This window comes from Faecalibacterium hattorii, assembly GCF_003287455.1.
GTDB lineage: Bacteria > Bacillota > Clostridia > Oscillospirales > Ruminococcaceae > Faecalibacterium > Faecalibacterium hattorii.
In genome coordinates this window covers 55,674-112,654 of the sequence record NZ_PRLC01000006.1, presented here as the reverse complement: position 1 = coordinate 112,654, position 56,981 = coordinate 55,674, and the positions used below count along the sequence as shown (strand labels likewise).

Here is a 56,981-nt window from a genome sequence, read left to right as displayed (position 1 = left end):
GCTCGTCTACCTTGCCATCGCCAAAAAGATGGAGCCGAGTCTGCTGCTGCCCATGGGCTTCGGGGCCATTCTGGTCAACCTGCCGCTGTCGGGTGCCATCACGCAGGGGGACACCGTCGGCCCCATTTCCGCCTTGTTTGAAGCGGGAATGTCCAACGAACTGTTTCCCCTGCTGCTTTTCATTGGCATTGGCGCCATGATCGACTTTGGCCCCCTGCTGGAAAAACCGTGGCTCATGCTCTTTGGTGCCGCCGCTCAGTTCGGTATCTTCTTCACCCTGTTTCTGGCGGGCTTCTTCTTCGACCTGAGGGACGCCGCTTCCATTGCCGTGATCGGTGCAGCGGACGGGCCCACTGCCATTTTTGTGGCAAACACTCTCAATTCCCAGTACCTCGGTGCCATCATGGTGGCAGCTTACAGCTACATGGCATTGGTGCCCATCGTGCAGCCGCCGGTCGTCAAGCTGCTGACCACCCGGAAAGAGCGCCTTATCCGAATGCCCTACGAAAAAGGCAATGTCAGCCAGCTGACGAAAATTCTGTTCCCCGTTGTGGTGACCATCATCGCCGGTATGGTGGCTCCTGCCAGTGTGGCTCTGGTGGGCTTCCTGATGTTCGGCAATCTGCTGCGGGAATGCGGCGTGTTGAATGCGCTCAGTGAAACGGCACAGAATGTTCTGGCAAACCTCATCACCCTTGTGCTGGGCCTGACCGTGGCCGGGCAGATGACGGCAGACAAGTTCGTCCGTCCCGACACTCTGCTCATCCTTGCACTGGGTCTGGTGGCTTTCGTCTTTGATACGGCGGGCGGTGTGCTGTTCGCAAAGCTGCTGAATCTGTTCCTGCCGGAAGGCAAAAAGCTGAACCCGATGATCGGCGCGGCCGGCATCTCGGCCTTCCCCATGAGCGGCCGTGTGGTCAATAAGATGGGATTGGAAGAGGATTCTCAGAATTTCCTGCTGATGTACTCCATCAGCGTCAATGTTTCGGGGCAGATCGCATCCGTCATCGCCGGCGGCCTGATCCTGACCCTGATGGCTTAACGGAGGTACGCATATGCTTCATCTTTCTTCGTGGATGACCACGCTGCCCATGATGTTCATCGGCATGGTCGGCATCATTCTCGTCATCGGCATCATCGTTTTGGCCGTGATGCTGCTGAACCGGTTGACCAGCCGGAAATAATTTATTTCGTCGAAGCAGACGCAAAAAGCCCCCGGAGAGCCTTTTCTCAGCTCTCCGGGGGCTTTGCATTATACACTGGGCACCGATGTTCCTCACACCGATGCACGGCTGTTATTCAATTTCGATCAGGTTGGGGTTCACAGGCAGAGCCTTCTGCTGCTGCGGTGCGGGCAGCGTGATGTGCAGGATGCCATCCTCGAACTTTGCGTGGATGTCCTCCTTCTTCACGGCGTCCCCCACATAGAAGCTGCGGGCGCAGGTGCCGGAGAAAGTCTCGCGGCGCAGGTAGCGGCCATTTTGATCTTTCTCGTCATTGCTGTGGCTGCGGACGGCCTGAATGGTCAGGTAGCCGTCGTTCAGCTCCATCTGAACATCTTCCTTCTTGCAGCCGGGCAGGTCAACGGCAACATCATAGTTGCCATCGGCGGTCTGCTTCACATCGGTCTTCATCATGTTTGCACCGCGCTTGCCGAAGGTTTCACGCTCGTCACGGTTCATCGCACGTTCCAGCGCGCCATCGTTCCAGAACGGGTCAAAGAGATCATCGAACAGGTTTTCATGGAAAATAGTCGGCATAAACATAAATCATTCCTCCAATCCCGGCGTTCGGGTCGGGTCAAAAATCTTTATGTTACCCATTCGGCGGGGCTTTCCGGGGAGCCTTGCGGCTCTCTTCTTTGCCCTTCCTCCTGAGCACGGCCTAGTTATACCACACGTTTTTAGCACTGTCAAGCATAGAGTGCTAAAATTCACAAAAGAATAATACTTTTATCATACTCTATGCAATCTTTTCAACTGCACCTGCCGCACAAAGGACGAAGCCCAGCGTCAGAGATATTTCTGGATGGTCGGCACAAGGATATTCCTATTGATCGGCTTTGAAACATGGTCGTTCATCCCTGCATCCAATGCCGCCTGTTTATCTTCGGAAAAAGCATTTGCAGTCATGGCGATGATGGGGATATCCGCTTTTGGGAGATCATCCATCCTCCGTATCTTTTTTGCCGCATCGTAGCCGTTCATCACAGGCATCTGGATGTCCATAAGGATCAGCTGATAGGTTCCGTTCGCAGCTTTTTCCAGCATATCCACACATTCCACGCCGTCTTTGGCGCGGTCTACCGCGCAGCCCTCTTCCTGCAGCAGCTCGACGGCGATTTCCGCATTCAGGTCGTTGTCCTCGGCCAGCAAGATTTTTGTACCGGACAGGCCCTTTTTGTCCGAAGAAGTGGTATCCCGTTTTGCCTGTGTTTCCTCCTGCGATGCAATGCGGCAGGGAATGGTGACGGTAAACGTGGAGCCAACACCGATCTTGCTTTCCACTTCCACGGTGCCGCCCATCAGCCCGACCAGCTTTTTCACGATGCCCATTCCGATGCCGCTGCCCTCCACCTTGCTGACGGTGGAAGTGCGCTCCCGTTCAAAGGGTTCAAAAATGTGCTTCTGGAACTCCTGCGACATTCCGATGCCGTTATCGGCAACCGTGATCACCGTATCGCACCAGCCCTCTTTCTTGCCGGGCTTCTGCGTGATATCGCAGTGGATCGTGCCACAGGCACCTGTGTATTTGACTGCATTGCTGACAAGATTCGTGCAGACCTCGGTCAGGTGCGGAATATCCGCATAGACATACGGATGCTGCAGCTGTGCTGTCACCGTAAGCGTCTGCCCCTTGCTGTCTGCCTGATTCTGGAACATCGCAATGCAGTTACGGAAATCCTTCTCCACATCCGAAACCGAATATTCGATCTCCGTCTTATCATTCTCGATCCGGGCGAGATCCAGAACATTGTTCAGCAGCATCAGCAGGTTCTGTCCGCACACCTGAATGTTCTCCATGTATTTTTCCAGCTTTTCAGGGTCGTCCAGATGCCGGGAGGCAAGATCTGCGTAACCGATAATGGCGTTCATGGGCGTACGGATATCATGAGACATATTGAACAGGAAGGTGGACTTGGCGCGGTTCGCACTCTCTGCTTTTTCCACGGCGACCTGCAATTTTGCATTCAGCTCCTGCGTATCGTTTGCGGCTTTCTTTGCAGCAGCTTCGGCTTTACGCGCCTTCTGGAGCAGCTTCAGGATCGTGAGCAGAACAACTGCAACGGCAATGCTGCCGATCAGCAGAACCATAAAGAAGTTATCCTTTATAAACTCGCTCAGGGTAACCTTCCGCGCAGAGCTCTGATACATTGCAATAGAACCGGCAAGCAGATTGATTGGCTTTGCCGCATCCTCCTGTGTATCACAGTCCACGATCTCCCACTGCGGATAATAAAACGCAAGGTACTTTTTCAGGGAAAGCTTGTTTTGGGGAACGGCAATGCGGTTTGCCTTGCTCTCGTTAAAGTGCTCTTTGTTCGTAACCGCCATCAGGTTTGTGATCCACGTTGTGCTGGTACAGGCAACACGATACTCTTCCGCCAGATTCGGGTTCTGGTCGAAATGGAAGATCATGTCGATCTCGCCCGATTTCAGGGCATCGAGTTCCGCTTCTATGCTGTCATAGCCGACGATCTGGAATTCCAGTTCCTGATTTCCAAGACAACCTGTTGCAAACTGAATATAGTCCGTGATCGCTCCGGTAAGCTCCCCGGTGGCAGGGTCATAGGTGCTGACGCCGCCATCACTCGTCAGAAAGCCCATCCGGATCGCGCCGTGCTTTCTGAGCCACGCCTTTTCCTCACCCGTAAGGATGGGCGTATAATCCAGCGAGAAATACCGTTTATACAGATCCGCCGTATAAAAAGGATCCGCTTCGTCCAACACGCTCATTGCATAATCCAGTTCTTCCTTGAGATCAGGCCGGTCCTTATTGATCGCATAGTAGATGCTGGATTCTCCCACACGGGTCATGGTCGAAATGCCAAGCTCTGCCCAGAAAGCTTCTTCCAGTGAAACAAAGCAGTCGATCTCGTGGTTTGCCAGCTTTTGCTTCACATCCTCGTTGTCGGAAATGTTGACGTGTTCCGTTTTTATGCCGTGTTTTTCCTCCCATTCGGTCAGCATCTCTTCCGGTTCCGTTCCCATCAGAACACCGATCTTTTTGCCGTTCAGCGTTTTGAAGTTGGAGGCGGAGATGTCTGTGCGCGAGAAATCAGCATAGAGGTAATATTTTTCTTCCCCCATCGGCTCGTCCGAAAACAGCATCTCCTCAGCGCGGTCTTCCGTATAGGAAATATCGCCCATGATGTCGATCTCGCCGTTTTTGAGTTTTTCAAAGCAGTCTGACCAATCGCAGGTCACATACTCAAACTGCCAGCCTGTATAGCCGGATAGTGTTTCCAGCAATTCGTAGCCGTAGCCTTTTCTTGCACCCCTCTCGTTGACATAGTTGAAGGTGTCCTCAAACGAGCCGACACGGACGATCTTTGCAGGGGCGGTTTCTGCGGCAGTCTTCACAGGGAGCACGGCTGATAGCAACAGCAGCAGGCTCAGCATCGCACAGACGCTTTTCCGCATCAGCGTCTGCATGGTTTCGCTCGTTCCAGAGTTTTTCATTTTTCCCAATCTTTCTCCGCCCCAGACGGTCTCATTCCGGTTTCATTTCCATTGCACAGGTTTCAAGAAGTTCATTGCAGCATGATTCATGCCCTGTTGTCAGCAGTTTTTTGAACAGTATATACCAACATATCTAGTATGTATTGTAACATTCCGACAGAAGCGTTTCAAGAGTTTATGCTTGTGAATCCTACTTATTATTTATTATCAGTGCTTGACAAAAAATCCGCCGAGGAGCCTTCCAACTGGGAACGCTCCTCGGCGGTATTCGTTTATCGGATCCGGGTTTTCTCGGTGGTGTTCTTTTCCTCCGCAAAAAATCGTTCTACGTTTTTCTGAGCCCGAACCAGTTCCTGCAAGGATCATCCCACGTTTCCCGCCAAAGCGGTATCGGTCTGCCCTGTACTTTTAATCCAGAATTTTTCCGTCAATGGAGATGGTTACCACCTGCCACGGAATGAACTTTCCGCTGGTCTGCAGTGCCTTTTTTGCGGCCATCTCCAAGCCGCCGCAGCAGGGCACCTCCATGCGGAGGATGGTCACGCTCTGGATGTCGTTGCTGCGCAGGATCTCGGTGAGCTTTTCGCTGTAATCCACAGCATCCAGCTTCGGGCAGCCGATGAGGGTCACCTTGCCGCGCATAAACTCCTGATGGAAATTGGCGTAGGCGTATGCTGTGCAGTCCGCTGCGATCAGGAGTTTTGCACCCTCAAAGTAAGGCGCATGGACAGGTGCCAGCTTGATCTGCACCGGCCAGTTGCGGAGCCGGGAGACCGGCTGTACGGGAGCAGAAGCCACACTTTCGGCAGCGGTCTCCGGCTGTTCCAGCGTCCGCATCCGGGAGCCGGGGCAGCCGCCCTCGTGGAGATGCTTCATCTTTTCCTGCAGCTCCTTTTTCTTTTTGTTCTCCTGCACCGCCGCCTCGTCGTAGGCGGGGGCTTCCCGCTCTTCAAAGGTAATGGCTCCGGTGGGGCAGCCCGGCAGACAGTCGCCAAAGCCATCGCAGAAATTTTCCCGCACCAGCTTTGCCTTGCCGTTGATGATGTCGATGGCTCCCTCGTGGCAGGCGGTTGCGCACAAGCCGCAGCCGTTGCATTTTTCTTCGTCAATATGGATGATCTTCCGAATCATATCTATACTCTCCTGTTGTGGGTGTTTTTTGCATTTGCAGCTTTATTATAGTATACTAAAGGCAACTTGTCTGTTTGAATTCCAACAAGGAGGCTTTTATGCAAAAATATCTGCCTGTTCTGCGGAACTGCCCCTTCTTTACCGGGCTTACCGACGATGAAATTTTGTCCATCCTGCACTGCGTCAGTGCAACGAAAATCACCCGCCCCCGGGGCTCCTACATTTTCCGTGCCGGAGATTCCACGGAGGTCATGGGACTTGTGCTGTCCGGCTCTACCCTTGTGATACAGGAAGATCTTTGGGGACACCGCAATATCCTGTCCAAGTGCAATACCGGAGACTTTTTCGGGGAGCCTTACGCCGCCACCCCCGGTGCCATCCTGAACATCAGCGTGGTGGCAGAGGAGGATTGCGAAATTCTGCTGCTGAACGTCAAGCGGCTGCTCACCTCCTGCCCCACCGTCTGTAGGATAGTTCTCGGAGGTGACTTTTCTGACTTTGTTACTCGATGGCATCCAATGGACCGATAAAGCGGTAGAAAATCTGGATTTTCTGGACGTATTCGCCATCGACCTTTTCCGCTTTGGATACCAGAATCTTGTCAATCAGCTGATGCAGAATCTTTTAGTTCAGTTCGGTGATGCCAGCGTACTTGCTGACTTCATCAATAAAATCCTGAATCTTGTCCAGCTGATCGTGTTCAGCACGGCCTTCCCGCTCGTACTGCTCAATCTTCTCGGTCAGTTCAGCCTGTTCTTTGTCGTAGCGATCTGCAAGCATTTGAAAACGTTTCTCCGGGAGAAGTCCCTTTGATACGTCCTCATAAAGTTTTGCATACAGGTCTTCGATTTCTGCGATTCGTGCTTTACACTGCTTCAAATCCCGTTTGTGCTGCGCCCGGTCAGAGGACACCCGGAGGTGCATCTGATTTGCAATCTTCTTCACAAGGGCTTCCCGATTGCTCACAGCGGCCTTTGCGTGTGCCTGAATGTCCGCAAAGACAGCTTCATGCAGAACACGGGCTTCCAAGTTGTGAGAGTCACAGGCTTTCGCACCATATTTCCGATAAGTGCTGCAACAATAAAAGGTCTGATCCAGAACACTGTTGCGTTTGCGCCTGTGCTCGACCTTGACTAACATCGTTCTGCCGCAGTCTGCACAACGGACGATGCCCTTGAAGATATTGTCGTAGTCGGTCTTATCACACATAAAACAACCGGAACGGCTGTAAAGGATTCGCTGCACGTTTTCCCAGCGGTCTTGTGGGATGATTGCTTCATGTGTATTCGGAACGATAGCGCGTTCTTCAAACGGAATATAACGCCGCTTTTTGGATTTCATGGACACGGTGGGCTTGGCTTCGTAGATGATGTGTCCGGCGTAGACTGGGCTGTGCAGAACCTGACTGATATAGGCACTGTCCCAATCATACATCTTTTCATCATCAATAAAGCGGCCAAACATCTCTTTCTTGTAGTAACACGGCTTCAAGACTTTTTCATCGTGGAGCCGCTTGGCGATGCGGTGAAGCCCCAGCCCTTCCTCTGCCATTGAATAGATATACTCAACAACGGGGGCGGTGTTCGGGTCGATCACAAGGTGATTGTGGTCGGCAGGGTCTTTCTGGTAGCCAAACGGTGCGTTGCTGGAGATATACTTTCCGCTTTTCTTGCGTGTCCGAAGGGCACTCTTGATTTTTCGGGAAGTGTCTTTGGCGTACATTTCATTGATGATGTTTCGGAACGGGGCAATATCCATCTGGGATTGCTCGTTGGAATCATAACCATCGTTGATTGCAATATAGCGGACACCGTGTTCAGGAAAGAATATCTCCATATACGTTCCGGTTTCGATGTGGTTGCGTCCAAGTCGGGACTGGTCTTTGGTAATGACGGTCGCTACCTTTCCATCCCGGATATCATCCAGAAGTTCCTGAAAGGCAGGGCGGTCAGAGTTCGTGCCGCTGTAACCATCATCGACATAGTACTGGCAATTCCCGAAACCGTTGCGTGTGGCATACTCCATAAGCATCGCCTTTTGAGATGGAATTTGTCAAGGGGCTTTTCTGCAAAACACAATGTTTCTGAAAATAGCGTTCAAAATATATGCAGAGCCGTTAGTCCGCAGAGGATGCGAATTATCGGCTCAATGGTTTTCTTTTATTTGTAATCATTACTTTTCCAATTCCAGATATTCTTGTCCCATGAAGAAGATTTTCAATTCGTTTTGATCTACTTCTATCTCAAATTCTACACTACTATTTCCCTGTGTAACACAGATTATATCCGAGTAAGAAAAACTATAATATGCGTCACCGCAGGATAGACCCGAATCGGGCATATCTTTACTCACAGCAAGTTCCCCGTTTTCTTGAAAGGTAAATATCTCCTCAGCATTTGCATCCTTCCATGTGCCAATAATATCTTTTTCGTTCTGAATGCGATTTACTTTACCAACACATACAATGGCAAGTATAACTGCACCAACAGTCAAAGCAATGCCTGCAACTCTCTTTACCAGTTTCTTTTTACGCAATTTCTATTACCTCTGTTTCAGTTGCTTTGTTAGATTGAATGATTACATATTGCTCAATTTCAGTTCCTCTACAATTTCCACCTTTGATACGCTTCTAACAGCAAACAGCATAGCGATACATACCATAGCGCCGACAGCCATAACTGCAAGAGCATAAATACCGCCGTTCATATAAAAAGCAAATGGTGTCATACCCGACGATATGAAGTAGTAGATAGCACAATGAATCAAAAAGCTCACAGGCAACGCAAGAACCAATGCTTTTACGCCGTACAAAACAGCTTCGAGCAATAGCGTACATTTTAATCCTTTGGCAGTCATACCAACAGAACGCAGAACAGCAAATTCGCTTCTTCTCAAATGAATCGTATTCGAGATAGTGTTACAAACATTCAAGCTGATAATAACCGTCATCAGGATCGAGAACAGGCAGATTACCAGTTTTGCAATCGTATATACCTGTCTGGAATTATTCGTTGCGGCTGCAATGTCCACAGTTTGCGGAAATCCTCTGTCAGCCAGACATTCCATTGCTTCTTTATGCTGTGCTGTCTGTATTCTCATTTCCACATAGGCGTTATCATCTATCAGCAAGTTAAAATAACTTAAAGGCACGATGAGGACAGCTCGATCTCTCACAAACATGGATTGGATATTTGCATTTTCTTCTGAAACGATTTCTTCCACGATAATCGGCAAGGCATCCTCGGATGCCCCCAGCGGAATGATTTCTGTTCCCGGTTCAATAAGAAACGGTGAGCCTGCAATTACCCGATTTTGTGCCGAATTATAGTATCCCATAGTCTGATTGAGCAAAATTCCATGATTGAAATTTGTCACATCCAGACTGAATCCATTTTCATCGCAAAAAGAGACAAAATGTTCTTCGTCCAATCCTACGACATATACCTCTGCTTTCGTACCATTGATAAAATATCCTTGCATATCAGGATTGATTTGTTCCTGCGAAAATTCAGCGGTCATATATCGCTGAAAAGAATAGGAAACATCCGCAGTGATATTTTCATCCGATAATGCCCCGATTGCGACAGGAATATCTTTGTATTGAATCATCGAAATCACATCAGTATAACAGGAACCGTCCTCCTTCATATCCAAGGATGTCTGATAAAGCATAAAATCAGAGAAACTATATAAGGAAAGGGCAATTACCACCGACAAGAAAATAGAGCCGGTAATCGCTCGGAAGCGTTTTGGATTACGCTTAATATTTTTTGCTGCTAACGAACCATAAATGCCAAAAACCAAAGAAACGATTTTTCCGTCACGGAATTTCTTTCTTGATACCGCATTGTTAGACTGGCGGATCGCTTCAATAACTGTAATTTTAGCTGCTTGCTTCACAGGCTTTCTACTTCCGAAGTACAAAGAAGCAATGCCGGATAATCCGCTGACGAGCAGGATCAATCCGTTTACCTTCAAGGACAGTTCTACGATGCCAAAAGTGAATGTTTCTCCAAAAGCTGCCCTGACCACACTTAATAACAGAGCAGATAGCAGGATACCAACAACCAATCCAAAGGGTATGCTCACCACTCCCAAAAGGAAGGCTTCTAAATATACGCTAAGGCGTTTTTGCCCTTTTGTGGCTCCAATACTGGATAGCATTCCCATCTGCTTAATTCGTTCCTGTAAGGAAATGGAGAGGGCGTTGCTGATCATTGAAGCAGATGCAGCCATCAAAAGACAAACGACCATGACCACCAAAGCAATCAGTTTTGCAGCTCCTTTACCCCCGGTAATTCCATGATAGACTAACAATTCCGAATGAAACTTTGCTACATGACTGTCTACTGCCGCAGCCACTTCTTCGGCTTCTGTATAGATCGAATTGGATAAATTCTTTGCCTTGACATACGCAGCAAAATCGGATGCCGTTTTGTCAACACCTGCAAAGGCATTATAGTTTGCTGCGATTTTTGAGTCATTCACATCTGACAGAATACCAACAACTACATACGCTTTCTCTTTTGTTGGAACGAAGCTTTCTTCTTCGCCCCTATAATTTGTCAGCCCGGAAAGCTGGGCATTATATTCATCCCAAATTCTTGAACCAAGAGTTAAAGAAATCGTATCTCCAATCTCTGTATTCATGTTGTTTTTCTTCAAAAAAGATTCTGAAATAACAATCTCATTTTCATCTTGCGGGAAACGCCCTGCAAGCAAATACTGATTTAACGAAAATCTTTGGGTAAAGTTCTCGTCAATCTCGCCAACGGAGAGCATTGTACTGTTGGATTTCTCCCCGTAAAAACTGTTTCCGGCAAAGCGGAGAAGCGAAACTTCGCCTACATTGTTTTGACTATATAGCTCTTGAACCTGCTCCCAAGTCAAATCCTCCATGTAGTAGTCATAATCGCCACCATACACTTTTTCTTTCTCTTTCAAAAAATCAACCAACGACCATCCCCCACAGAGAATAGCGGTTATCATACTGATTGACAAAAGAATGGTTAAAAGTGTGAGTAGGGTACGCTTTTTATTCGACAACAGATTCCTGAGTGTAAGCATGAAAATCATATTCATCAGCGTATCACCTCATCCCTCACAAGTCTGCCATCCTGAATTTCCAGAATACGGTCTGCCTGCATTGCGATTTCACGGTCATGGGTAATCAGGATCATTGTCTGGCGATAGACTTCATTGGATTCACGCAGAAGTTTCATAATATCCCTTGTGTTCTCCGTGTCCAGATTTCCCGTTGGCTCATCCGCAAGGATAATCGCAGGTGCGTTAATCAACGCTCGTCCGATTGCCACTCTTTGTTGTTGACCGCCGGATAACTGACTTGGCAGGTGCTTTCTACGCTTTACCAGTTTGAGTGTGGATAGCAGTTCTTTCAAACGCTCCTGATTGATTTTACGCCCATCCAATCGAATCGGCAGCGTGATATTTTCCTCGACAGTCAAAACCGGGATCAGATTATAAAACTGATAGACAAGCCCAACCTGCCTTCTTCTGAATACAGCCAATTCATCTTCATTTTGCTCATAAACATCCTGTCCATCCACAAATACTTTTCCCGAAGTCGGTCTGTCAACACCACCTAAAATGTGCAACAGGGTAGACTTGCCAGACCCAGATGCTCCAATGATTGCAACAAACTCTCCTTTATCGACGGAAAAAGAAACATCTGACAAAGCATGGACAGGAGCATTGTCCATTTCATAGGTTTTGCAGATATTCTCTACTCTTAATATCTCCATAAAAAGTTCCTCCATATATTTTTGCAATTCAGTATAGCAAAGCCAAGTGACTGCTTCATTACTTTTTCATTACAAAAATGTCACTTAAAAAGGGGCTGCATTAAGCAGTCCCCCGATAAAAGCAGATTTCAAATTTTGCACCGCCTGACTCCCGATTTTTCGCTTGGATGACACCACCCTGATTGACAATGATCGTCTTTGCCAGAGCCAACCCCAAACCGGCATTACCGATTGTAGAGCCACTTCCTTGATAAAATCGGTCAAATAAATGGGGGATGTCTTTTTCCTGAAAACCTGTTCCGCTATCCTCTATAATGATCTGTGTCAAAAGAGGTCTTTCTATTGCCTTGATTTCGATAGTGCTGCCCTCTGGTGAATGTTCGATACAGTTTTTGATTACATTCCCCAAGGCTTCAGCAGTCCAATCAGTATCAAGAGATAGTTTTAATTCTGCCGGAATCACTTGCGTGATTGTCTGCATTTTTAATTCTGCCGCAATCTCCAGAGGACGAATTGCTTTTTCTACCACATCTTTTAAGTATACCGCCTGTGGCTTTAGAGTAATCGTTCCTGCATCCAGCTTGGATATTTTCAGAAGTGTGGCTATCAGCCACTCCATTCTTGATAAGAGCATAGTCTGTTCGCGGATCAGCTCATACCTTTCTTCGTCAGTCAGTTCCTCATTACACAGAGAAGCATTTAAGATATTCAGCGATGTCAAAGGTGTTTTTAATTGATGTGAAATATCGGCTAAAGCATTTGCCAAATTACCTTTCTCCATTTTCAGAGCTTCTGCCTGTTCAATAAGCCGTCTTGTCATCTTGGATATTTCATCATGTAAAACAGATAACTCACCTTCTTGAAACTGCCCAAAAGAAATTTTTTCATCTCCATGTAACAGCCTATCAATATGCAAACTAAAATCAGCAATTTTCTTGTATCTCTGATATGTGAAAAAGAGGGAAACTGCACTGGATGAAATGATAGCCGACAGAACAATCCACACAGCTTTGCTATCAACGATAATGCCAATGCCGCCCCAAAATAGAATAAGAATACTGCTGACAACAATTTGCCTTTTAACTTCTTTATTTCTGATAAAGTCCATATCAACCCACCTTATAGCCAAGCCCACGAACGGTAATTATGATTTCCGGCTCCTGCGGATTGGTTTCAATTTTGTCACGTAGCCTTTTCATATAGACAGTCAATGTATTATCATTGATAAACTCCCCAGTAGTGTCCCATAAAAGCTCCAACAATCTTCTGCGAGAAAGGACAATACCTTTGTTACGCAAAAAGACTAACAGCAACTTATATTCCATAGCAGACAACAAAATCTCTTTCCCATTCTTTGATACGGTTGCTTGATTTGTGTCCACAACTAAGTCGAGGTAACTGATAATGTTTTGTGTGTTCTTAGTTCTCCTTAATACGCTGTTGATCCTTGAAAGCAGTTCTCTTGGTCTGAACGGTTTGCTGATATAATCGTCAGCCCCCATATCTAACCCAGCCACAACACTATATTCATCATCAGAAGCCGTTAAGAAAATAACTGGCATAGTTCCTCTTTCTTTAATTGCAGAACAAACAGAAAAACCATTTCCGTTTGATAATTGAATGTCCACCAAGGCTATATCGTATTGGTCGCTATCCAATTTTTCTATTGCTTCTTTTTGACCGGGAGCATTTTCGATTTTGAACCCTTCATTTCCTAAATAGTCTGATAATGAGGATACGATACTTTGGTCATCCTCCACTAATAACAATTTACTCATCGTGTGTTCTCCTTGTTGTCAGCTATAAATTCATTTTTATTTTGTTTATATCTTCCATCAGCCGGCTTTTGGGCATCTTGGGGAATTAGCCATGCACGAGGTAGCCGAACAATTCCATCAATGCGATTCTCCTCACACAGCTTTTGAACACGACGCACCGATATTCCCCAAAGTTTAGCCGCATCCTGTACTGTCATGTATTCAAACATAGTTTACCTCCGCATCAAATAGTTATATATATTATATACGCACAAACGAACAATATCAATGGGCTGTTTGTAAACACTTAAACACTAACTGTGTACGAATTAACTCGGCGCTAACAATTTCCGTCATCCTGTTTCGGATATTATTTATTTTTCCACCCAACCCATTCTGTCCGGGCAGCTACCTTTAATTTTTTGTTACGCCTCCTCTGCTGCGAGCAACTCTACCAAAACCGAAGGACCATATTTTCAGACTGCCGAGCGACCTCGACTGGTGCCAAACGATTTTGCTGAGGCGATAGAAAATAGAATTGCAATGTACTATAATAAAGGTGTGAAATTTTCCCTCGCTTCTGTAAGATTGTCCGCCAGATCCATAGTACATAGGTGAGGAGGTGGATACCTTGTTAGAGGATGTGAAGATCATTGAACTGTTCTTTGCTCGTACTGAGCAGGCAATAGCTGAACTTGCTGCAAAATACGGTTCAACTTGCAAAAGAATTGCAAACAACATTTTGAAATGCGAACCCGACGCAGAAGAATGTGTAAATGATACATACCTTGCTGCGTGGAATGCAATTCCTCCAGAAAGACCTGACCCACTCAGAACCTATATTTTTCGTATTACCCGCAATATCGCTACCGCAAAATACCACGCAAATACTGCACTAAAGCGAAACAGTTACTATGATGTTGCACTTGATGAGTTGGAAGAGTGCCTAACTTCTGCATCTACTATTGAACAGGAAGTGGATGCAAAGGAGCTGTCACAGGAAATTGATCGTTTCCTTGACAGCTTGGATCAGGAAAGCAGGGTTATGTTTGTAGCAAGGTATTGGTACTCAGATAGCATTACAGAAATTGCAAAGAGGCTTCGTACAACAAATAACAATGTGTCTGTTCGCCTTTCCCGAATCAGAAGCAAACTTAAAAATCATTTACAGAAAGCGGGGTATGATTTATGACACGAAAGAACATCTCTGACGCCGTTGGTGGCATTGGTAGCCGTCATATCGAAGAAACGGCGAGTTATCAGGCAAAGAAACAAAAAAGCATTTGGCTGAAATTTGGGGCAATTGCTGCGTGTCTCTGTCTAATCGTGGTGGGAGTGTTTAGTATGGGATTATTCGGCAAAAGTACAGAAACAGCTACATTAGGTGATGGAACTACCATATCTTTCACTAAAGCAGATACGGTAGCCTCTGCTCTGAGTTTGAACTTGCAAGCACGAGCATTGACCAAAGATGAGGTTCAGACTATTTTCGGTGATCTTCCGATTTCCGGAGATGCCCTCTTTACCTTGGACGATGTAGCATTTGTTGGCTTTGATGGTCATTACAGCGATATGAAATTTGTTGTTTCGCTGTCTGGGAACAATCTTATGGATACTACCGTAATTGGCAAGGGAAATGTATCTATGGTTGGAGATACGCCAGTTAAAGCTGGCTACTTCGTTACAAATGCAAACAGCGAAGGAATTAAGACTGTGATCTATTACGCCTATATCACATTTGATAACTATTCCATCTATATCGAAAATGCAGGCGGAGAAAGTGAAAGAGAGGCTGTTCGAGCGGAACTGATGGCAGCACTTGATAAGTTGTTGGAAAACTCTTTTGATTTTAAGTGATAGAATTCGATTAAATATTGCAAGCACCGGTATGGAAAACCCATACCGGTGCTTATTTTACGCTTGACGTATAGGGATTATCTCCATCCCCCTATGTCACAGACTTCACCTGAAGTTTCAACCTCCAGCACTTTTAACGTTCCATATCTCTGTTTTTCATCTTACGCTCAAGCCGCTCCGATCGCCGCCTTTGCCGCAGTTCTCGATCCATTGTCTTTTCCTGTGCATATTCGTCAAGATAGCCAGACACATCCCGTAGGCCACTCTCCATCAACCACCAACTGAACTTGTCGCCATAAGCCGCTTCAATGCGTTGGGCTGCTGCTTTCTCTCTGTCAGGTCGAAGTGCCTTCCGCTCCAGATAAAGCTGCAAGGAATCAAAGCCGGAAGCTTGCTCTTTCAGCTCGGCATACTCAGACAATGCAGCCTCCAGCTCTCCGGCATACTTATTCTCCTGCGCCTCAAGCCGTTTGAGATTATCTTCATAGCGGTCAATCTGGCGCTGGAAGATATCGCTTGTGGCGTCCTCTGGGTATTCCAGAGAATGAAGCAGCATAGCCTTTTCGCTTTTTAGCTCCTCTAACTTTTCCGTCAACTCGGCTATTTTGGAGGCAAGCTCACGGTGCCTGACAAAGTGGATCGCAGGAAGGGATTTCTTTTCAGCCAGTAGGGACTTCCGTTCTTTGGTTGTTTCCTTTATCTGCTGCACAAGGGAGCGGTACTGTGCCAGATTTGGCTTCAGAATATTCAAGGCACCGGTCATCTGTTTCTTGCTGCTGCGGATATGCCCTAACTGATAGCAGAAGATCAGCATATTTTCCCGCAGCTTTTCCAACGCTTCTGCAATAGCGGGCAGCGTGTTCTTCACCGCCTCCGTAATTTTCTTGAACTGCGCCTTCAGTTCCCGCAGGAGCCTGTTGTCCGCCTTGATCTGACGGTTGAGTTCGCACCTGTCGGACACGATACCTTTCTGTTCCAAAGCACGGGCAATCACGCCCTCGTGGATGGTGGGCTGCTCGTCAATGCCTCGCTCGACAAAGCTGCGGTGGTCGATGCGCTCCTCATGACCGTATCGCTCCAAATATTTGTTTGTCACATCTGCCCATGCTTTGCGCCAGATAAGGAGCTGTTCCTCGCTGTTCCAGCGTTCAGAAATGGGATTCTGTCTCCCGTATTTGGTGCTTTTGGGATACTTGCTGGCACGCTCATATCCATGTTCCTCAGCTGCGGATGGTGTCATATACACTTTCTTCCTGCCTACCTTGTACTGGTACTGTTTCTCCCATCCGTCAGCCTGTGCAGCCTTAAACTCGGCAGCGGTAAAGCCCCGTTCCTCACCGTCACGGCTGCAGAGATATTCCTTCTCCGTTTTGTATTGCCATTTGCCGCTTTCATCAAGCGGGCGCACCGTCAAGAGAATGTGGGCATGTGGATTATGACCCGGTGGATCAGGATCGTGGATTGCCAGATCGGCGCACATCCCGTCTGCGACAAATTGGTTTTGTACGAAGTCCGTCAACAGCGTCTGCCATTGCTCTAGGGACAACTCTATGGGCAGGGCTACCACAAACTCACGGGCTAAGCGGCTGTCCTTGGTTTTCTCGTTTTCCTCCACGGCGTTCCAGAGAACCTCTCGGTCTTGCCATGCGGGTGGGGCCATGTCCGGCAGGAATACCTCCTGCCACACAAGCCCCTGCTTTCGGGTGTAATCGTGCTGTACTCCGTCATAGTCATTGAGGATGTGGGAGCAGCTGAGATAAGCGGAGGCTGCACAGGCGGAGCGTCCGGCTCCCCGGCTGACCACCTTTGCCTCCAAGTGGTAAATTGCCATTTGCGTTCACCTCGATTCGTATTTTGTGAGGGGGTGGTAAAACGCCACCCCTTGGTTTCTGTTTCTCTTTGCAAAGAGAAAATGGGCTGCATTGCTGCCCATATCTGCGATAAAGCTGCCGGTGGCAGGTTTTCGCAGGCAGGAGGCGGGCAGAGTATCTGCCGGATTGGTGCGACAAGCAGCAATCTCTGCATCAGCAGAAGCGCCGACTGCACAGGGAATGCTGACTTGCGGCATTTCCTGCCCTCTCTGGAGAAGTGTCCGATGGACAGTTCGTGAAGAGCGCACGAGCCCGACCAACGGAAGGGATACCACCGCCTGCTTCGCAGGTGGTGAGTAAGTGCGCCCTTCGGGATAAAAAAGGAAGGGACGCCCCGGTTGCCCGGAACGCCCCTCGCAGATTAGTGTAGCTTCTCATATAACAAGTCCTCTAATTTTTCAAGCTCCATTTGCTGAGCCTCTGGAAATACTTTCTCCAAAACAGCGCCCTCCTGAATCAAGCGTCTGGTACGGGCCTTTCGCTCTTTCGCCCGATCCCGCATTTGTGCCTCCTCCAATCGGTGCTTGGCCTGCAATTCTTCCTTGGTCATGATCTTTTTATTTGCCATATCTGGCTCCTTTCTGCCGCTGGGCGGCTTCGTGATAGTAAAAAGCAGGGAACTGGTATCACACAGATACCAACTCCCTGCAGAACTGATGGTAAATTGTTTTCCTCATTCTGAGAATTGCCAATTTGGTAGCAAAGACGGATTGTATTGCCACCAACATAGTAGTAAAATCAAGAAAAGTAATTTCAAAAGCCGTCTGCAAAATCCAGCGCAGCTGAAATGTCCTCCTCGGTTTCCTCCGAAACAAGAGCAGCGGCAGGCTGTGCGCTCTGCATAAGCTGTAGGATACCGCCAAGGCTTACCGGCGTACAGCTCTGCAAGCTGCGTGAGATGGTATCCTCGATCCGGCTGAGGAAAGCGTCCTCCTTCTCCCGTGTTTCCAGATAGGGATCATCGGCAAGCTGCTTGCTACGGTCAAAGTAAGCGTTGACCGCCGAAACGACTGCCTTGCTGACTGAACGATATTCTCGCCTGTCAAGGCTCTGCAAATGCTCCCACGCCCTGCGGTCTGCTTCGTTCTCCAGATTCAGCCGAAGTGTTGTTGTGTAGATTTGCTTCATACAAGATCGCCTTTCTTTTGCATTTTCTGTGCAGACAGCAGCTCATAGCCCTTGGCTGTGGCGCAGATGTCATCATTGATCATCACCCGGCTGGCATCATATTCTCCGAAATTCTTCACCATGCAGCTTCCACCGCCGACAACATAGAGCCTCATCAGTTCCGGGTCATACTCATGCTCACGCAGTCTGCGGAAGATGCCTGCGGTGTAATCCCTCGCTGTGTTCTGGATAGCAGTTAGGTAGCGTTCGCTGATGTCTGCCGTCCCAAAGCGAATCACACGCTCCAGAATCGTATCATCTACCGATGCGCCAAACTGCCGCATGAGATTTTCCCGGACAGCAATCATGCACTGGTTTGTCCCGTACTTCTCCGTGAAGCACTTCTGAGATAGCGGACGGCGCTCGTTGATATACATGACATTCATCGTTCCGTTGCCAATGTCGCAAAGCATATTGATGCCCTTGAATCCCCGCAGTCTGTCCGCCACAGCGGAGAAGCCCTGCGGGAAGATGTCCGCTCCGGCAAACTCCACATGATAGCTGACACCACGGAAAATGAAATCCGCCATTTCATTCTGCAACAGGTACGCCTTGAAGCTATCCTTCTGTTCGCTGACCCAAGTAAGAGGGAGCCCCGCCGCCAAATGCACACGGGCAGAGGTCTGCTTGCGGATATTCAGCTCTCTTGCAATGGCAGCAAGGGTCAGAATATAGTAGTCACCGTCTGTCATTTTGTCAGAGATAAACTCCTTGTGACCTTCGCCCACGGTGTAATAGCTGCCGTTGTAGACAAGCAGATTGCTTTTGAAGGTCGGCTCCTTGTCAGAGATGATCACGCCCGTAGGAAAGCAGCAATGTGCAGTCTTGATATTCCCATAGCCGTGGTCGATGCCGATGATTATAGGGTTATTGTTCATATAGTTCATAGTTTGTCCTTTCTGCCGCTGTGCGGCCTTGAAAATAGATTGTTTGTGTACGGCTCTGTACGGTAAACGCCAGTGCTGTACGCCGCTGTACACCGATTGGTCTTTGGATTTTGCGTTTGCTTTGTCAAATCGCTGTTTATACCGCAAGAAAATGCGGTAATCGCAGCACATTGCACATAAAGAACGCTGATTTTGCGGTAAAATAGCTTTTTGAAAACGGAGTTGAGAACTGCCGTACATCGTGTACGGCATGTACGGCAGTTTTGAAGTCCAGTTCTCATATTTAATAAGGAAGCAAGTTCATCGCCTCCACTCCGATAAATCCACGCACCCGCTTTCCGGCTGCGTACACATTGTTGGTAGCCTCCACATTATAAAGCCGTTCATTCTGGGCCAGCTCTGAGCTGATACGATTTGCTGACATAGGCTTTTGTGCGTTGTCCTCGCACCAGCGGAGATAGGCTTCATAGATAGCCTTGGAGCTGGCTTCGCTGTCGGCCTTAAAGCGGATATAGCCCTCGGATTGCAAAAACTCGATCACATTGTTGCTGCTGCGCTTTACTGTCTCCATATTTTCTTTGGCTCTATCGCTGATGGTGAACTGATACTCGTTCCCAATCAACCGCCGCAGACCCTCCAGACACCACAAAAAGATGCCCTCACGCTCCTGTGTCAGCTTATCCACCAGAAATGGATCATCGGCTCGTCCTGCTGGCCTGTCCTTGGTGGTCAACACGATCTGCCTGCGGAAGAAGCCGTCTGACTTGTCGTGCAAAGCGGTTAAAGCGCCGTTGCCGAAGCAAAGAAAGCGGACATAAAGCTGGCTCTGATAGCTTTGAACACCCTTGCGTTCCATATCCATCTTGCACTCTGAGGTCACGATGGATTTGATATAGTTGGTCTTGGGCAGGGCACTCATATCCATATCGTCATCCACCATCAGCAGCTTGTTTTCCAGGTCTGCACGGCTGAAACGGTTGTTCTCTACCTTCTGGATGCTGGTGGTATTCATGTTATCTCCCAGCATGGAGCGCATTACAAGTCCGATTCGACTCTTTCCTTCGCCGCCCTTACCAATCATCAGGAGCATTTTCTGCCCCTTTGTGGTAGGCAATAGGCAGTAGCCCATATACTCCTGCAAGGTGGGAATGTCCTCCGGGACAAGCAGCTCGGATAAAAATTGCAGCCAGCGCACAGGCGGCGGTGCATCGGGGAGATAGGCCACACTCAGACGGTTGTTGCAATAGCTTTTGTCCTCGGTGAAACGCCCATCCAGAAAGAGTGTCCCGTTTGCCACATGGATACGGTCAGTCTCGATGGGCAGGGGCGGCGAATAGGCTTGCAGCTTGATACTGGCCAGCAGATTTGCCACCACCTTGGAAAGCCCGGAGGTCAGACAGCCGGAGATCTCCTCCAGAATGAGATTGCCGATTTGCGCCTCGTCCTCAATCAGTCCATCCACTGTGAACAGCCTTCCTCTGACACATTTCATGGGATGCTTTTTTAAGAACTGCTGACAAAACAGCACTTCGTTGATGCGTTTTCCATCATACCAATCGGGAATGCTTTCTTCAGGCGGCATAACCATTGGGGTATTCAATTCGTCCATAGGTTTCCTCCTTTCGCAGTTGTTCCAGACGCTCCTTTAGTGCTATGATTTCACCATCCGTCATCCAGTCCTGTACAATTTCCCGACGCTCATAGCTGTCACCAAAGGTGAGAATGTTCAGTTCATATTCAATCTGACTGAGCTTGTGGCAGGCTTCCACGAATAAATCATGGACTGGCTCATCCGGCGTTTGCGGCGCATAGTATGCTTTCCATTCCTCCAAGCAACGGTAATAGTCCGATAAAACAGAAAAGCACAGACGCTCGTTTTCTTTGAGCTTCTGTGCTTCTGTTCGGATACGCTTTGCATTGAGTGCCGCTGCGCTGGGCGGCTTGTCCGGGTCAAGATGAAAGTCTATCACCAGCTTCATGGCTGCGTCGTAGGGCTTGAGATCAAACAACCTTGCAGTGAAGTCAATGACATCTCCATGCTCTCCGCAGGTAAAGCAATAATAATGGTCGTTTGCCACATACAAGCTGGGGTGTCTGTCATTGTGAAAGGGGCAGAGCGCCTTGCCGTGCCGGTTGACCTCAAGGCCATACGCCTGTGCCGCTTCCCGCAGGCTGACGTTGTTTTTTACGGTTTCGAATAAATTCATGTGTCCTCCTTTGCGTAGAAAAAGCGGCTTGCCCTGATATAAGGCAAACCGCTTCCTCAAAATTTATTGTTTTATTGGAAATATTAAGCCGGAGAGGTAACTGTCTCCGCTGCCAGTTTTTCCTTCCTGTTCGCTGCATTGCGAACCCGCTGGCCTTTGATATGCCCCTCATATCGGCACTCATCACTGCAATACTTGACATTGCTTCTTGTGGTGGAAAAGGTCTTACCGCAGTTTTCACAAGTGCAGTCACGCCGCCTGTTTTCTGCCGCTTCCTGCCGGTAGAACTTCGCCCGGCAATTCGGTCCGCAGAACATAGCAGCCGAGCTTTTGGATTCAAATCCCTGACCGCAGCACTTACAGGTTAGCTGAAAAGGCTGCCCAACGGTGTGCTTCCCGGCCTTAATCAACTGATAGCGCTCCCGGCTTTTGATGCGATGCTGGCGTAGCTGCTCCTGCCGCTTGATTTCCTCTGCTGTCAGCTCCGGGGCAGGAAGTTCAAACTTTCCGATGAATTTCAGGAAGATTTCTACCTCCTGCGTTCTGTCCCCGTCGATGCGCTCCGGGGCATGAACGATGATTTTATCAATAAATTCATTGATCATCGGTGTAGTCAGCTCGGAGAAATCGGTGTACTTTTCTGCCAAAGCAAGGAACTGCTCTACACGGGCAGTATCTTCCTCATAGCTCGTCAGGCTTTCCTCCGTTTCTGCAATCTGTGCGGAAAGGTTTTTCTGTTCGACTTCGTACTCAGCAAGCAGGCTGTCAAAGCGTTCCTCAGAAATTCGGCCTACGGCAAAGGATTCATAGAGCTTTTTAATGATCGTATCCAGCTCACTGTGGCGCTTACGGTCTTTGTTCAGCTTTCGTTTGGCATCTTTGGCCGCCTCCACCTGCCTGACCTGTGAAGCGGCTCGTATCTTCTCGGTGAATTTTTCCCGATCTGCTATGGCAAGCTGGCTGACAGTGCGGATTGTCTCTAAAATAAGGATACGCAGCGACTTAGTGGTAATATAGTGCCCGCAGCAGTCCTTTCCATGCTTCTGATGTGCCAGTGTATAAGAGGAGCAGTCAAAGAAATCCGACGGATACGGAGTGCCTTCTGTACCGCCTCTGGAACGATGATTATACATCTTTGCGCCGCAGTCCGCACAGTATAAAAGCCCGGTCAGGGGATTGGCTTCGCCTATGGTATCAATACGCCGTGGCGTTTTCCGCAGTTGCTGAGCAAGCTCCCATGTTTCCGGCTCGATAATGGCCTCATGGGTGTTCTCGAAGATCAGCCAGTCCTCCTTGGGATTAGGAATAGAGGTCTTGTCCTTATATGACAGCTTGTGGGAACGGAAATTGACCGTATGCCCCATATACTCAGGCTTAGACAATATCTGCCCCACAATATAGCCGCTCCAGTTATAAGGATATGCGAACTCGGTCTTACTTTTCCAAACGCCAATGCCTTTCCTTGCAAAATAGACCGCCGGAGCTTCTACCTTATCTTCAAAAAGGATTCTGGCAATGTCATAGGGGCCTTTTCCCTCGATGGTCAGACGGAAGATGCGCCGCACAACGGCGGCGGCCTCCTCGTCAATCAACCAATGGTGCTTGTCGTTCGGGTCTTTCTTATAGCCGTAGATGGCACTGTTGGTGGTAGGCTTGCCTGATTCCCCCTTCACACGGATAGCGGTTTTCTGCTTGCGGCTCAGATCACGCAAGTACCACTCGTTCATGATGTTGAGGAACGGAGCAAATTCATTGCTGTTCTGGTCGTTGCTGTCCACGCTGTTGGCGATGGCAATAAAATGAATGCCATGCTGACGGAACATAACCTCCGTGTAAAAGCCGGTCTGCAAGTAGTCACGTCCGATTCGGGACATATCCTTTACGATCACACGAGCCACCTTGCCAGCTTCAATGTCTGCCACCAGCTTTTTCCATGCCGGTCTTTCAAATGTGCCGCCTGAGAATCCGTCGTCCGTGTAATGGGCAAAGTTTGTGTACCCCTGCTGTGCGCAATAGCCCTCCAAGTATTTCTTTTGATTCACAATGGAGTTGCTATCCCCAATCTGGTCATCGTCACGGGAAAGTCGTTCGTATAAGGCGGTGATCTTGTCCTCAGTCTGAATGATGCTCATGATGCGCTCCTTTCAGACTGACGGCTCATTTGTGGTACACCAATTATATCACAAGTTCCGTCGTTTGTAACTACTTCGTTGCGTATCATTCGTAAAATTTTATCCTCCATTGTCTCTTTCCCACTTTCACTGAAAGCGACTCTCACCTTGTAGGTGGTGCCGCCAATACGTCTTATCATATACTGTGCCTGTTTGTTTTTATCCATAGCGTTCCTCCTTGAAAAATTCATGTTCGTTTGATATACTAATGGTGGTTCCGACTGATGTAAGTCGGTGGCATCTTGTGTCATGTTTCATAAAGCTACCGCAACTTGCGTCCTCCTTTCTCTTGATACGGGTTGAAAAAGTAACCTAAATAACCGCTTATCAGATTACCCTCTCACTAATAGGAGAAATCCGGGGTGTAAATCGGAACTGTTTTTGAAAGAAATTCAAAAAATTTTCGGAGGTGAGGTCATGACAGATGAAAATAGAACATTTCTCCTGTTCCCGGATGACGGTGATGACCTAACCGAATGGGATGAAGCCTCCGATCTGACGATACAAAACGAGCAGTTAGAGGAAATCCTCTCCGAAGAACGAGCCTTAGAGCTGGAAAGAGAGCTGGAGCAGGACGAAAACCCAAGGGACTACACCGTAGAACTGGAGGACGAAGAGGAAGAAGCTGCTCCTGTCAGCGAAAAACGCTTAAAGCGCCAGATACGGGCAGAGGCGTTGGCACGGCTGGAGGATGCTGCAAGAACAGAGGACGACTTTCGATACGTTGTCAGCGAATGGGACAGGTTGGATCGGAATCGGGAACGACGGGAGCGTGACCATGAAAATCTCCGGGGAGATGTTCCGTTAGAATACATGGCAGTTCCCAATCCGAAGATGATTCCGCTGTATTTGAATCTGCCACGATACCGCCAGCTTGCCAGCGGCAATTTTCTGGATATCATTTTTTCTTGCCCCTATGAACTGCATGAGTTGGTTGCAAGCTCATTTATTTCTGAGCTGATACGCAGCCTTACCATTGATCAGAAGGAAGTGCTGTATTACCTGTCCATCCGGCAGTACAGCACCATACAGGTGGGTATGATACGGGGACAGACAGACCGAAACATTAGAAAGCTCCGAAAGAATATCCACAAGAAGCTGCAAAGAGCGGTTTATGATTACCTTTTGGAAAAACAGAACGACTGTGGAAGCCTAACGCTGCGGGAACGGCAGTTCTTAGAGGAATATGGGCTTTTGCTGAAAGCCTATGGCAAGGACGCCGTTATCCTCCGGGAGAACAAATCAAAGCCGAGGAAAAAGAAAGCTGCCCTTGGCAGCAGCAAGGACAGCGAATGATCTGATTGAATTTGATAAGCAGATGACCGAAAGGAAGGATTTGCGTTATGAATACATTTTTTGAGCAATCCCGTTCCCATTGGGTGCGGTATGAACGCTATGAAATCAAAACAGGCAAGGACGGGAAGAAATACATCACCCCGGCAAAGGATGCCAGGCCGGATGTCTATAACCCACTCAAGGAAGCCCCGGACATTGTGCTGGATGCTCTGAATGTGGGGATGCTGATGATGAACGGCAAGAAAAGCTCTGAGCCAGAGGTAGAAAAGGCAATCTTGGAATTTATTACCCACTATGGGCTGCTGGGCCTGATGACGGCCCTGCCCACCACGCCGTCCTTTATGGATTATGAGGCGGTATATCTGCCAAAGAACCATTTTATCAAGGAAGAAACGATGGAGACGGAGAAGTATCTGTCCCTGTTTTACCCCTTTGATAAGCTGGATGTGGTCAAGAACGGTGTGGAATCCAGTTGGAATGTGTCCAGCGACCGGGCAATGATTGCACTGACCATGACCTTTATGGACGAGCCGATGGCAAAGACCATGAGCTTCCAGCGGGCGTATGCAGAGCCTTACGATTGGGTGGCACAGCAACTCAAGGATTGGGCATTTAATATGCTGACCTCTTTCTTCTATTATAATGACTATGATTCCATGGAGGAAGAAAGCCGGAATATGCTGCGTAAGTCTATGGCTGCATTTGGCGGCATTGCACCCACCTATCATATAGAGCTGTTGGATAGGCCAACGATCTATTGGGATTTCCATTCCCTGCTGTTGGGGATTCAGATGATGTTCAGCTTCATGCTGGTGGACAGCACAAAGCCGTTGCGGATGTGCAAGCAGTGTCAGAAAGTGTTCCTGAGTAACCGGGCTAACTCCGCTTTTTGCAGTGCAAGGTGTAAAAATCAGTATAATGTTTATAAGAGCCGGGGAAAGAATAAATCAGAGGATGGTGATAATAATGCCTGAAAATCAGAACATAGAATGGAAAGCTAAGTGGAAGGATGACTATCTGGAATGGATTTGCGGCTTCGCCAATGCACAGGGCGGCAAGATTTATATTGGCTGTGACGATGATGGAAAAGTTATCGGCCTGCCCAATATCCGCAAGCTGCTGGAGGATGTTCCAAACAAAATCCGAAATGCCATGAGCATCGTGGTGGATGTCAATCAGCTGGAGCGTGACGGGAAAGAATATCTGGAAATCGTTGTTCCACCATATCCCGTTGCCATAAACTGCAAAGGTGTCTATTATTATAGAAGCGGCAGCACCATGCAGACCCTTTCTGGCCCAGAACTGGAGAGCTTCATTCTACGCAAACGTGGTGCTTCGTGGGATAATATGCCCTTGCCGGGATTTACGTTGGATGATATTGATGATGAGTTGGTCAAGAGATTCAAGACCCTTGCCGCCAAGAAGGGCCGGATCGACCAAAGCGTTTTAGACGAGGACAAAGCGGATTTAATGGAAAAGCTGCGTCTGACCAATGCCGGGTATTATACCAACGCAGCGATGCTGCTGTTCTGCAAAGACCCTGACCGCTGGCAGCTGGGCGCATACACAAAAATCGGCTTTTTCGAGAATGATGCCGATCTCCGTTATCAGGATGAAATTCACGGCTCCTTGTTGGAACAGATTGACAAGATCATTGAAGTCATCCATCTGAAATATATGAAAGCGAAAATCACTTACGAAGGGATGCAGCGCATTGAGCGTTATTTTGTTCCCGACGCTGCCCTGCGTGAAGCCCTTCTTAACGCTCTATGCCACAAGCAATATGAAAGCGGCGTTCCGATTCAGATCAGCGTGTATGAGGATAAGCTGTATATCGCTAACTGTGGTAGGCTTCCAGACAACTGGACGGCAGACAGCCTGATGTCCAAACACGCATCCCGCCCTTACAACACGGCGATTGCGAATGTGTATTATTTGGCCGGCTTCATCGAGAGCTGGGGACGTGGTATTGAGAAAATCTGTCAGGCTTGCAAGGAAGATGGAAGCCCGCTTCCTGCGTACACCGTGCATCCCGGCGATATTATGATTCAGTTTACAGCGTCAGAGGATCGGGTTATTCGATCTGCCACCTACAAGGTGACAGAAAAGGTAACAGAAAAGGTAACAGAAAAGGTAACAGAAACCTTGGATGAAAAATCCATGCAAATTCTGGCCCTGATTTCCGAAGATCCTGCATACACATCTACCACCATAGCAGATAAGCTATCTATCAGCAGAAAAACAGTTTCTCAGCGTCTGAAGGAGCTGAAGGAAAAAGGAATCATCGAGCGCATCGGGTCTGACCGAAAAGGCTACTGGAATATAAAGAGCTAAGTGATACAGAATTAGCCCCACACCAGCGTTCATTCATGCTGATGCGGGGCTAACATGTGTTTAGCAATATACAAGCTCCGTCAGAACAATTTCCTCTGCACGGTTATGAATGTTGTTCATGCGCCGTACCCATTCCATTTGATCGGTAGCTTTAAGTGCCTCGGTCACACCTTCCAGTCGTGCCATAGCTTCGCACATGATCTCCATACGCTGATTGCAGGATTTGTCTATCTCTGCAAGATGTTCATGCAGGGTGCAGCTTGTTAGGTAGTGTGCATAAAGGACGGGACGATGCTCTTTCAAGTAGCGGCGGCGCATACGGCCATACTTACCGATCTGATATTCCTCGGTCTCCGGCAGCGCAAGGTCGGGGATATAGTAATCGCCAACCTTCGTATATGTGCCGCCCATTTCTTCAAAAATAGACTTCATTTTCATGCTCCCTTCGTGCTAAAATGTCAGCAGTTATGCGGATTTTTTTCCTTTCCCACAACTGCCAGACCAATTCACCACAAATGAGCCGCCAGTCATGTAATAGTATTAGGCGGTAGAAACCACCCTCTACATATTACATCTTGAGTGCGGATGCTCAGGCTTTCGCTGTTTGAACCGTCATCTTTTGACAGCCGGCAGTATAAAGCAGTTACTTTTTTGTCCTTTTCCATGCGTACCTCCATAATGGAAAAGAGACCTCATCAATCACATTGTAGCGGATGCTGCGTGATGATGCAAGCCCTTTTCCGCAGTAAAACGTCCAATTAGCCAGCGGCGAGATACGATTCGGCAGTTTTACGAATTTCTTCTTCCGCAAGCCGCTGAAAAAGCGTATTCATCGGCACATTGCCGATATAATGGCGTTCCACGATCAGGCGCACGGACTTCGGACTTCTCGGCGCACGTTTACGTGTGGTGGGCTTCTTCTCAGATTTTTCTTTGTTCAAGGGCAGACCTCCTCATTCATGTGGTGCAAATACGGAAAGGAATGGATGGATTCTATTCGTTTTTCTCTTTTTGTTTTATTACGTTGGTTAGGTAAAAGTTTTCTTTGATACAGTCTTTAAGGCTGCTATACTGCATAGGAAAAATATCTTTTGCAGATGCCATTAAGAATCTGCATCACAGAATCGTGATTTTGGCGGTTCTTGAATCGTGAAAAACGCAGAACTATTCAACATTTGGAATTTTCACAAAGATGTGATTGGGCGAAGAAAACCGCGTTCGTCTGCGCTCGATCAATCCCGCAGCGTCCAATTCCTTAAGCGCACTGGAAACACTGACAGTGCTGCGCCCTAGCTGCTCAGCCAAAGAGCAAATCGTAAAAATGACAAACACGAAACCACGTTCATCTATCCAGAGATTTTTCTGCGAGAGCGTGGCACGGTCGAGCAGCAGCGCATAAGTCATTTTTGCAGTCTGGCTCAGGTCAAGTTCCAAAAGGAAGCGTGGGTATGGGAGAAACGGCGGCAGCGGAGTTTGCGTGGTAAGATATTCTGAAATGTTGATCACCTCCAGCTGAAGCAGAAATCAGAAACAAAGAGTATGTAACGAGAATTGGTGGGTTCCAATTCTCCAGTCGCAGAAAAGCACGAAACAAGTGCTCAACTGCGTTAATAAGTTAAGGTCTCCCATATTGGTCCTCGACTTCCCTAGGAGTGGGGAATCGTCCGGCGGCGGGCTTGCACCGCACCATTGGCATTTCAGCCACCCCGTCTTCGTTATGACCGGGCTGCGAGTTACAGAAGTACCTTTTGTGAAGTGCCGGACGATTGAACTATTCTGTTTTCAAAGAACGGAGTTTTATAGAAAATCTTCGGAATTTAAGGCTTCCGAAAAATTGTCCCTCTACTTACGAGCCATCGAAAACGGCCAAAAAATAGCCTGAAAAAGAAATTTGTTGAAAAGTTTTTGGAAAATATAGTTGAGGTGGCTGTTTGATTAAAATAACATTGACCCATGGGGCGACCGATGGAGGACGGAACTTTGCAACAATGGCAGTGCCTAAAGTTGAAAGTGGTCTTGAAAAAGATGCCCTACACTTGGTAGGCATCGAGAACGCCTGTTTCGTAGCATTGGTGAGAAACTTGTAATTGAATTGTAATTCTTGAGACCGAATCTCCGGCTTTGAAAAAGTCCTCTCAATAGGTAGCCGACGAAAAAGACCAAAAGACAACCATCTTTTTGAGAATTAACAAAAAGGTCACAAATGACTAGCCTTCAAAGAAGCGTTTCTACTATTAACAGAAAAAGTGGCCTAAAATGGGGGGTGTTGGAGAAAATTTCCACCTTAAAAATGCGCCTTTACTCACTAGCCAACGAGAATAGCCAAAAGCCAACAAAAACGAATTATGTATTTCTGCCACTGATTGCAACAGCATATCGGTGACAGAAAGATCGTTTAGAGCGATTCTTCGCGGTTTGGGGGAGTGGAAGTCGTTTTGTGGTGGGACTTTTTCTGCTGAAACTGCTCCAGCTTTTTCAGCACCGATTCCTTTTCCGGGGTCTTGCCGCCCGGTGCGAAAAGCTGCTGCTTGTTCAGCACCATATCAATATACTTGCGGACACTTTTCAGATCGGAGATGTCCGGCTGCAAGGTTTCCAGTTGGGTGCGAAACTCTGCGCTGCTGGATTGCAGCGCAGAAAATTCGGCATCCAATGCCGAAAAATCCACCGCAATACTGCCGTTCAGCTTCATCAGAGTGCGGACAGCTTTATTGAAGATGTCCAGTTCCTCCTTGTGCTGGGCAGCGTAAGCGTCCTTGGTCAGCTTGAAGTTCTTCTTGATAAAAATGTCATGGATGGGCTTCAGCTTGGCATGGACGGCGGCAGCGTCCTTGATCTGAGCGATTGCCCGCATACGGTTTTCGTTCTGCTTCAACTGTTTGCGGAGAGGAGCGGCGGTCTGGTTTAAGCTGTCAATGGCTTGGTTCAAATCCTCAACAGTGTTCAGGGAATGGGCTTTCAGGTAGTCCACAGCCCGTTTGACTTCCTCAAAGTCCCGGACAGTGCATTTCAGTTTTGCCTTGCCAGACCAATCGCTGCGCTGCTCGGCACGAAGATTGAAATAATCCACTAACAGGTCGGATAGCGTTGGCTCTTTGGCCTTTTCCAGAGCGTCCAGAAGAAGCTGCTTCTTTTCATTCAGATCTGCGATCCAGCGTTGCAGCCCACGAATTGCGCTGCGGATGGACTGCATCAGGCTGTTGGCGGCTCGAATATCACGATTCAGATTGCCGAGAAAAGTTTCGATGCCACGTTTTTCCATCTGGTGTGCAGCGGGACCGAGATGGACGGTCGGTATCTGCTGGATGCCCTGCCGCTCAAAGGAGCGCAGGTCAACACGTTCCGGGCGGCCAGCCGCTTCCAAATAGCGGTTGGTGATGGTTTCCCAGCTATGCCGCCAGATCTCGGCGTACTTCTGGTCGTTCCAGTCCACCGTGTTTTCCTTGTGACACTTCCAGTTGCCGGAGGGGAGTTGGATGCGCTCGCCGTTCTCGTCAAGGTCGTAGACCTTTCGGGCTTTTGGAAGCCACCTGCCGTGTTCGTCCATTGCCCGGAGCGTTAGCAGAATGTGGGCGTGTGGGTTATCATCTCCCTTGTCGTGGATGGCAAAGTCGGCTATCATGCCTTTGGAAACAAACTGCTCCTGACAAAATTCCTTTATCATGGAGAGATACTGTTCCTTCGGCACCTCCACCGGGAACGCCAGCACGATGCGCCGTGCAAGCTGGGAGTTCCACTGGTTCTCCACGGCTTCTACGGCGTTCCAGAGGGTTGCCCGGTCTGCAAATCCGGGCGGCGCATGGGATGGCAGCATGATCTCGGCATGGACTAGCTCTTTCTTCTTGTTGTAGAATTTCGTTTTCTGGTCGTACTCGCTGAACAGCCGTTCGCCGCTCTGGTAGGCAGCTCCGGCAACAGCGGACTGCCCTTGGCTGCGCTTGACGATGGTGATTTTGAAATGCGGACACGGAATAGGCATCACCCCCAAACAAAAAGACCGCCCAGCAAGATTGCTCTTGATGAACGGTCTGGAATCGTATTCGGTTTTGCTCGCCGCCTTGGAACGGAGTGCCATGCGCTTCGGTCTTAGGCGGGAGCCGCAAAAGGATAGCTGCAAAGCAGCGCAAGGAAAATGCAGTTTTCCTTGGGATGGAATCGGGCTGGTGCACAAACGCCAGCTTCGATTTCATTGAGCCGTCTGCAAGACCGCAATTTCACCGGAACGGTGTATAATTGCGCCCTTTATTCTAAAGGGTTCGGAACGCTGCGGCTCTCGTGCAGGTCGTGAATCATCTTTGCAAGAGCCAGCGCAACTTCTGGTTGACGGAATGCAATTTTCAGCAGCTCCATCACCTGATCGTTGGTGAGATCTTCTGGTGCAATCAGAAAACTTTCCAGCATTCCGGCACGGGTACACAGACGATGCACACGGGCTTTTCGGGTCAACTCCGGTATCTGATGTTCCAGAATTTTCTCACGGTGCTTGTAGTAGCGAAGCTGCTGCTCCGCTTTGGCTTTCTCGCTGCGGAGGTAGGCAAGGTCAGTTTTGGGTTGAGTCATGGCATCACGCTCCTTTACAATATTAGTGGTATTCGACATTTTTATTGGTTCGTGGTACACTACACACAATCAATGTAGATAGAGGTGATTGCGTTGCTTGCGTTATATCTAAGTGTGCTTGATGATCGAAGCTTTGAAGAAGAGTTTACCGAGGTATACAATACATACAAACGGCTGGTTTACCATACCGCTTACAAAATCATGGATGATTCGTATTTGGCAGAGGACGTGCTACAAGAGGTGTTTTTGTACGTTGCAAAAAATTTTTCTAAAATTCATCGAGAAAACTGTCACGAACTCGCTGCCTATCTCGTTAGTTGTAGTAGAAGCCGTGCGTATGATCAGCTTCGCAAGCGGCGCGAAGAATCGCTGGAAGAAATCCCAGATATTGAGGATAATGCGCCAGTGCCAGATGATGCAATAATCAGTGTTGACAATATCGAGAGGTTGACAGAACTGATTGGACAAATGAAACCGAAATATCGTGACCCATTACGCCTTTTGGCAATGGGATATACAAATCGTGAGATTGCGAAATCGCTGGGATTAACGGACGAAGTGGTACGAACACGGCTCTTTCGAGGGAGAAAACTATTATGGAAGGAGTTGAGTAACCATGAGTGAGCAGACAAACATTTCATTTGAAGCGGCCTTGATGATTGCACTTCGTGCAGATGCACAAAAGGAACTGGATACACTGCCAACACCAGAACAACTTGAAGAACTTTACCCGGATACTTCTCAATGGGATGAACGAATGGCAGTGGCATTACGGAGGAAAAAACACCGTCCGATGTTGAAACGGGTGTTGGTTGCAGCCTTGACGCTGGTGGTGCTGACCCTTGGCGCACTTGCGGTCAGCGCAGACTTCCGCAAGGCAGTCTACACGATGATTCAAAAGTTTCTGCCCATTGAGATGCAGTTGACTTATCAGGTGGATGGCGAACCGCTGGAACGATTGCCGGATGGATACAGCGATCATTATGTGCCGGACGGCTTTGAAATGGACAATGCGCAGAAATTTGAACGAGCAGAAAACTTTTTACATGTTTACTCGTCAAAAGAAGCAGAAGAAAGCTACACTGTCCGTTGCTCAATTATCCAGCCGGGGCAGCAGTCCCTATTTGATAATGAGCATACAGTGTACGAAACCGTAAAGGTCGGAGAAGCAGATGGTGTACTTGGAACCAGTACGGATGAACATGGAAAGAATGTTTATACTCTAAGTTGGGAACATCGGGGGATTACACATACCGTTATGGGAAACATTCCATACGATGAGATTATGAAAATTGCAAAAGGCATCCGATAAGAAAGCCGGGCACTTGTGAGAGTTCACAAATGTCCGGTTTTCTTTTTGTCTGAACTTACAAAGATGGAAAATTTGAAAAAATTTCTCCTGAAAATTGAAACGAAGCGGATGCGAATTACGTTGATTATACAAAGGCTCTTGATAGGAGCGAAAAAACGGAGGTGTATGTCTATGTCGAAAAAGCGTTTGTTGTCCATTGTTATTTCAGCGGTGATTCTCTTGAGTTTTGCTTGCACCGCAATGGCCGTTGAAAAGTCTGAGCGGTATGTAGGCGATAGTACGGTCAACGGATCTATTTACCAAACATACTATCAAGTTGATGCCCAGACACGAACTGGAGTAAAGAAAATCAGCGTTTCAGGCGTTCTCTATGAAAAGGGAACAATTGGAACATGGCAAAAAGTAAGCAGCTGCTCAAACAGCAGCACGACCTCAACCTGCGTGGGGAGCGGTAACTTTAACACTAAGCCTGGAAAATCTTACAGGCTGGAGTATTCTGCAACCTTTAGCTATTCCGATGGGCGGAGTGAAACCATTACTGGAAGTACCAGTAGATAAGTGAAGCTTGTTATATATTTCAGCAAGTTAGAAAGGTGTGAGGTAATTATAAAGGCGAGATCAACGCACGTTATCCGATACCTAGCTATAGTCGCACTGTGCTTGCTTTTGGGCTTTATGCTTGGAAGAAAAAGCAAATATGAAAAACGAGATTATTTGAAACAATTCAAAATTGGAAAAGCAACATACTCTGAATCGTTGATATATGAGGCTTATGGCGGATTGCAAAATGATGGGATAATGTTAGCGGTATACTACGATGTGGATGCAACCAAGATTGTTCATCAACTCGATTCATGGGAGAAAATTAATGATTCCCCAACTATATCTTCTATATTAAAAAATGTGTCGTCATATTTTGGATTGGATTTTAAGATTCCTGAAATTGCAAGTGGAAATTTTTTTCTTTATGATAATAGTCAACATAAGGAACTATGCTCGGAAGCCGAAATGAATACATTGCTTTTACATTCTGAAGATGTGAATTTTAGTCTCGTTGTCTGGGACGATGAGAAGCACACAATTTATATAGTAGAGTACAGAATTTAAGGAGGTTCGTTATGAAGAGGTTCGTATCATTAGTTCTTTCGGTGTGTTTTTTGTTTTCGATAAATACTGTGTCTTATGCTGCTAATACAAGCAGCCGTAAAGCTAGCAATCCTGTTATTCAAAGCATGAATGATAAGTATCATGTTGATTTTTCGGGAATGTCGATAGATGAATTAAATAAGTTTATCGATAAGATGAAAGATGAAGATCAAACACGCGCATCTGGAAATTTGTTAAATAATACACAGCTTGCATGGTTGGCAGCTGCGCAAATTGCACGGGATAAGGGATATGAATGTGCGGCTCTTATGGTTGAATTCTCTGTATATAATATTGACTATTCTGAGAGTGTGACGGACTCTTCGACGCCATTGCTTGACAAGTTAAACACGACAACAGTTTTTAATAATTATAAAAACAAAGTACTTAATAGTGGCTTGAAAGATTTTAGCGGAGGAAGTTGGTCTTTTACAATTCAAAAGTCTGATAATGCAGATTTATTCTATGCATTGCATAGGGTAAGCACCTCTGGAACAGGCTTCATGATTGGTAATTCTATAATGTATTATTTGATTACCGTTCATGACACATTTGATTTTGCATATGACAACAACTATGACGACTTGTTTACTACTACAGTGAACAATTGGGCTTGGTTGTGCCAGCAGACGCATGTGTTGAATCCCATAGAGATAAATCTTAGCACGGCTATTGGATAAAAAATCAGTGGTATTTATTTTTTTGCGAAAGTAAAAGTTGAAATCTAAAATAAGGATGGCTCTAACGTATGAAAAATTTTACGGAGGTGTTTCCAATGCAGAGCAACTGATGTATAAGAAATCTTGTGTATACTCTAAAAGTAAAGAAGGAAAATTAAAATAGCTAGTGAAAAAATATCTCGTAGAATTTTTTTGAAAGCAAGTGGGATTGTGGCTCTTTCTTCAATGGAGCTTAACTCTGGGCTGACTGCTTTTGCAGATAATCAAAGTGATGGAAGCAAATCTCATATCGAGAGATACCATAGATACGATTTTGATACAAAAGAAGAATCTATAGAGGAAATTATAGTTGAAACCAATTCCTTCACGGATGGAGAGACAACTGCAGGCTATTTTCCAAATGGAAAGATTTCGGATATTGATCTATCCGATCTGTATGCGATTATCGGAAGCAATGATATCACTGTTGTTGATAATCCAACGGCAACACCATATTGTAGTACGGTATGCCTACAGATAACGACCAATAATGGAGGGACAAATTATGGTTCTGGATTTATGATTGGGCCTAATGCACTTGCAACAGCAGCACATAATCTATACAGTATAAAGGAAAAAGCCTACGTTAAGTCGGTAAATGTCGCACCTGCTCGATCTGATAATAGTAAACCTTTTGGAAGCGAAAATGTATCGGCAAGTTCGATGATTGTTAGTGATTCTTATCTTGCTGGAACAAGTTCGGAGGATTGGGCGATTATTACGCTCAAGAATAATTTAGGAACGAAAACGGGATGGCTTGGGTTACATTGGCAGTCTAGCAATTATTCATCATCACAGTTGGTGTATGCTTATGGCTATCCGAGCCAAATAAATGGTGCCGATGCGAGATATCGGATGTGTAAATCTTCTGGGTATATTAGAAGTCAGACTTCAAAATATCTCAAGGGCGATTGGGATTTGACAGGTGGCTTTAGTGGTGGTCCTCTTGTAGAATATATTTCTGGAGCTGGGTATGTAGCTATCGGAATCCATAAAGATGGAAGCACAATTGATGGTTCTTCATATCCAACTTCTTATACAGGGGCATTGAGAATAACACAATCGCTTTATACGCTGTTCCTTTCATACAGAGGTTGATAAAATGAAATGCAAACGGAAGATTATGGTTGGCATAGCATTTGTGGCAGTGGTTCTCTGCATTCTATTTCAATCGAATACATTCGGAAGAAAAAAATCGGAACTTATAATTGAAGAAGTTGACCTGAAGAACAATTGTATTTATGCGACTGCAAAAAATCAATTATATGATACGGATGACAATTATATAATTTATGGCGTATCAAACTACTTGAAAGGAAATCTTCAGTTGTCGTATCTTAAAGAAGGCGAAAGCATTCTTGTGATATCAAACGGTAAGGTGTTGCTATCAGATCCGTATCAATTTGATAAAATATACAGTATTCAACTGTTGCAATAGCGTTTCATTTTCTCAATAAATAATATAAGCTATTTACAGCTGCCTCCTCTGTTAAGTGGTGGTGCAGTGCTTATTCTCAATAACGATGCGATTGATGAAAATGATAGACCTTTTTGGAATTTAGAATTTTCTCAATAATCAAGCCCCCAAAATGGCAAACTTGAAATCATCGAGAGATACATAAAATATAGGGTTAAATCGACTTTCGTGTCGAAAAAACAAGTGCTAGAAATAGCAAAATTCATTGAATTTTAGAATGACATTTATAAGAAACCAGTAGATTTGCCTGATATTTGTGATTTCTTTGACTGTTGGGCCATTGATTTTGCACTACATTGATTTTGCACTACTATGAGCAAAGGAAAAACTTAAAATAAGCAAACAACCCGCCATTTGCAGCGACTGCAAGTAGCGGGTTGTTTGGCCTATTTAGAGGTTAGTCTTTCAGTTTGCCATGGTCACAGCCAAGTGAGAGATAATGCTCAATCTCACCACTCAGCACAAGCTGGACGCACTCCAAGGGCTTGTTGTATAGTAGCCAATCAAGTTCAGCTCGCTGTGCCGGGGTATTGCCGTATTCGTCCTCGATGGCAAGGCAGTCAATGGCAATGGCAGAGCCATCAGCGAACTGGGCTTCCGCTCGGTTGGTGTCCATATTATAGTGCCAAGAACGTGCTTTTTGAGAACTATTCTGGTCAAAAATTCGATTTTGTTTCATTTGAATGCCCTCTTTGATGCTTTTATGATTTAGTTTTTTGACGAGATGAGGTCTCTTTTTTCTTTCTCTTGAGTCACCCAACCGCACTATCCTGCATCTGCGACCACCACCAGAAACTCATCCGCAATCTGGTCAGCGTTCTGGCAAACAAAATATTGCTTTTTAACGATAAGATCACCCATGTCAGCAAACGGACCACCCGGGAAAAGCTGCTGTCCTACCTGTCCGCTGAGTCCATCCGGCAGTCCTCCCTCTCCTTTGACATTCCCTTTGACCGTCAGCAGTTGGCGGATTTTCTCTGCGTGGAGCGCGCCGCCATGTCGGTGGAGCTTTCCAAGCTGCAAAAGGAAGGGCTGCTGGTCACCAAGCGGAATCATTTTGTGATATTGTCAATATCAGTTGACAGATAAAACTCACTGGCCCACATACTTTTGCAGCGAGCATTGTCATGGCAGCGCCCGCCTGCACGATTCATGCTTTGCAGGATACCATATCGTGTGATTGCTCTGCGGTACAAATCGCTTGTATACTGAGCACCGCGGTCGGAATGAAGGATAGTACCGCGCAAAGCCGGATAAGAAGCCATTGCGTTGTCCAATGTCTGAACGCACAGCTCCGCCTTCATGTTTGTACTCATAGCAATCCCCAAAACACTCAGATCGCATTTTTTCTGTTTTCTCTTGACGATGCCCCGCCAATGGAGTAGGATGGTGCTGCAAAAATGAATTGCAAAAGAGGAGTTCTAAATGCAAATCAGCCTTTTATTGATGCAGCAGATCGCGCAGCTATTTCTGATCCTGCTGATGGGATATGCCGTTGTAAAAACCGGCCTGTTGAAGGCATCGGACAGCAAGGTGCTGTCTGTGGTCTTTGTCTATCTGGTCATGCCCTGTGTCGTTCTGAACGCCTTTCAGATCAAGGATACACCGGAGATTCGCACCGGGCTGCTTTATTCCATGGGCATCGCCGTTGGAATGCACATTGTATTTCTGCTTCTGAATGCGCTGTTCCGCAAAGCTCTCAAGCTGGACGCCGTGGAGCAGGTCAATATCGTTTACAGCAATGCCGCCGCGCTGGTCATCCCCATTGTACAGGCCCTGCTGGGGGAGGAATATGTTGTCTACTCCTGCGCCTTTGTCATTGTACAGCTGGTACTGCTCTGGACCCATGCCAGCGCCTGCCTACAGGGGTCTGCCCGGCTGGAATGGCGCAAGCTCCTTACCAATGTCAACCTGATCGCCATTGCAGTCGGTGCTCTGCTGTATCTGCTGCACGTCTCGCTGCCCGCCCCGATCACCAGCACACTCAGCAGTGTCGGCAATATGATCGGCCCCATGGGAATGCTGCTGGCAGGCATGGCTATTGCGGAAGTGCCCCTGAAAAAGGTTTTCTGTACCCCGCGCAACTATCTGCCGGTATTTCTGCGTCTGCTGGGTGTTCCGCTGGTCATCGTTCTGCTGCTTTGGGCAGTTCACGCATCCCTTTGGATACCGGACGGCAAGTCCATCCTGATGACAGTCTACCTTTCTGCCATTACCCCCGCCTGTGCAACAGTCACCTCCATGGCACAGCTCTATGACCGGGATGCTTCTCATTCCAGTGCGATCTATGCCCTGAGCACACTGCTTTCCATCCTGACCATGCCGCTGATGATCGGGTCGTTTGAGCTACTGCTCTGAAATACGGAAAAAGGCCGTCCGGCACCGTAGCAGGGCAGCCTTTACAACTACAAGGATGTGTCTCTATGAAACTCAAACAATTCATTCAGCAGGAAACGGTCCTTACCGCAGCCGCTGTGCTGGCCGTTGTCTCCGCCTTCTTTGTTCCGCCGGGTGCGCAGTATCTCGGCTACATCGACCTGCGCACGCTGGCGATCCTGTTTTCCCTGATGACGGTCATGGCCGGGCTGCGGCGGCAGGGCTTTTTTGATGGACTGGGCCGGGCATTGCTGTCCCGTACCCACAGCATCTTTCAGCTGACGCTGGTACTGGTCGGGTTGTGCTTTTTCGGAAGCATGTTCATCACCAACGATGTTTCCCTGCTGACCTTCGTTCCCTTTACGTTCGTAGTCCTGAGCCGTCTGGGAGCGGATGTCCGCCGCTCTCTTCTGATTCCGGTGGTCTGTATGCAGACCATTGCGGCAAACCTTGGCAGTATGCTGACCCCCATCGGCAACCCGCAGAATCTCTATCTTTACGGAAAAAGCGGCATGAGCATCGGGGGATTTGTGTTTCTTATGCTGCCCTACACACTGGTTTCTCTGTTTCTGCTGCTGGCTTGGGCAGCAATGGTCTGCCGGAAAGCCCCTGCCGCCCTCTCCGTGAATGAGCTTGTTTCTTCCTCTGCGTCTCAGGGGGATCAGAAGATCATCCTGCTGTATCTGGTTCTGTTTGCCGTCTGTCTGCTGTCCGTGATCCGGGTGCTGCCCTATGGCATTGCCTTTGTCGCTGTGCTCGTCTGCGCCCTTTTTGCAGACCCGCACACCTTACGGGCAGTGGACTATTCCCTGCTTTTGAACTTTGTGGCTTTTTTCATCTTCATCGGCAATCTGGGGCGCATTCCTGCCTTTTCCGGCTGGCTGCAGGAGTTTCTGACCGGCCGGGAAGTTCTTGTGGCGGTTCTTGCTTCGCAGGTCACCAGTAATGTTCCTGCCGCCCTGCTGCTGTCCGGGTTCACGGCAGAGACACAAGCCCTCATCATCGGCACCAATCTGGGAGGTCTTGGCACTCTGATCGCATCCATGGCCAGTCTTATTTCCTACCGGCAGATCGCACGGGAGCTGCCACAGGGGAAGAAGCAATATTTTGGGCTGTTCACCCTGTCCAACCTGATCTTCCTTGCGATCCTGCTGGGCGTGTGGTATTTGCTCCGCTGAGTGCGGCAGATGACTTATGGTTTTTCTATAAAGCTAAAAAGGGAGTTCCGTCACGGACGAAGGTCCGAGCAGAGCTCCCTTTACGTTTATTATATGATGCCTTATTCGCCTTCCGGCTCCTTGCAGACATCCACCCAGCCCTCGGCTCCGGCGGCTGCTTCCAGCTCCTGCAAGGTCAGCTTGACGGCGGTGTGACCATTGCCAGCTGCCGGGTAAACGGTATCAAACTTGCGTAGGCTCTCGTCTTTCGTAATCTGGGTGTTGAGGATAGCATAAATCCACTTTCGCACCATGTCAATAGGTTTATTCTTTCAAAGACAAATTTGCTTTTGGGTGCAGTTTTGCCCCAGAGCGGCTTTCTGTTCTTTAGATGTCTGTCTGCCCGGTAAACTGAAATTTATGACTTTAACTTTTTCCAAATAATCAGCTTTAGGATAACACATACGACCACCACAACAGCCACCACGGAACCATACAACAGTAACTCTGTGTACCACGGCGCAGACTGCATGGCATATAAATTGGGATAGGTTTTAAAGTGCCAGAACTTATAAATTCCTGCTCCAATGAAAATCCCTATGAATGAACCAATAACGATGTTTAAAAAACAATTCAACTTTCTCAGCATGGCAGTGCACCCCTTTCCAACTTCCGAGTTATCGTTCTCCGTATAGCATAGTCTCCGCACGCAAAAGACCCGCGGCAAGCTGTGCGCTTACACCTCGCCCGCAAACTTCATGCCCCAGCTCATGCGGGTGTCGTACATCAGGCGGGTCAGGGCAAAGCTGTCCTGCGGGGTGTAGCGGTCGCTGCCGGTGCGCCCCAGCTTGACGCAGCGGCTTGCTTCCCGGATCTCATACTCAAAGCCGTTGATGTCCACCGGGCAGCGGATGACCTCCGGCTCTTTGCCCTCCACTTCCAGCGTCATGGTCTCGGCGTGCTGGAAATCCGGCAGGAAAATACGGCCCTTGGTGCCAAGGATGCGGGCATTGCGCTCCAGCTCCTGCCCGATGGTCTGGACCGACTCCGCCTTGCAGCCGCCGGGGTAGGTCAGCGCAAGGCGACTGTAATCGTCGGTGCCGTACTCGTTGATGTGCACCTCTTTGGTCTCCACCTTCTCCGGGTCCTGTCCGGTGAGGATGCGCAGAAAGCCCAGATTGTAGATGCCGATATCCAGCAGCGCACCGCCGCCCAGACCGGAATCAAACTTGCGGTCCTTCCGGGCACCGGTGGCCACAAAGCCGTACTGACAGCTGATCTGCTTCAGTTCCCCGATGGTGCCCGCCGCAAGGATCTGGCGCAGACGGTCGTACAGCGGCAGCAGCCAGATCCAGAACGCCTCCATGAGAAAGAGGTGCTTTTCCTCCGCCAGACGATACAGCTGCTGCGCCTGTTCCGGGCGGATGGTAAAGGGCTTTTCGCACAAAACGTGCTTGCCCTGCTCCAAGCAGAGCTTGCAGTTTTCGTAGTGCAGGGTGTTGGGGGTGGCAACGTAGACAGCCTCCACCTCCGGGTCGGCGGCAAGGGCTTCGTAGGAGTCATAGCAGAGGGGGATGCCGTACTGCTGTGCAAAGGCCTGTGCGCTTTCCAGATGCCGTGAGCCCACGGCAACAAGCTGCTCCCCTTCTGCGCCCATCTGTTCCACCGTAGACGCAAACTTTTTGGCAATGGTGCCGGTCGCTAAAATTCCCCACTTCATAACGGTACCTCCCGATTTATCACTTTGAACTCAGTATACCATGGTTTTCCCTTGCGGAAAAGGTATCGAAACAAAAATGCTCCCGGAGAGCTTGTTGCGGCTCTCCGGGGACAGAGCCTATACACCGGCATCCTTCATCTTGTTCCCAGCAGTCCCATCCGTTATAATAGAGATGGAAAGAAGGTGCCCACATGAAACACCGCATTGTGACGGCTGCGCAGATGAAGGAAATCGAACGAGCCGGGGATGCCCACGGTCTGCCCTATCTGCAAATGATGGAAAACGCCGGACTGGCGGCTTACGCTGAACTGCAAAAGCAGTTTCCGCATCCCGGCAGGCTGCTGGTGGTCTGCGGAAAAGGCAACAACGGCGGCGATGGGTTCGTGATTGCCCGTACCGCCGCAAAAGATGGCTGGAATGTGACCGTTCTTCTGGCCGAGGGCGAGCCAAAAACCGCTGACGCCATCCGCAATTTTGAGCGTCTGCATTCCCTTCCGGTGCACATCTGCGCCGACGGTTCCGTACTGGAAACCCAGAGCTTTGCTGCCGTTGTGGATGCCCTCTACGGCACCGGGTTCCATGGTGAATTGCGGCCTTCCGGCCTTGCCGCCTGTGGGCTGATACGCCGTCTGCACAAGAGCGGTGCCTTTGTGCTGGCCGTAGACCTGCCCAGCGGCATCAATACGGATACCGGCGAGGTTGCCGAGGGCGCTGCCCATGCGGATCTGACCGTAACCTTCGACAGCTATAAGCCTTTGCATATCGCAAAAATCTCTGCGCCCCTGTGCGGAAAGATCGTCTGTGCCGACATTGGCATCCGGGATGAATGGCACCCGGAGTTTTGACGAGGGCTTGCCGCTGTGGAAAAGCACTTGCACGCAAAAGACCCCGGCGGCTTTCAAGGCACGCCGGGGTTCTTTTTGTCATTCTGCTGCAAAATGTCTACACTTTCTCGGCAGAACGCAGAAAATGCGGAAACCGCTTGATTTGGCTCGGTTTCCGCACTAGAATGGAAACCAGAAACGCAAGTACAGTTTCCATAAGGAGGACGCTCATGCAGGAAAAGCTCGATGCGCTGGTGCGCACACAGGCGATGCAGTTATTCCGTCAACAGGGGCTGCATTTCACCATGCAACAGGTGGCAGAGCCGCTGCACATCAGCAAAAAGACCATCTACACCGTTTACCCCTCCAAGGAGGCGCTTCTGCTGGACATGGTAGACCATGCCTTTGCGGAGATCCACCACTGCAAGCAGAAAATTCTGGCGGGCAGCGGTACTTTGCAGGAGAAGCTGCGGGCAGTCATCATTGCCATGCCGACAGAATACGCCGCGCTGGACCTGCGGCAGATGAAGGAGCTGGACGAGAAATACCCGGTGGTGGCGGCGCGGGTGCGCAGTCACTTGGAAAACGGGTGGGAACCCACCATGGCGCTGCTGGAACAGGCTGTGGCAGAGGGGGTCATGCGTCCGGTGTCCCTGCCGGTGCTGCGGCAGATGATCACCGCGTCCATTGAGAGCTTTCTGGCAGACCGCAGTCTGGCAGAAAGCGGGGTGCAGTATGTGGCTGTACTGGAGGAAATGATCTCGATCTTACTGGAAGGAGTGCTGCCGCGATGAAACACAGTTTTTGCGAGGATTGGGAGTTTACACGACACTGGACGGAAGCCTTTGGCAAGGGGCTGCCGGTGCCAAAACAACAAGCCGTCCGCTTGCCCCATACCTGCCGGGAGGTGCCGCTGCACTATGCCTCCCCTGCCGATTACGAGATGGTCTGCGGCTACCGCAAACGGTTCCGGGTGCCGCCGGTACAGGCTGCGCCCCGGCTGTTTGTCCGCTTTGACGGAGCCGCCCATCAGGCGGTGGTGCGGGTCAACGGCAGGGTTGCCGGGCAGCACCGGGGCGGCTATACCGGCTTTGCGGTGGAGATCACAGACCTTGTGGACCGGGAGGGTGAAAACCTGCTGACCGTGCAATTGGATACCCGTGAAGACCCGGCCATTCCACCCTTTGGCTTTGTCATCGACTACCTGACCTACGGCGGGCTGTACCGGGAGGTCTGGCTGGAAGCTACGGCAGAAAGCCGCCTGACGGATCTGTTCGTCTACACGCCCACCCTGCATGATGCCGTGGTGCAGTGGACGGCAGAGCTTACACCCGCAGCCGTGGCGGTCCGCATCCGGCTGGAGACCGCAGACGGCACCCTGCTGGCCCAGCAGACCGCACAGGCGGCAGAAACCGGGAAGATGCAGCTTTCCGTCCCGGACGCACAGCCGTGGGATACCGAGCACCCGGTTTTGCATCATGCCGTGGCAGAGCTTTTGAACGCCGCCGGACAACCCATCGACCGCAAACAGGTGACGTTTGGCTTCCGCACCGCAGAGTTCCGGGCGGATGGCTTTTACCTCAACGGAAAAAAGACCTTTTTGCGGGGTCTGAACCGACACCAGAGCTACCCTTACATCGGCTACGCCGCACCGGAAAGCCTGCAGCGGGAGGATGCCCGCATTTTGCAGGAGGAGCTGCACTGCACCGCCGTGCGCACCAGCCACTACCCCCAAAGTCCATATTTTCTGGACGAGTGCGACCGGCGGGGTCTGCTGGTGTTCACCGAACTGCCGGGCTGGCAGCACATCGGGGACGACAACTGGAAGGACGCCGCCTGTGAAATGCTGCGGGAGATGCTCCTGCAAAACCGCAGCCATCCCAGTATCATCCTGTGGGGCGTGCGCATCAACGAGAGCGTGGACGACGATGCCTTTTACACCCGCACCAACGAGATTGCCCATCAGCTGGACCCCAGCCGCGCCACCTCCGGTGTGCGGTATCTGGAAAAGAGCCATCTGCTGGAGGATGTCTATGCCTATAACGATTTTTCCCACAACGGCGTAACGCCCGGCGCAAAGCCCAAAAAGGACGTGACCCCGGATATGGGCAAGGCGCTGCTCATCTCGGAGTGCAACGGCCACATGTACCCCACCAAGGCCTTTGACGACGGCCCGCACCGGCAGGAGCACGCCTTACGGCATGTCCGGGTGCAGAACGCCGCCTATGCCAGCGGAGAGCACGCCGGGTGCTTCGGCTGGTGTATGTTCGACTACCAGACCCACAAGGACTTTGGCTCCGGGGACCGCATCTGCTACCACGGGGTGCTGGACAGCTTCCGCAACCCCAAATTGGCGGCAGCGGTCTATGCCAGTCAGGGCGATACCGACCCGGTGCTGGCGGTCAGCTCCTCCATGGACATCGGCGATAACCCCGCCGGGCAGCTGGGCACGGCCTATGTTTTCAGCAATGCCCAGCAGGTAAGGCTTTACAAAAACGATGTGTTCGTCACCGCCCTGCGCCAAAGCCAGTGGACGGCGCTGCCCCACCCGCCCTTTGTGGTGGACGATCCCATTGGCGAGCTGCTGGAGACGCAGGAGCACTTCTCCCCCTCCAAGGCAGCCGCTGTGCGGGACTGTCTGCTGGCCGCCGGAAAATACGGCTTGGCGGGACTGCCGCTGGCCTACAAGGTCAAATTCGGCTGGTGTATGCTGCACTACAAAATGAGCTTTGAAGATGGCGTGGCGCTTTACGGCAAATATGTGGGCAACTGGGGCGGCGAAGCTACCCGATGGCGGTTCGATGCCGTGCAGGACGGCAACGTGGTGCGCAGCGTGTCCCTTTGCCCCAGTGCAAAGCTGCACTTGGAAGTCAAAGTCAGCCGGACGACTCTTCGGGAAAAAGATACTTACGATATGGCGGCTGTCCGGGTGCGCATTCTGGACGAGAATGGCACCCCTGCCCCCTACGCACAGTTCCCGGTGCAGTTTACGGTGGATGGCAGCGCCGCCCTTGTGGGCCCGCAGACCGCCGTGGCAGAAGGCGGCATGACCGGAACCTATCTGCGCACCGTGGGCACTGCCGGAGAAGCCCTGCTGACCGTTTCTGCACCGCAGACCCAGCCCGTTGTGCTGCGGTTCACCATCGAAAAGGAGGATGCTGTATGGAACTGACCCTGAAACAGAAAACCGCATTTGGTATTGGTGCCGTGGGCAAGGATATGGTATATGCCCTGTCGGCTTCTTACGTCATGTATTATTATCAGGATGTGCTGGGGCTTTCGGCCAGCTTTGTGGGCGTCGTGCTCATGGCTGCCCGGTTCTTTGATGCCTTCAACGACCCCTTTATGGGGGTTCTGGTGGCAAAGACCCGCACCCGCTGGGGACGTTTCCGTCCGTGGATCTTTTCCGGCACGCTGCTCAATGCGCTGGTGCTCTACGCCCTGTTTGCCGCCCCGGTGCTGGACGAAGCGGCGTTGATGGTCTATTTCAGCGTGATGTACATCCTGTGGGGCGTCACCTATACCATGATGGATATTCCCTACTGGTCCATGATCCCGGCCGTGACCCGCACCCCAAAAGACCGGGAGAACCTTTCCATGGTGGGGCGTACCTGTGCAGGCGTTGGTTCGGCTCTTATCGCCATGTTCACCATGCTGCTGGTGGGAGCCCTTGGCGGCAACAGCGAGCGCGCCGGCTTCCGCTGGGTGGCGCTGATCGTAGCGGTAATTTTTGCAGTGACAGAGCTGGTGTGCTGCATTTCCATGAAAGAAACCACCCCCAGTGAGATGAAGACCGCCACCGTAAAGGAGATGTTCTCCGCCCTGTTCCGCAACGATCAGGCTATGGTCGTGGTAGGCAGCATCGTGCTGATCAACTCGGCGCTGTACCTTACCTCCAACTTCATCATCTATTTCTTCAAATACGACCTTGGCGGTGCAGGCTGGAAAGCCACCTACACCCTGTTTTCCACCGTGGGCGGTGCGGCGCAGATCCTTGGCATGATGGTGCTTTACCCCTTGCTGCGCAAAAAGTTCAGCAGTACGCAGGTATTTTACCTGAGCCTTTTGCTGGCGCTGTGCGGCTACGGCATGCTGCTGGTGTTCTGCCTGACCGGCCTTTCCCACAGCCTTGCCCTGCTGTGCATTCCGGGCGTGGTGGTGTTCGCCTGCAACGGGATGCTGAGCGTGCTGACCACCCTGTTCCTTTCCAACAGCGTGGATTACGGCCAGCTCAAGACCGGACGCCGGGAGGAGAGCGTTATCTTTTCCATGCAGACCTTTGTGGTCAAGGCTGCTTCCGGTGTGGCGGTATTCCTGACCGGCATCGGGCTGGACCTCATCGGTCTTGTGGGCAACACGGAGGAGACCGGCCCGGTGGCAGTACAAAGCGCCGGAACCCTGCTGGGTCTGCGCCTGATGATGACCGTTCTGCCCATGCTGGTACTGGCTGGTGCGCTGGTGCTGTTCCGCCGCAAGTTTGTTCTGACCGATGCCCGCGCTGCCGAGATCAGCGCACAACTCCACGGGGAGGAAGCGCACCATGACTGAAACACTGCACTGGTACGCGGAAACTTCCGGCGGCGTACAGACAGGCAACTGCACGGTCACGGAGAATGGCGGTGCGCTGCATCTGACGGCAGACCTGCCCGCCGGGACGCTGAAGGCGGTGCGTGCCGAGATGCCGTGGACGATGGAAGCAGACGAGCGTCTGTTCATGAACGGCTACCAGACATGGACCTACAGCCCGGAGCTGGACCGGAACGGCAAGCTGCGCGGCACCGACCACATCCCCGGCTTTCTGCGCAAAAAATACGCCTTTGACCGCTACGGCGATTATCATTTTGCGCCTTATGGGCATCAAAAGGGGCAGAGCCACGGCTTTTCCTACTGCTATTTCCGCAAGGGCACACAGTTCCGGCTGGTGGCATCGCTGGACGAGAAGTCGGGCTACACCATCCTCCGCTACGACAGCGGCAAAGCCCTGCTGACGCTGGAGCGTGACTGCACCGGGGTGGAGCATCCCGGCGGCAGTTTCCCACTCCTTGACCTGTTTTTTGCCGAGGGCGGCGAGACGGAGGTGTTCGACGGCTGGTTTCAGGCTATGGGCATACGCCCTCGGACGGAAAAGAAGCTGGCAGGCTATTCCAGTTGGTACAACCGCTATCAGGACATCACCGAGGATACCATCCGGGAGGACCTGACCGGATGCCGCAGTCTGCTTTGTCTGGGAGACCTGTTCCAGATCGACGATGGCTGGGAGCCGAAGGTGGGCGACTGGCTGGAAACAGATGCACAGAAATTCCCCCACGGGCTGAAAGGCATGGTGGAGGAAATTCATGCCGCCGGATTTCAGGCCGGGCTATGGCTTGCACCCTTTGTGTGCGAAAAGGACTCCGCCCTTTTCCGGCAGCACCCGGACTGGCTGCTGAAAGTGGACGGCAAACCGTGGTGCTGCGGCAGCAACTGGAGCAGCTTTTATGCGCTGGATATCGACAACCCGGCCGTGCTGGACTATCTGCGCCGGGTGTTCGACCGGGTGCTGAACGACTGGGGCTTCGACCTTGTCAAGCTGGATTTTCTGTACGGCGCTGCCCCCTTTGGCAACGCCCATGAGAGCCGGGCAGCCCGGATGTACCGTGCCATGGAGCTGCTGCGCAGTTGGTGCGGGCAAAAGCAGATTCTCGGCTGCGGCGTACCGGTGATGCCGGCCTTCGGGCTGGTGGATTACTGCCGTGTCAGTTGTGACGTGAGCTTGGACTGGGACGATGTGTGGTATATGCGCCTGTTCCATCGGGAGCGGGTGTCCACAAAGCAGGCGCTGAACAACACGGTATTCCGGCGGCAGCTCAATGGCCGTGCCTATGGCAGCGACCCGGATGTGTTCTTCCTCCGGGAGGAAAACTGCAAGCTGACGGCAGAGCAAAAACGCACTCTTGCCACAGTCAACGCCCTGCTGGGCAATGTGTTCCTTACCTCGGATATGCCGTCCCACTACACGGATGCGCAACGGGCAGAGTACCGCCGTCTGCGCACCCTCTTTGAGCACGCCACGCAGGTGCGAGCAGAAGCGGAAAACGACCGTCTCTCTATCCGGTATCTGCTGGACGGAACTCCACAAAAAATCTGTTTCGACCTGTTCTGACAGTGCAAACAAACCACAACAAAACCGCACCCGCCCATGTACTGTGCTTTGCACACAATACGTAGGCGGGTGTTTTGCTGCTCTTCCGGTAAGATCCTCCGTTTTTACAATACAGCTTGGGTCTGTGCAGCACCGGCGGTGTCACACCCTGCGCTCAATATCGTTATTTGAAAGCCAGCCACACGCAAAGACGCAGTGCCGGTTACGGCCCTGCCATAATCTGCACTGCGTCTTTTTAATCCTCTGTATACGCAAACAATTCTTCCACCGTGGTGTGAAAGACCTTTGCAATGTCCATCGCCAGTTTCAGGGAGGGGTTGTACTTGCCTTTTTCAAGGTTGACAATGGTTTCCCGGCGTACCCCGACCAGCTCGGCCAGCTCCGCCTGCTTGAAATTGTCCCGCTCCCGGTATTCTTTCAGTTTCGTGACCAGTGCCATGCTCAGAGTCCTTTCTCGTCCATCAGCCAGAATGCAACCGTGCGCACGACTTCAATCAGGATCAGCGTCCCCATCAGGCAGTAACCGATGACCTCGGTGGTGAGCACGAGCCGACCGATGGCACAGGCAAAGCCAATCCCAATCAGGGCGGCCTTGCAGACCTTCAGACAGATGCTGTCGCATCGGTGGAGATTGGCCTCGGCCATTTCGTCGGCAGCTTCCTGCTTATATTTCCGCACCCGGATAGCGCGGAATACAAAATACCAGAACGTGAAGCCACCCACAACGGTCTGGATAGTGGGATAAAAATCCTTCCAGTCGTTCCGTGCCCACATCCAGTAGTAGAGCGCGACCAGAACGGCAAAGATGATCTTGTCGGCGACCAGCTCTTTCAACGTGACTTTTTTCATAGGAAAGTTCCTTTCTTGCGAATGAAGATATACCATACAATGAAATGAGGTGAGAAATTTCGCACATCTTGTGTGATAAATATATCACATTGCACAGAGCATGTCAATAGAAAATGTGCGAAAAATATAACTTTTCCAGAACGCATGATGAACAATGATTTCAAAAAGGCGGCGAGTGGGCCATCATCCACCGCTGCAAACGCTGCGGAAAGCTCAGCTCCAACCGGGTGGCGGCAGACGACAATCCCATGAAGCTCATGAGCATTGCCATAAAGCCCCTGTGCGCTCCGCCGTTCCCGCTGGATTATCTTGAAGAAATGACCGCCTTGATGGGCGGCGATGGACGGATGCGGTAAGCCGCAGCCAAAAACGAAAAGGCCGCTGTGCCGGAGAAGCGCTCTGCGACACAGCGGCCTTTTGTAACTTACCCCCTGATTTTTACAATAGCAATTCAACTTTTTAATGCAACAGCAACAACGTTGAATTGCATCTCGCAAATATGCTGTTTGAATGTTGCGCTAATTTCTTGACTTGCGATAAGAAACAGGATGTTCTTTCATTCCATCCCATTTTACCCTTCCCGCTGCTCCACGATCTCCAGACTGTCCCGCCCGACATGGCAAAGCAGGAACAGCACCCTCACGCCAGCGGCTTTCGCTTCAGCCAGCGCTGTGCCAAACTCCGGCTGAATATCAACATTCGGCCTTACCTCGGCGACGCCTTCCATCTGAATTACAAAGGCCACTGCGCACCGATATCCTGCCCGCTGCGCTTGCGCTAGCTCGTGCAAGTGCTTCACGCCCCGTTCGGTGGGTGCATCCGGGAAATAGCCGACGCCGCCCACTTCCAATGTGCAGCCTTTGACCTCCAGCAGGTATTTCTGTTCGCCCTTTTCCATGTAGAAGTCAATGCGGGATTTTCCGTATGCAAACTCCGGCCTGACAAGGTCAAACTCCTGCTTTGAGAGCCATTCTCCTACCACCTTGTTGGGTGCCTGACTGTCCATATTGACCCAGCCAAGTTCCTGCTTGCGGACCGCCACAAGGTCGTATTTTGTCTTGCGTTTCGGGTTGTCTGACACTTCTAGACGCACCGCCGCACCGGGCAGCAGCAGTTCCCTGCACCGCCCGGTGTTTTTGACATGGACGGTTTCCACCGTGCCGTTCACGTCTACATGGGCAATAAAACGGTTGGGACGGTCAAGAAAAATGCCGTCCACGATTTCTCTGTATTTCAATGTTTACTCCATTTTCATTTTTGTCTGATACGTCTGCGCCAGAACCATTGGCTGCACGCCAAAACAGACTCCTGCAACCGTTTAACCACTGGCAGGAGCCCGTTTATTTCTTACAGCTTCGTCATCCACAGACCATGCAGGTTGCAGTAGGCATATTAAAATCCTCCATCGGAATGTTGTTGGTGTTTCCTGTGGCTATATGATAACATTTCCTAGTTAGATTTTCTGTGACCGGGTCACGCAAGACAGCCCTGTACTGTGGGGATGCCCTCAGCTTCCCATGGCAATGAGCACCAGCACGACCACCACCGCAATGGCGATAAGGCAGCCGCAACCGTTGCCGTCTCCCCCGCCACCGCCGCCATTGTTGTGGTTTCCGCCGCCGCCACCGCCGCCGGACGAGCCGCCGAAGTTGCGGTTGAAGGCCGTCATGTACTGGGCATAGCCCGTGTCACCTTTGCCGAAATAGCCGTAATCACCGTTTGCCATGGTATTTTCCTCCATCCGAAGTGTGTTTTGCTTCTTCTGAGGTCATTTTATCGAAAGAGGTGTCCCATAAACATCTCTTTCAGCATTTTTTATCATCTTATTCTTTCCCGATGCCCAGATACACATCAATGTCCATGATGCCTTCCCCTCTGACCTCCACCAGATCTTCAAAGGGCACCACGGTGTCTCCCACCTGCAAGGTACGGAACACCGGGTCGATGCGGTCTGCTTTTCCGGTCAGCGTGATGTAGTTGCCCACTGCGGGAATCTCCGGGTGGGCGGTATCCTCTTTGAAATACCGCACTGTAATGGTCATGCCCTTGGTGACCTGCATCAGCCGATCGGACAGAGCCGACATTTCTTCCTCGGTCAGAATGCGCTTGGTCACCCGCTCGGTGCGTTGCTTTTCTGCGGCAAGCTGCTCGTCATAGCCCCGCAGCGGAGAGAAGGGCGAGAAGATTTTTGCCCGGTTCTGAAGGGTCATGCGGGGGTGCTTGTGGAGCGATTCTTCGGTCTGGGGGCGTTCCATCTCTAGGATGTCCCCGTACTTTTGGGCGGTCTCTTGTCCGATCTTGCTATTTTTGTAGTTTTCCATCTGAACCTCCCGCCGAACCTCCTGCGCTGTGCCCGCCGATTTGTGCGTTGCGCTGGCGCATGGTGGCACCTTCCTCGTAGCTGCTGGCTTTCAGCACGGCGTTTTTGCCGTACTTGTTCTTGATGCCCAGCATGGCTTGCTGGAGTTTTTTCTCCTTTTCCAGCTTCTTGGTGTCCGTGAAAAGATCCACCTGATAGATGCCCTCGTCCGGCGTGACCTTGTTGGCGTTGATGGTAATGCGCCGCACCGTCAGCGCCGGGTTAGTGATGCGCTCAAACAGCTTTGCGCTTTCGTTGATGAGGGTGCTGCCCAGATTGGTGGGAGCATCGAACCGGACGGTGCCGTGGGCTGCCTTGGGGATGGTTCTGCCGTAGCGGTCGGTCTGGGTCAGGCCACGGTAGCCGCCCTTGTCCACGTTCTCCCGGTCGTAGCCTATCTCCAAGGTGATGGATTCCGTCACCAGCTTCTTTTCGGTGAGCCGGAACATCAGAATCTCTGCCATCTCCCGGACGATGAGCTTGGCTTTGTCGTTGGGGTAAGGGCAGGTCAGCACCTGCCCCTCGCTGATGCTGTTGGTGCTGGGCTTGTAGCTTTTGATCTCAGCCATACCACAGGGCTCATAGCCCCATGCGTGGTCGATGAGAATTTCCGCATCCACGCCAAAAATCTCATACAGACGATCTTCTCCGTGGATAGAAAACCGTGCCAAGTCCCCCATGGTATAGATGCCGTGGGCTTCCAGCTTTTTCACTGTGCCGGGACCGGTCATCCAGAAATCCGTCAGCGGGCGATGGTTCCACAGCAGATACCGATAGGACTGCTCGTCCAGCTCTGCAATACGCACGCCGTCCTTGTCCGCCGGGATGTGCTTTGCTACGATGTCCATGGCCAGCTTTGCAAGGTAGAGGTTGGAGCCGATGCCCGCCGTTGCGGTGATGCCGGTGTTGGTCAGCACCTCCCGCACCATGGTCATGGCAAGCTCATGGGCGCTCATGTGATAATAGGGCAGATAGCCCGTCACATCAATGAAAACCTCGTCGATGGAGTAGGGGTAAATATCTGCCGGGGACACATATTTGAGGTAGGTTTTGTAGATCTGGGTGGACACATCCAGATACCGCTGCATCCGGGGCGGCGCAACAATGTAACTCAACCCCAGTGCAGGGTCTGCGTTCAGGGCGTTGGCATCGAAAGAGGTGCTGGCAAAGTGGTATTTTCCATCCTCTCCCCGGACTGCCTTTTTCTTCTGGATGGCAGTTTGCAGCCGCTGAGCGTTGACCTCTTTCACCCGCTGAACGGCTTCAAACAGCCGCGCTCTGCCGGGGATCTTGTAGGCTTTCAGGGAGGGCGACACCGCAAGGCAGATGGTCTTTTCGGTGCGGGAGGCGTCTGCCACCACCAGATTGGTGGTCAGGGGGTCCAGATGACGGTCTACGCACTCCACCGAGGCATAGAAACTTTTCAGGTCGATTGCCAGATAGGTGCGCTGCGCTGCCATAATTCACTCCTCTTTTGCTTGTTTCACAACCATTTATCTCATTATAATAAATCTTTACGCTGTTTTCAAGATGAAACGGCCATTTTGTCTGTGATATAGACAACAAAAAAGAGTGACAGCATTTCAAGCTGAAACGCTGTCACTCTGTAGGAACTGCGTAATGACTGACGATTATCCTTCTACTTTGACCGTAGCACGATCGCTCTTTGCGTTTCCATCCGCATCCAGCGTGATGTGCACAAAATGTTCCGGCTTATCATAATCCCTTGTCTCGCCGTCATCGGTATAGTATTCGTAGGATGCACCATCGGGAGCATAGGCAAGCAGACGCAGATCTGCAAAATCCACATCGGCAACGCTCTGGATCTTTTTGCCGTCCTTGGCAAGGGGTACAAGGCATCCCTTGCGCACATAGAACACCACTTCATCCAGCTCCACCGGAATGTAATGATGACCTGCTGGCAGCACGCTGGTTTCCATGCGGTTGCTTTCGCTGCACTTTACCCTCACCTGCAGCATCTCCTCCGGCAGATAAACATACCGACCACGGGCATTTTGCTCATATACCGGGGCGATCAACAGGCTTTCACCGATCATCACCTCATCCTCCACCCGGCGGGCAAAGTCGTCCTCCGGGAAGGCGAACGCCAACGGCATACAGTACATGCTGTCGTGCAGAGCAGCCTTCATGTACTCGCTGTAAATGTAGGGCAGCAGCAGGTAGCGCAGCTGTAAAATACCAGCAAAGGCAGCCTTGTTCTTAAAGCGGTAGGGTTCCTGTCGGCGGGTGTCCTTGGCAGAGTGGTTCCGCAGCAGCGGAGAGAAGATGCCCATGCCGTACCAGCGCAGCACCAGATCCTCCGTGGTATTGCTGCCAAAGCCGCCAATGTCGGGGCCTTCGTACAGGAAGCCGCACATATTCAGGGAGGGCATCATGTGCAGCGCAAGCAGAATGTGGCTCCACCAAGAATGGTTGTCGCCAGTCCAGATGCCGCCATACCGGTGCATCCCGATGCAGGCAGAACGGGAGTACATCAAAATGCGCTTGTCCGGCTCCAGCCGCTCAAAAGCCTCGCCCGCCGCACGGGTCATGTTATAACCAAAAAGATTATGTACCTTGTCGTGCCGCATACGCCCCTGCTTGGTGTTGTGGTAGAACAGCTTATAATCGTTTTCGTTGTTGGAAAGCTCTGCCACCATGCTGGTAAAAGCACCAAAGCTGGAAATATCTAGGTTTTGCTTGTCGTATTCCCCAATTTTAGCAAAGACCTTTTTCAGTCTTTCCTCTGCGTAGAAGATTGCTGGCTCGTTCATATCATTCCAGAAGCCCTCGATCCCCTGATCCAGCAGAACTTTATATTGACTGCCAAACCAAGCACGGGCTTCCGGGTTGAGCATATCGGGGAAGTGTACCCGTCCCGGCCACACACCGGCTACAAAGGGAGTGCCATCCTGATTCGTGCAGAAGTAGCCGTTTTTCACGCCTTCCTCGTACACATCATATCCCTCTTCGACCTTGACTCCTGCATCGATGATGGGGACAAGATGGATGCCCTGCGCTTTCATCTCGGCGGCAAAGTCCGCAAAATCCGGGAAGCGCTGCGCATCCACCGTAAAGTCCTTGTAACGCTCCATGTAATCAATATCCAGAACCACAGCGTCCAGCGGCATATGATTGGCACGGTAATTTGCCACCACCTCGCGGACCTCGTCCTCGTTCATGTAGCTCCAGCGGCTCTGGGCGTTGCCAAAAGCCCATTTGGGCGGAATATAACTGCGCCCAACCAACTGGCGGAACTGGTGCACAATATCGGTCAGGCTCTCGCCCTCAATGATGTAGAGATCGTAATTTTCCTCGGGTACCGTGATGCGTAAGGTATCCATGTCGGTGTAGCCGCAGTCAAAGGTGACCTTGCCCGGGTAGTCGATAAAAAAGCCAAATGTATCCTTGCCGGACACGATCATAAAATTATAAGCACCGTACAGCGAGGATTTGCCCTCGGTATGGTTGCCGTCATCGGAGCATTTGCTTTCGTACACCCACCCGCGCTTGTTGATACCACGGACGTTTTCGCCAAGACCATACAGGACATCCTGCGGTTCCATGGCATAGGAGAAACCATCCGGCTCCTTGGTCAGATAGGGTATCGTTTCCATCATGGGCAGAAAAGAACCCACTACACTTTCGGTATCAAACGGTTGACCGTATTGCTTTTTGTAGATCATAGTAAAACACCTCTCCTTTGTTTTTTGAATCGTCACAGTGTAAAACGTACCAACGTATTTTTGATGGGCAATGATAGCAATTCAACTTTTTAATGCAACAGCAACAACGTTGAATTGCATATCGCAACTATGCTGTTTGAATGTTGCGCTCATTTCTTGACTTGCGATAGATACCACGCGCCTTCCTGCACTGCACAGATCACAGCCACCGTTTCAGCACATCGTTCAGCTTATTCAAATCAAGCGGTTTGGCGATATGCTCGTTCATACCGGTGTTCTTTGCCAGCTGCACGTCCTCGGCAAAGGCATTTGCCGTCATGGCAATGATGGGCACTTTGCCCCGGCTGCCGGCAAGGGCACGGATCGCAGCAGTGGCTTCGTAACCATTCATGATGGGCATCTGGATGTCCATCAAAATGAGATCGTACCACTTTTCTGGCGCTTCCATCACCTTTTCGACTGCAATTTTTCCGTTTTCGGCGCTGTCGATGGTCACGCCCGTCATGCCTATGATCTCGGTTGCGATCTCACGGTTCAGCTCGTTATCTTCCACAAGAAGGATCCGCTTGCCCGCATAGTTTTCCTTCGCAAAGTCTTCCAGATAGTTCCGGGCGTTTTCCTCCTTCTTCCCGGATGTAAACTGCCGCAGAGTTGCCGTCAGACGGGAACGGAACAGCGGCTTTGCCATAAACGCATTCACGCCCGCCGCTCTGGCTTCTTCTTCGATCTCGCTGAAATCAAAGGAAGTCAGGATGATGATCATGACATCTTCTCCTACCCGTTCCCGGATTTTTCTGGCGGTTGCAATACCGTCCATTTTCGGCATCTTCCAGTCCAGAATCACCGCAAAATAGTCACTGTTGGTCTCATGACGCGCATAGCAGCGCTCCACAGCTTCCTTACCGGTCAGGACCCATTCGCCCGCTATGCCGATCTCCTGAAGGGTCGCAACGGTGCTTTCGCAGCAGGTCTTGTCGTCGTCCACGACCAGTACCGGCAGATCGAGCAGTTCTTTTTCCTGTTCCCTCTCGTTCTCCTGAAGCTTCAGATAGACCGTGACCGTGATCTTCGTTCCCTTGTTGGGAGCGCTTTCGACCTGAATGTCACCATTCATCAGGTTGACGATGTTTCTTGCAATGGCCATGCCAAGGCCGGTGCCCTGCACCTTGGTCGTCCGGTGATCGTCTGCCCGGCTGAACGGCTCGAACATGATCTTCTGGAATTCCGGCGTCATACCGATGCCGTTGTCCTCGATGGAAAACTCGTAGCAGCCAAGCTCCGAGAAGCCGTTCGGTTTTTCCTTGATCGTGAAGGTGATGTTTCCGCCATCCGGGGTATACTTGACGGCGTTGCTCATCAGGTTCACAAAGACCTGCTGGATGCGCAGACTGTCGCCGCAGACAGCTTCGTGCTCGATGTGCTCAACATGGACTTCGAGCTGATGGTGGTGCTCGTCGATTGCCGGTTTTGTGAGGGTGATCAGGTTATCCACCAGCTCCGGCAGACTGAAATCCTCCTCGGCAAGGCTTATT

59 protein-coding genes and 1 pseudogene (2 of these 60 cut by a window edge) are annotated in these 56,981 nt (G+C 50.1%); 23 read left to right on the top strand and 37 right to left on the bottom strand.

Features of this window, described 5'->3' with window-relative positions:
- Window positions 1–1,042, top strand: the 3' portion of a protein-coding gene (locus tag C4N23_RS05855; RefSeq protein ID WP_112144710.1) for a sodium ion-translocating decarboxylase subunit beta. 89 nt of this gene lie to the left of the window's left edge; only the last 1,042 of its 1,131 coding nucleotides appear in the window; its start codon lies beyond the left edge, outside the window; its stop codon occupies window positions 1,040–1,042.
- Between the two features lie 13 nt (window positions 1,043–1,055).
- The gene (locus tag C4N23_RS05850; protein WP_112144708.1) at window positions 1,056–1,184 is read left to right on the top strand and encodes an oxaloacetate decarboxylase; all 129 of its coding nucleotides are present in this window, start codon (window positions 1,056–1,058) and stop codon (window positions 1,182–1,184) included.
- A 111-nt stretch (window positions 1,185–1,295) separates the two neighbouring features.
- On the opposite strand, the gene C4N23_RS05845 is transcribed toward C4N23_RS05850, so the two are convergent.
- The 3 genes from C4N23_RS05845 to C4N23_RS05835 all read right to left on the bottom strand — a co-directional run bounded on the left by C4N23_RS05845 (window position 1,296) and on the right by C4N23_RS05835 (window position 5,813).
- Complete coding sequence (locus C4N23_RS05845) at window positions 1,296–1,766, bottom strand: Hsp20/alpha crystallin family protein (RefSeq protein WP_112144705.1); 471 nt, start codon at window positions 1,764–1,766, stop codon at window positions 1,296–1,298.
- 246 nt (window positions 1,767–2,012) lie between these two features.
- Window positions 2,013–4,682: a hybrid sensor histidine kinase/response regulator gene (locus C4N23_RS05840; protein WP_112144703.1), complete on the bottom strand. Its 2,670-nt coding sequence runs from the start codon at window positions 4,680–4,682 to the stop codon at window positions 2,013–2,015.
- A 408-nt stretch (window positions 4,683–5,090) separates the two neighbouring features.
- Entirely contained in the window at window positions 5,091–5,813 is a 723-nt protein-coding gene (locus C4N23_RS05835) for a 4Fe-4S binding protein (RefSeq protein WP_112144701.1), read from the bottom strand.
- Window positions 5,814–5,911: 98 nt separating this feature from the next.
- Between C4N23_RS05835 and C4N23_RS05830 the strand changes: the two genes are divergently transcribed.
- Window positions 5,912–6,343 carry a cyclic nucleotide-binding domain-containing protein gene (locus tag C4N23_RS05830; RefSeq protein ID WP_342587746.1) on the top strand — a complete coding sequence of 144 codons (432 nt, stop codon included), beginning with the start codon at window positions 5,912–5,914 and terminating at the stop codon, window positions 6,341–6,343.
- Here the strand turns inward: C4N23_RS05830 and C4N23_RS14195 are convergent.
- The 8 genes from C4N23_RS14195 to C4N23_RS05795 form a co-directional block, all read right to left on the bottom strand.
- Window positions 6,315–6,407 carry a DUF4368 domain-containing protein gene (locus C4N23_RS14195; RefSeq protein ID WP_242983738.1) on the bottom strand — a complete coding sequence of 31 codons (93 nt, stop codon included), beginning with the start codon at window positions 6,405–6,407 and terminating at the stop codon, window positions 6,315–6,317. The two genes, C4N23_RS05830 and C4N23_RS14195, sit on opposite strands and share 29 nt — an antisense overlap.
- A 30-nt stretch (window positions 6,408–6,437) precedes the next feature.
- Entirely contained in the window at window positions 6,438–7,862 is a 1,425-nt protein-coding gene (locus C4N23_RS05825; RefSeq protein WP_280953105.1) for a recombinase family protein, read from the bottom strand.
- 123 nt (window positions 7,863–7,985) lie between these two features.
- Entirely contained in the window at window positions 7,986–8,348 is a 363-nt protein-coding gene (locus C4N23_RS05820; RefSeq protein WP_055145343.1) for a hypothetical protein, read from the bottom strand.
- A 42-nt stretch (window positions 8,349–8,390) separates the two neighbouring features.
- The gene (locus C4N23_RS05815) at window positions 8,391–10,895 is read right to left on the bottom strand and encodes an ABC transporter permease (RefSeq protein WP_055145341.1); all 2,505 of its coding nucleotides are present in this window, start codon (window positions 10,893–10,895) and stop codon (window positions 8,391–8,393) included.
- Window positions 10,895–11,575 (bottom strand): ABC transporter ATP-binding protein, encoded by a 681-nt coding sequence (locus tag C4N23_RS05810; RefSeq protein WP_055145338.1) that lies wholly within the window; start codon window positions 11,573–11,575, stop codon window positions 10,895–10,897. Before C4N23_RS05810 ends, C4N23_RS05815 begins: the two co-directional genes overlap by 1 nt.
- 100 nt (window positions 11,576–11,675) lie before the next feature.
- Window positions 11,676–12,683 (bottom strand): sensor histidine kinase, encoded by a 1,008-nt coding sequence (locus C4N23_RS05805; protein ID WP_055145335.1) that lies wholly within the window; start codon window positions 12,681–12,683, stop codon window positions 11,676–11,678.
- Between the two features lies 1 nt (window position 12,684).
- Window positions 12,685–13,353, bottom strand: a complete 669-nt coding sequence (locus C4N23_RS05800) for a response regulator transcription factor (protein WP_055145332.1) — start codon at window positions 13,351–13,353, stop codon at window positions 12,685–12,687.
- Complete coding sequence (locus C4N23_RS05795; RefSeq protein WP_055145329.1) at window positions 13,350–13,562, bottom strand: helix-turn-helix domain-containing protein; 213 nt, start codon at window positions 13,560–13,562, stop codon at window positions 13,350–13,352. The genes C4N23_RS05800 and C4N23_RS05795 overlap by 4 nt, the downstream gene beginning before the upstream one ends.
- A 401-nt stretch (window positions 13,563–13,963) precedes the next feature.
- Between C4N23_RS05795 and C4N23_RS05790 the strand changes: the two genes are divergently transcribed.
- Window positions 13,964–14,524 (top strand): RNA polymerase sigma factor, encoded by a 561-nt coding sequence (locus tag C4N23_RS05790; RefSeq protein WP_055145326.1) that lies wholly within the window; start codon window positions 13,964–13,966, stop codon window positions 14,522–14,524.
- Window positions 14,521–15,189 (top strand): hypothetical protein, encoded by a 669-nt coding sequence (locus C4N23_RS05785; RefSeq protein WP_055145323.1) that lies wholly within the window; start codon window positions 14,521–14,523, stop codon window positions 15,187–15,189. The genes C4N23_RS05790 and C4N23_RS05785 overlap by 4 nt, the downstream gene beginning before the upstream one ends.
- 133 nt (window positions 15,190–15,322) lie before the next feature.
- Here the strand turns inward: C4N23_RS05785 and mobQ (C4N23_RS05780) are convergent, their stop codons facing one another.
- From mobQ (C4N23_RS05780) to C4N23_RS05745, 9 genes are all read right to left on the bottom strand, one after another.
- A complete protein-coding gene (gene mobQ, locus C4N23_RS05780) occupies window positions 15,323–17,020 on the bottom strand; it encodes a MobQ family relaxase (RefSeq protein ID WP_055145320.1) in 1,698 nt (565 codons plus the stop codon).
- Window positions 17,021–17,026: 6 nt separating this feature from the next.
- A complete protein-coding gene (locus C4N23_RS13795) occupies window positions 17,027–17,257 on the bottom strand; it encodes a hypothetical protein (RefSeq protein WP_055145317.1) in 231 nt (76 codons plus the stop codon).
- A gap of 164 nt (window positions 17,258–17,421) precedes the next feature.
- A complete protein-coding gene (locus tag C4N23_RS05775; RefSeq protein WP_055145756.1) occupies window positions 17,422–17,610 on the bottom strand; it encodes a hypothetical protein in 189 nt (62 codons plus the stop codon).
- A gap of 203 nt (window positions 17,611–17,813) precedes the next feature.
- Window positions 17,814–18,188, bottom strand: coding sequence for a hypothetical protein (locus tag C4N23_RS05770; protein ID WP_055145314.1), 375 nt, complete (start codon window positions 18,186–18,188; stop codon window positions 17,814–17,816).
- Window positions 18,185–19,366 (bottom strand): ParM/StbA family protein, encoded by a 1,182-nt coding sequence (locus C4N23_RS05765; RefSeq protein WP_330375651.1) that lies wholly within the window; start codon window positions 19,364–19,366, stop codon window positions 18,185–18,187. Before C4N23_RS05765 ends, C4N23_RS05770 begins: the two co-directional genes overlap by 4 nt.
- 31 nt (window positions 19,367–19,397) lie before the next feature.
- Window positions 19,398–20,696: a DNA primase family protein gene (locus C4N23_RS05760; protein WP_425349587.1), complete on the bottom strand. Its 1,299-nt coding sequence runs from the start codon at window positions 20,694–20,696 to the stop codon at window positions 19,398–19,400.
- The gene (locus C4N23_RS05755) at window positions 20,686–21,321 is read right to left on the bottom strand and encodes a CHC2 zinc finger domain-containing protein (RefSeq protein ID WP_055145308.1); all 636 of its coding nucleotides are present in this window, start codon (window positions 21,319–21,321) and stop codon (window positions 20,686–20,688) included. The genes C4N23_RS05760 and C4N23_RS05755 overlap by 11 nt, the downstream gene beginning before the upstream one ends.
- Before the next feature lie 83 nt (window positions 21,322–21,404).
- Window positions 21,405–23,453 carry a recombinase family protein gene (locus C4N23_RS05750; protein ID WP_055145306.1) on the bottom strand — a complete coding sequence of 683 codons (2,049 nt, stop codon included), beginning with the start codon at window positions 23,451–23,453 and terminating at the stop codon, window positions 21,405–21,407.
- A complete protein-coding gene (locus tag C4N23_RS05745) occupies window positions 23,450–23,659 on the bottom strand; it encodes a transposon-encoded TnpW family protein (RefSeq protein ID WP_055145303.1) in 210 nt (69 codons plus the stop codon). Before C4N23_RS05745 ends, C4N23_RS05750 begins: the two co-directional genes overlap by 4 nt.
- Window positions 23,660–23,909: 250 nt before the next feature.
- Here C4N23_RS05745 and C4N23_RS05740 point away from each other — a divergent pair, with 250 nt between their 5' ends.
- The 3 genes from C4N23_RS05740 to C4N23_RS05730 are packed head-to-tail and all read left to right on the top strand — an operon-like array spanning window position 23,910 to window position 27,122.
- Window positions 23,910–24,788 carry a hypothetical protein gene (locus C4N23_RS05740; protein ID WP_055145300.1) on the top strand — a complete coding sequence of 293 codons (879 nt, stop codon included), beginning with the start codon at window positions 23,910–23,912 and terminating at the stop codon, window positions 24,786–24,788.
- A 47-nt stretch (window positions 24,789–24,835) separates the two neighbouring features.
- Window positions 24,836–25,762, top strand: coding sequence for a hypothetical protein (locus C4N23_RS05735; protein WP_055145297.1), 927 nt, complete (start codon window positions 24,836–24,838; stop codon window positions 25,760–25,762).
- Window positions 25,755–27,122: an ATP-binding protein gene (locus C4N23_RS05730; protein WP_055145294.1), complete on the top strand. Its 1,368-nt coding sequence runs from the start codon at window positions 25,755–25,757 to the stop codon at window positions 27,120–27,122. The genes C4N23_RS05735 and C4N23_RS05730 overlap by 8 nt, the downstream gene beginning before the upstream one ends.
- A 60-nt stretch (window positions 27,123–27,182) precedes the next feature.
- Here C4N23_RS05730 and C4N23_RS05725 read toward each other — a convergent pair whose 3' ends face one another.
- From C4N23_RS05725 to C4N23_RS05700, 5 genes are all read right to left on the bottom strand, one after another.
- A complete protein-coding gene (locus tag C4N23_RS05725; protein ID WP_055145291.1) occupies window positions 27,183–27,554 on the bottom strand; it encodes a TnpV protein in 372 nt (123 codons plus the stop codon).
- A 326-nt stretch (window positions 27,555–27,880) separates the two neighbouring features.
- Window positions 27,881–28,063, bottom strand: a complete 183-nt coding sequence (locus tag C4N23_RS05720; protein WP_005924684.1) for a hypothetical protein — start codon at window positions 28,061–28,063, stop codon at window positions 27,881–27,883.
- Between the two features lie 223 nt (window positions 28,064–28,286).
- Window positions 28,287–28,556 carry a replication initiator protein A gene (locus C4N23_RS05715; protein ID WP_242983548.1) on the bottom strand — a complete coding sequence of 90 codons (270 nt, stop codon included), beginning with the start codon at window positions 28,554–28,556 and terminating at the stop codon, window positions 28,287–28,289.
- Between the two features lie 961 nt (window positions 28,557–29,517).
- Entirely contained in the window at window positions 29,518–31,095 is a 1,578-nt protein-coding gene (mobQ, locus tag C4N23_RS05705) for a MobQ family relaxase (protein ID WP_425349586.1), read from the bottom strand.
- Window positions 31,096–31,364: 269 nt separating this feature from the next.
- Window positions 31,365–31,682 carry a DUF3847 domain-containing protein gene (locus C4N23_RS05700; RefSeq protein WP_097778411.1) on the bottom strand — a complete coding sequence of 106 codons (318 nt, stop codon included), beginning with the start codon at window positions 31,680–31,682 and terminating at the stop codon, window positions 31,365–31,367.
- An 84-nt stretch (window positions 31,683–31,766) separates the two neighbouring features.
- On the opposite strand from C4N23_RS05700, the gene C4N23_RS05695 reads away from it, so the two are divergent.
- From C4N23_RS05695 to C4N23_RS05670, 6 genes are all read left to right on the top strand, one after another.
- Window positions 31,767–32,306 carry an RNA polymerase sigma factor gene (locus C4N23_RS05695; RefSeq protein ID WP_242960722.1) on the top strand — a complete coding sequence of 180 codons (540 nt, stop codon included), beginning with the start codon at window positions 31,767–31,769 and terminating at the stop codon, window positions 32,304–32,306.
- Complete coding sequence (locus C4N23_RS05690; protein ID WP_112144695.1) at window positions 32,299–32,994, top strand: DUF4367 domain-containing protein; 696 nt, start codon at window positions 32,299–32,301, stop codon at window positions 32,992–32,994. The genes C4N23_RS05695 and C4N23_RS05690 overlap by 8 nt, the downstream gene beginning before the upstream one ends.
- A gap of 171 nt (window positions 32,995–33,165) precedes the next feature.
- Window positions 33,166–33,552 carry a hypothetical protein gene (locus C4N23_RS05685; RefSeq protein ID WP_223474531.1) on the top strand — a complete coding sequence of 129 codons (387 nt, stop codon included), beginning with the start codon at window positions 33,166–33,168 and terminating at the stop codon, window positions 33,550–33,552.
- Between the two features lie 156 nt (window positions 33,553–33,708).
- Complete coding sequence (locus C4N23_RS05680) at window positions 33,709–34,101, top strand: hypothetical protein (protein WP_223474532.1); 393 nt, start codon at window positions 33,709–33,711, stop codon at window positions 34,099–34,101.
- Window positions 34,102–34,112: 11 nt separating this feature from the next.
- Window positions 34,113–34,820, top strand: coding sequence for a hypothetical protein (locus C4N23_RS05675; RefSeq protein ID WP_223474533.1), 708 nt, complete (start codon window positions 34,113–34,115; stop codon window positions 34,818–34,820).
- Between the two features lie 192 nt (window positions 34,821–35,012).
- A complete protein-coding gene (locus C4N23_RS05670; RefSeq protein ID WP_223389532.1) occupies window positions 35,013–35,957 on the top strand; it encodes a trypsin-like serine peptidase in 945 nt (314 codons plus the stop codon).
- Between the two features lie 776 nt (window positions 35,958–36,733).
- On the opposite strand, the gene C4N23_RS05660 is transcribed toward C4N23_RS05670, so the two are convergent.
- Window positions 36,734–37,015: a DUF6061 family protein gene (locus C4N23_RS05660; protein ID WP_015536560.1), complete on the bottom strand. Its 282-nt coding sequence runs from the start codon at window positions 37,013–37,015 to the stop codon at window positions 36,734–36,736.
- A gap of 68 nt (window positions 37,016–37,083) precedes the next feature.
- Between C4N23_RS05660 and C4N23_RS05655 the strand changes: the two genes are divergently transcribed.
- The gene (locus C4N23_RS05655) at window positions 37,084–37,425 is read left to right on the top strand and encodes a Crp/Fnr family transcriptional regulator (RefSeq protein WP_342587745.1); all 342 of its coding nucleotides are present in this window, start codon (window positions 37,084–37,086) and stop codon (window positions 37,423–37,425) included.
- Here C4N23_RS05655 and C4N23_RS05650 read toward each other — a convergent pair.
- Complete coding sequence (locus C4N23_RS05650; protein ID WP_342587744.1) at window positions 37,389–37,664, bottom strand: DDE-type integrase/transposase/recombinase; 276 nt, start codon at window positions 37,662–37,664, stop codon at window positions 37,389–37,391. The genes C4N23_RS05655 and C4N23_RS05650 overlap by 37 nt on opposite strands.
- A gap of 97 nt (window positions 37,665–37,761) precedes the next feature.
- Between C4N23_RS05650 and C4N23_RS05645 the strand changes: the two genes are divergently transcribed.
- The gene (locus C4N23_RS05645) at window positions 37,762–38,694 is read left to right on the top strand and encodes an AEC family transporter (RefSeq protein WP_112144693.1); all 933 of its coding nucleotides are present in this window, start codon (window positions 37,762–37,764) and stop codon (window positions 38,692–38,694) included.
- Between the two features lie 65 nt (window positions 38,695–38,759).
- Window positions 38,760–39,890 carry an SLC13 family permease gene (locus C4N23_RS05640; RefSeq protein ID WP_112144691.1) on the top strand — a complete coding sequence of 377 codons (1,131 nt, stop codon included), beginning with the start codon at window positions 38,760–38,762 and terminating at the stop codon, window positions 39,888–39,890.
- Window positions 39,891–39,991: 101 nt separating this feature from the next.
- Here C4N23_RS05640 and C4N23_RS05635 read toward each other — a convergent pair whose 3' ends face one another.
- Both C4N23_RS05635 and C4N23_RS05625 read right to left on the bottom strand, forming a co-directional pair.
- Window positions 39,992–40,183, bottom strand: coding sequence for a YbaK/EbsC family protein (locus C4N23_RS05635; RefSeq protein WP_342587743.1), 192 nt, complete (start codon window positions 40,181–40,183; stop codon window positions 39,992–39,994).
- A gap of 422 nt (window positions 40,184–40,605) precedes the next feature.
- Window positions 40,606–41,589, bottom strand: coding sequence for a Gfo/Idh/MocA family protein (locus C4N23_RS05625; protein ID WP_112144689.1), 984 nt, complete (start codon window positions 41,587–41,589; stop codon window positions 40,606–40,608).
- 191 nt (window positions 41,590–41,780) lie between these two features.
- Between C4N23_RS05625 and C4N23_RS05620 the strand changes: the two genes are divergently transcribed.
- The 5 genes from C4N23_RS05620 to C4N23_RS05600 all read left to right on the top strand — a co-directional run bounded on the left by C4N23_RS05620 (window position 41,781) and on the right by C4N23_RS05600 (window position 48,555).
- The gene (locus C4N23_RS05620) at window positions 41,781–42,434 is read left to right on the top strand and encodes an NAD(P)H-hydrate epimerase (protein WP_112144687.1); all 654 of its coding nucleotides are present in this window, start codon (window positions 41,781–41,783) and stop codon (window positions 42,432–42,434) included.
- A 209-nt stretch (window positions 42,435–42,643) separates the two neighbouring features.
- Window positions 42,644–43,207 carry a TetR/AcrR family transcriptional regulator gene (locus C4N23_RS05615; RefSeq protein ID WP_112144685.1) on the top strand — a complete coding sequence of 188 codons (564 nt, stop codon included), beginning with the start codon at window positions 42,644–42,646 and terminating at the stop codon, window positions 43,205–43,207.
- Window positions 43,204–45,585, top strand: a complete 2,382-nt coding sequence (locus C4N23_RS05610) for a glycoside hydrolase family 2 protein (RefSeq protein WP_112144683.1) — start codon at window positions 43,204–43,206, stop codon at window positions 45,583–45,585. Before C4N23_RS05615 ends, C4N23_RS05610 begins: the two co-directional genes overlap by 4 nt.
- Window positions 45,576–46,961: a glycoside-pentoside-hexuronide (GPH):cation symporter gene (locus C4N23_RS05605; RefSeq protein WP_112144681.1), complete on the top strand. Its 1,386-nt coding sequence runs from the start codon at window positions 45,576–45,578 to the stop codon at window positions 46,959–46,961. The genes C4N23_RS05610 and C4N23_RS05605 overlap by 10 nt, the downstream gene beginning before the upstream one ends.
- Entirely contained in the window at window positions 46,954–48,555 is a 1,602-nt protein-coding gene (locus C4N23_RS05600) for a glycoside hydrolase family 36 protein (RefSeq protein ID WP_112144679.1), read from the top strand. Before C4N23_RS05605 ends, C4N23_RS05600 begins: the two co-directional genes overlap by 8 nt.
- 235 nt (window positions 48,556–48,790) lie before the next feature.
- On the opposite strand, the gene C4N23_RS05595 is transcribed toward C4N23_RS05600, so the two are convergent.
- Entirely contained in the window at window positions 48,791–48,994 is a 204-nt protein-coding gene (locus C4N23_RS05595) for a helix-turn-helix transcriptional regulator (protein WP_097793418.1), read from the bottom strand.
- A 2-nt stretch (window positions 48,995–48,996) separates the two neighbouring features.
- Complete coding sequence (locus tag C4N23_RS05590) at window positions 48,997–49,404, bottom strand: hypothetical protein (RefSeq protein WP_097793419.1); 408 nt, start codon at window positions 49,402–49,404, stop codon at window positions 48,997–48,999.
- 176 nt (window positions 49,405–49,580) lie between these two features.
- Here C4N23_RS05590 and C4N23_RS14395 point away from each other — a divergent pair.
- Window positions 49,581–49,652, top strand: a pseudogene (locus tag C4N23_RS14395) (RNHCP domain-containing protein); the annotation flags it as partial.
- A 323-nt stretch (window positions 49,653–49,975) separates the two neighbouring features.
- Here C4N23_RS14395 and sfsA read toward each other — a convergent pair.
- The 6 genes from sfsA to C4N23_RS05550 all read right to left on the bottom strand — a co-directional run.
- The gene (gene sfsA / locus C4N23_RS05580; RefSeq protein ID WP_112144675.1) at window positions 49,976–50,641 is read right to left on the bottom strand and encodes a DNA/RNA nuclease SfsA; all 666 of its coding nucleotides are present in this window, start codon (window positions 50,639–50,641) and stop codon (window positions 49,976–49,978) included.
- 270 nt (window positions 50,642–50,911) lie between these two features.
- Window positions 50,912–51,130, bottom strand: coding sequence for an HFLK protein (locus C4N23_RS05575; RefSeq protein WP_112144777.1), 219 nt, complete (start codon window positions 51,128–51,130; stop codon window positions 50,912–50,914).
- Window positions 51,131–51,227: 97 nt separating this feature from the next.
- Window positions 51,228–51,725, bottom strand: a complete 498-nt coding sequence (locus tag C4N23_RS05570) for a YolD-like family protein (RefSeq protein WP_112144672.1) — start codon at window positions 51,723–51,725, stop codon at window positions 51,228–51,230.
- Window positions 51,706–53,223, bottom strand: coding sequence for a Y-family DNA polymerase (locus tag C4N23_RS05565; protein ID WP_112144670.1), 1,518 nt, complete (start codon window positions 53,221–53,223; stop codon window positions 51,706–51,708). The genes C4N23_RS05570 and C4N23_RS05565 overlap by 20 nt, the downstream gene beginning before the upstream one ends.
- A gap of 171 nt (window positions 53,224–53,394) precedes the next feature.
- Window positions 53,395–55,449 carry a TIM-barrel domain-containing protein gene (locus tag C4N23_RS05555; protein ID WP_112144668.1) on the bottom strand — a complete coding sequence of 685 codons (2,055 nt, stop codon included), beginning with the start codon at window positions 55,447–55,449 and terminating at the stop codon, window positions 53,395–53,397.
- A gap of 199 nt (window positions 55,450–55,648) precedes the next feature.
- Window positions 55,649–56,981: the end of a hybrid sensor histidine kinase/response regulator gene (locus C4N23_RS05550; protein WP_112144666.1), read on the bottom strand. Its footprint extends 1,880 nt past the window's final position; only the last 1,333 of its 3,213 coding nucleotides appear in the window; its start codon lies off the right edge, out of view — the gene reads right to left on this strand; it ends in the stop codon at window positions 55,649–55,651.

Bases quoted from the DNA above. Each gene is read 5' to 3' on its own strand.
- C4N23_RS05850 (WP_112144708.1), top strand. From the start codon at position 1,056: ATGCTTCATCTTTCTTCGTGGATGACCACGCTGCCCATGATGTTCATC.
- C4N23_RS05845 (WP_112144705.1), bottom strand. From the start codon at position 1,766: ATGTTTATGCCGACTATTTTCCATGAAAACCTGTTCGATGATCTCTTT.
- C4N23_RS05840 (WP_112144703.1), bottom strand. From the start codon at position 4,682: ATGAAAAACTCTGGAACGAGCGAAACCATGCAGACGCTGATGCGGAAA.
- C4N23_RS05835 (WP_112144701.1), bottom strand. From the start codon at position 5,813: ATGATTCGGAAGATCATCCATATTGACGAAGAAAAATGCAACGGCTGC.
- C4N23_RS05830 (WP_342587746.1), top strand. From the start codon at position 5,912: ATGCAAAAATATCTGCCTGTTCTGCGGAACTGCCCCTTCTTTACCGGG.
- C4N23_RS05815 (WP_055145341.1), bottom strand. From the start codon at position 10,895: ATGAATATGATTTTCATGCTTACACTCAGGAATCTGTTGTCGAATAAA.
- C4N23_RS05810 (WP_055145338.1), bottom strand. From the start codon at position 11,575: ATGGAGATATTAAGAGTAGAGAATATCTGCAAAACCTATGAAATGGAC.
- C4N23_RS05805 (WP_055145335.1), bottom strand. From the start codon at position 12,683: ATGGACTTTATCAGAAATAAAGAAGTTAAAAGGCAAATTGTTGTCAGC.
- C4N23_RS05800 (WP_055145332.1), bottom strand. From the start codon at position 13,353: ATGAGTAAATTGTTATTAGTGGAGGATGACCAAAGTATCGTATCCTCA.
- C4N23_RS05795 (WP_055145329.1), bottom strand. From the start codon at position 13,562: ATGTTTGAATACATGACAGTACAGGATGCGGCTAAACTTTGGGGAATA.
- C4N23_RS05785 (WP_055145323.1), top strand. From the start codon at position 14,521: ATGACACGAAAGAACATCTCTGACGCCGTTGGTGGCATTGGTAGCCGT.
- mobQ (WP_055145320.1), bottom strand. From the start codon at position 17,020: ATGGCAATTTACCACTTGGAGGCAAAGGTGGTCAGCCGGGGAGCCGGA.
- C4N23_RS13795 (WP_055145317.1), bottom strand. From the start codon at position 17,257: ATGCCGCAAGTCAGCATTCCCTGTGCAGTCGGCGCTTCTGCTGATGCA.
- C4N23_RS05775 (WP_055145756.1), bottom strand. From the start codon at position 17,610: ATGACCAAGGAAGAATTGCAGGCCAAGCACCGATTGGAGGAGGCACAA.
- C4N23_RS05770 (WP_055145314.1), bottom strand. From the start codon at position 18,188: ATGAAGCAAATCTACACAACAACACTTCGGCTGAATCTGGAGAACGAA.
- C4N23_RS05765 (WP_330375651.1), bottom strand. From the start codon at position 19,366: ATGCCGTACACGATGTACGGCAGTTCTCAACTCCGTTTTCAAAAAGCT.
- C4N23_RS05760 (WP_425349587.1), bottom strand. From the start codon at position 20,696: ATGCCGCCTGAAGAAAGCATTCCCGATTGGTATGATGGAAAACGCATC.
- C4N23_RS05755 (WP_055145308.1), bottom strand. From the start codon at position 21,321: ATGAATTTATTCGAAACCGTAAAAAACAACGTCAGCCTGCGGGAAGCG.
- C4N23_RS05750 (WP_055145306.1), bottom strand. From the start codon at position 23,453: ATGAGCATCATTCAGACTGAGGACAAGATCACCGCCTTATACGAACGA.
- C4N23_RS05745 (WP_055145303.1), bottom strand. From the start codon at position 23,659: ATGGATAAAAACAAACAGGCACAGTATATGATAAGACGTATTGGCGGC.
- C4N23_RS05740 (WP_055145300.1), top strand. From the start codon at position 23,910: ATGACAGATGAAAATAGAACATTTCTCCTGTTCCCGGATGACGGTGAT.
- C4N23_RS05735 (WP_055145297.1), top strand. From the start codon at position 24,836: ATGAATACATTTTTTGAGCAATCCCGTTCCCATTGGGTGCGGTATGAA.
- C4N23_RS05730 (WP_055145294.1), top strand. From the start codon at position 25,755: ATGCCTGAAAATCAGAACATAGAATGGAAAGCTAAGTGGAAGGATGAC.
- C4N23_RS05725 (WP_055145291.1), bottom strand. From the start codon at position 27,554: ATGAAGTCTATTTTTGAAGAAATGGGCGGCACATATACGAAGGTTGGC.
- C4N23_RS05700 (WP_097778411.1), bottom strand. From the start codon at position 31,682: ATGACTCAACCCAAAACTGACCTTGCCTACCTCCGCAGCGAGAAAGCC.
- C4N23_RS05690 (WP_112144695.1), top strand. From the start codon at position 32,299: ATGAGTGAGCAGACAAACATTTCATTTGAAGCGGCCTTGATGATTGCA.
- C4N23_RS05685 (WP_223474531.1), top strand. From the start codon at position 33,166: ATGTCGAAAAAGCGTTTGTTGTCCATTGTTATTTCAGCGGTGATTCTC.
- C4N23_RS05675 (WP_223474533.1), top strand. From the start codon at position 34,113: ATGAAGAGGTTCGTATCATTAGTTCTTTCGGTGTGTTTTTTGTTTTCG.
- C4N23_RS05660 (WP_015536560.1), bottom strand. From the start codon at position 37,015: ATGAAACAAAATCGAATTTTTGACCAGAATAGTTCTCAAAAAGCACGT.
- C4N23_RS05645 (WP_112144693.1), top strand. From the start codon at position 37,762: ATGCAAATCAGCCTTTTATTGATGCAGCAGATCGCGCAGCTATTTCTG.
- C4N23_RS05640 (WP_112144691.1), top strand. From the start codon at position 38,760: ATGAAACTCAAACAATTCATTCAGCAGGAAACGGTCCTTACCGCAGCC.
- C4N23_RS05635 (WP_342587743.1), bottom strand. From the start codon at position 40,183: ATGGTGCGAAAGTGGATTTATGCTATCCTCAACACCCAGATTACGAAA.
- C4N23_RS05625 (WP_112144689.1), bottom strand. From the start codon at position 41,589: ATGAAGTGGGGAATTTTAGCGACCGGCACCATTGCCAAAAAGTTTGCG.
- C4N23_RS05620 (WP_112144687.1), top strand. From the start codon at position 41,781: ATGAAACACCGCATTGTGACGGCTGCGCAGATGAAGGAAATCGAACGA.
- C4N23_RS05615 (WP_112144685.1), top strand. From the start codon at position 42,644: ATGCAGGAAAAGCTCGATGCGCTGGTGCGCACACAGGCGATGCAGTTA.
- C4N23_RS05610 (WP_112144683.1), top strand. From the start codon at position 43,204: ATGAAACACAGTTTTTGCGAGGATTGGGAGTTTACACGACACTGGACG.
- C4N23_RS05605 (WP_112144681.1), top strand. From the start codon at position 45,576: ATGGAACTGACCCTGAAACAGAAAACCGCATTTGGTATTGGTGCCGTG.
- C4N23_RS05600 (WP_112144679.1), top strand. From the start codon at position 46,954: ATGACTGAAACACTGCACTGGTACGCGGAAACTTCCGGCGGCGTACAG.
- C4N23_RS05595 (WP_097793418.1), bottom strand. From the start codon at position 48,994: ATGGCACTGGTCACGAAACTGAAAGAATACCGGGAGCGGGACAATTTC.
- C4N23_RS05590 (WP_097793419.1), bottom strand. From the start codon at position 49,404: ATGAAAAAAGTCACGTTGAAAGAGCTGGTCGCCGACAAGATCATCTTT.
- C4N23_RS05575 (WP_112144777.1), bottom strand. From the start codon at position 51,130: ATGGCAAACGGTGATTACGGCTATTTCGGCAAAGGTGACACGGGCTAT.
- C4N23_RS05570 (WP_112144672.1), bottom strand. From the start codon at position 51,725: ATGGAAAACTACAAAAATAGCAAGATCGGACAAGAGACCGCCCAAAAG.
- C4N23_RS05565 (WP_112144670.1), bottom strand. From the start codon at position 53,223: ATGGCAGCGCAGCGCACCTATCTGGCAATCGACCTGAAAAGTTTCTAT.
- C4N23_RS05555 (WP_112144668.1), bottom strand. From the start codon at position 55,449: ATGATCTACAAAAAGCAATACGGTCAACCGTTTGATACCGAAAGTGTA.